This is a genomic window from Thiomicrorhabdus cannonii (assembly GCF_013391695.1).
In the GTDB taxonomy this organism is placed as follows: Bacteria; Pseudomonadota; Gammaproteobacteria; order Thiomicrospirales; family Thiomicrospiraceae; genus Thiomicrorhabdus; species Thiomicrorhabdus cannonii.
This window is the reverse complement of sequence record NZ_JACBGH010000003.1, coordinates 115,343-173,013: the sequence shown is the minus strand read 5'-3', so window position 1 is coordinate 173,013 and position 57,671 is coordinate 115,343. Positions and strand designations below refer to the sequence as shown.

The following is a 57,671-nucleotide window of genomic DNA, read 5'->3' as shown; positions in this document are numbered from 1 at the left end:
GCCCGCTTGCTCAACCGTTTTGGCCCGGCCTTTCTGCAAAAACACGAAATTTAACTTCCCATGCATCACACGGGGCAAATCACCAAGGAGTCGCCATGAAACCCAACAATCTGCAACTGCCCGACTGGATGGAGCTGGCAGAGGGCTTGCACTGCGCGTCACCCGCCCCATCCGACCCCCCGTTTGAAGGCAAACGCTACCGCACCCTGTGGATTTCCGACCTGCATCTCGGCTCCAAAGGTTGCAAGGCGGATTTCGTGAGCCACTTCCTCAAACAGCACGATTGCGAGACGCTGATTCTGGTCGGCGACATTATCGACGGCTGGCGCATGCGCAAACGCACCTACTGGCCGCAGGCCCACACCAATGTAATCCGCCGCATCCTCACCCGCGCCAAACGCGGCACCAAAGTCATCTATATCACCGGCAACCACGACGACATGCTGCGGCGCTATTCCGGCGTGCAATTCGGCAATATCCACCTGCTGGACGAATACGTGCATACCACCGCCGACGGCCGCAAACTGTGGTGCATTCACGGCGACCAGTTCGACGGCGTGGTGCAGTGCCACCGCTGGATGGCGCTGTTTGGCGATTTCCTCTACGAAACCATGCTGCACGTCAACCGCTGGTACAACCAGCTCCGCCACCGCTTGGGATTCGGCTACTGGTCGCTGTCCGCCTACCTCAAAAACCGCGTCAAACGCGCCGTCAATTTCATCTCCGATTTTGAGGAAGCGGTGGCCAAAGAGGCCAAACACAAAGGCATGGACGGCGTGGTCTGCGGCCATATCCACCACGCCGAAATCCGCGAGATCGGCGGCGAACAGCCCATCAGCTACTACAACTGCGGCGACTGGGTGGAATCCTGCACCGCGTTGGCGGAAGACTTCGACGGGAAGATTCAACTGATCCATTGGGTTAAGCTCGACCACGCCACCTTGCAAGCCTCCCAACCGGCTACGGTTTAAGCCACCCCGGCCTGTTGAGTTTTTTTGCGCTCAAAACCGCAACCCAATTTGAACCCATCCCGATGCATAAGCTGTTAAAATAGCGCTTTTTTCAGCCCATTTTAAAGAGTGCCATGAGTAACGCCCAACTGATTCTGATTGACAAGCGAAATCAACCCCTTAAAGAGTATCTGGTCGCCGTGGCCGCGTCCGACGGTTTGCAGATCAAAGGGGTGCAGATCATGGCCTCCCCCGCCAAAGGGGAAAAAGCGCTATTGAATGCCGACATCACCATTCCGCCGCTGGAAGACTACGACTTCAACACCAAGAAGATCGCCGCCGCCACGCTGCAGAATCTGCGCCTGGGCGAAGAAACCCTCGATGTCGAAACCTTTATCGCCCGCAGCACCGAAGACGAAACCATTCGCGCCGCACTGCAAAAATCGGTCAAGCGCCTCTCCGCCAAACTGGAAGAGCTGCTCAACGAGTTCACCTCCTCGGAGGTCATCGGGCTGATTCAGGAAGGACGCAACGACGCGCTGTTCAAACTCAAAAACCACGCCAAAACCTTCAAGGGCAAAAAAGTGGTCTGTCTGGACATTGAAGCCACCGACATCTGCACCAATCCGGAAGCCGACATTATCCAGTTTTCGGCGTGCGACTTAGACGGCAACGAACTGTTCAACAGCCTCATCAACCCCGGTTACGACATTCCCGAAAACGAGAAACACAACATCACCACCGAGATGGTGCAGGACGCGCCTTCCTTGAGCGCGGTGTGGGACGACATCCACAACCTGCTTGCCGATGCCGATGTGGTTCTGGCCTACAGCACCGAAAGCGACTTTGCCTACCTGCAAAAAAGCGCCGAAAAGAAACTGCTGCCGTTTGAGCTGGACTACAACAGCTGGCTGGATGTCGCCGAGCTGAGCCGCGACCTGATCGGCGCGATGCGCTGGCAGAACGAAAAAATGTACTGGTTCTGGAAAACGCCCAAACTGACGGACGCCTACGAACGCATCCTGCAAAAGCCGTTCCCCGGCGATGCCCACGATGCGCTGGCGGATGCGCAGGCCACCGTCGAACTGTTTAAAGCGATGCTCGAAAAAGGCCGCCAGTCGCAGGTTGAAGAGAAAAAGCCCAAGGCCAAAAAAGAACAGATCGTCAACAACCCGTTTGCCGCTTTAGCCGGTTTAAAACAAGGATAAGAACCCGATGTGCCAGACATCCGAAACCACCTTCAAGCAATTGGAAAAAGCGCATAAAGGCGACTGCTTTGATTGGGAGATGATCAAAACCCAGATCAAGTTCGACCACAACGGCTTGGTGCCGGCCATCGCCCAGCAGTTCGACAGCAAGGAAGTGCTGATGATGGCGTGGATGAACCTACAGGCGTTGGAGGAAACCCTCAAGACCGGCCGCGTCTGCTACTGGTCGCGCTCGCGCCAGAACTACTGGCGCAAGGGCGAAGAGTCGGGGCAGGTGCAGATTCTGAAAGAGCTGGCGTTCGACTGCGACGGCGATGCCATTTTGCTGCAAGTCGACCAGACCGGCCCCGCCTGCCATACCGGCCGCCGCAGCTGCTTCTACAATGCGGTGCATGACGGCAAACTGGAAATCAGCAGCGATCCGCTGATCGATCCAAGCGAACTCTATAAAAAGTAAACAGGCCGGGTTAAACCTTCTCCAACCATTTCAGCATGGTGGCATTGAACTCCTCGGCATAGAGGGGTTTGACCAGCAGATCGCTCATGCCGGCCTGCATGCAGCGCTCGCGGTCCAACTCGTAAGCATTGGCGGTAAAGGCGACAATCGGCACCGGATGCGACTTGTTCAGCAGACGCTCCTCCTGTCGAATCAGACGGCACGCCTCATAGCCGTCCATAATCGGCATCTGACAATCCATCAGAATCAATGCCAGCTCGGTGTGGTGCAAGCGCCAGTACTCCAAAGCTTCCAAGCCGTTGTTGAGGGTATCCACCTGCATCCCCAGATTTTCAAGAAACGCCTGGGCGATCTGCTGGTTTACCGGGTCATCCTCAACCAGCAGAACCCTGTTTAAAGACGTCCGCGGCGCCGTTAACGAACCGGCATTCCTCTCCGCTTTTACGGCCGACGCGGGCATCGTCGTTTCTTGAGCTGCCACGGGCGATGCTTCGGGCGCCTCGACCTTTTTAAACGTTAAATCGACAATAAAAGTACTGCCCTGCCCCAATTCGGATTGCAGCTCGATCGTCCCCCCCATTAAATCAACCAGCTGCTTGCAGATCGCCAACCCCAAACCGGTTCCGCCAAAATGGCGCGAATGCGAGCTGTCGGCCTGGATAAAAGGCTCGAACAGGCGCTGTTGATCCGACAACGCAATGCCGATGCCGTTATCAACCACTTTGAACTGCACCCCCAGCATCGCGTTATCAAGCGAGTGGCAGGCAACTTGCAGCGTCACCGCTCCCTGCGGACTGAATTTGATCGCATTGCCGACCAGATTCAGCAAAATCTGACGCAAGCGCAAACCGTCGCCTTCCACCCAGTCGGGGCAGCGGGCGTCAGCCTCGAGCTGTAACGCCACATTTCCCAGCTTGGCTTCCGGACGCATCAACTGAATGACATTGCGCACCAGCTCCGGCAAGGCAAAAGGTTCCGGCCGCAGGCGGATACCGCCCTTGTCCAGTTTGGAAAAATCCAGCACATCATTCAGAATCGACACCAGCGAACGGCCACTCTCCCTGATCGCCTGCAAATAACTCTGCTGGCGCTCATCCAGCGGCGTCGCCGCCAAGAGTTCCGCCATGCCCAAGACACCGTTCATCGGTGTGCGTATTTCATGACTGACCATCGCAATAAACTGGCTGCGCGCCACCGCCAATGACTCGGCACGTTCCTTCGCCAACAGCATCTGCTCCTGCGCGGCCTTCTGCACCGAAATATCGCGCAGTACGCTGGCAATCAACGGGCCGCTAGGGGTCTGCAAACGGTTAAGGCTCACCGCCAGCGTCAGGCGCTGGCCGTCCAGACGCATACCAGAACACTCGCGCTGCAGGGTTTTATCGCGGCTCTGACCATTGTCCAGGGTCAGGCCGTAAGAGGGTATCCAGCGTTCCAGCGACTGATGCAGCAGGGCATCCTTAGGGGTGGCAAACAGCGCCTCGGCCATCTTGTTGACACTGACAATTTGGCCGTGCACGTCGGTCACCACCATCGCATCCGGGGCATTTTCGATCAAGGTGATGGCCTGTTGCTCGGCGAGTTTTTGCGCCTGAATCGAGGTGATATACGCCTGTATTTTAGCCAGCCGTCCTTCGCGGTTGCGGTTCAAATGAACCAGACTGTAAACCCACAGATAGTCCCAGTCGGCGGTCATAAGACGGTATTCGATTTCAAATGAGGGCTGACGCCGCGAAATCGCCTGTTCCAGAGTCTGTTTGAAGAACTTCAGGTCTTCGGGATGAATCAGATCATAAAAACTGCGCTCACCGATGAGCTGCTTGTCGGTAAACCCGATGAGCTGCAACACATTGGGCGACACATACTCAATCGCCATGCCGCCAAGAAAGTCTTTTTCCACCAAGACCGTCGGACCGGCATTGAAAAGCGCGCTGTAGGATGCCTTTTTCTCAGCCTGCACCTGCGCCTGATGCGCGGCGCGTAAATAGTGGGTAAAGATCAGAAACAGCGTGGTAAAGGCAATAAACAGCAGTCCGGCAATGGTGTGGATGCGCTGGGCATAATCGGCAAACAGCGTCGCCGCAGGCACCGCCTGCAAGAACCACTGGGTATGATTAACCCGCTCCTGCGCTAACGGCGGCACCAGAGCCTCACGGCTCGAATCCGCGATGATAATACCGCCGCCGGTGATGCGCATCGGGTATAACGGATGCTGATCAAGCAAGCGTAGTTTAAGTTCGGGCGTTTCAAACTGGGCCAACAGTTTCTGCAAATGCTCCAGCGAGAAACTCACAAACAAAGCCGCCACTTCCTGACCGCGCATCATCTTCACGATCACATCGAAATGGTAACCGTTTTTGTCGCGATGCAACTCGGCCTCGGTGCCGCGGAGCATCCCCTTGATGACCTGATCGATTTGCAGCTGACACTGGTCGGTAATCTCGCTGCCCGGGCTTTTGAGCATCACCACGCCCTTGTCATTGACAATGGCGAACTGCGTCACCTCACTGAACAACGTATAGATATCCGCCGAAATCTGCGTAAAGTCGTAGGGATAACCGCCCCCGGCGGCCAGTTCAAAGATACGGTCCTGATGGTGATTGGCAACCGAGCGCATCACCAGATGATAGTTATGCAGGCGCTCCGCAATCAGGCTGGTAACCCCTTTGGCGGTGACATGGGCCGTTTCCGCCACGCGGTTGTGGAAACTCTGCTTCAGATATTCGGTACTGGCATAAAAAATCAATCCTGTCAGCAGAATGGAGGCCACCACCCCGGGACGTAACCAGAGGAGTGCGCGCCGGATGTATGCATAAAGGGATTTTTTCACGCAGTTTTTCAACTCGTTAAAAAACGCCTGCACGAGGCGTTTTTGCATTGTAAATATAGCCGGACTCCAACAGAACCCGTCTCCCAACCTGGCAATGTCTGTGCTGCATCAATTATGCATCAACTCTGCGGGTTCTGCTTGGCCAATACCTGTGCATCCTTGACGTCCAGCAGTTCGCGCAGCACCATTGACGCATAACTGCCGGCCGGCAAGGCAAAACGCAACTGCAGGGCGGTTTTGCCGTGGGGCGACGCCAGCCACTGCCACTCAAACTGCTGCGGCAACACCCGCAAAGCGCGGCGGTCGTGCTTCAAACCCTGCTTCTCCAAGCCCTCCAGCCAGACCGGAAAGGCCGCCACAACGGCTTGCTCCAATTCGCGCACCGCATTTTCAACAGGCCAGGTACCACGCCCGTACAAAGGGCCGGTCGGATGCAGATCGCCCGAGGCAACGCGCTCCGCCAGACCGCTCGAGCCGTCATCCTCAAACCAGCGGCTGGAACCTTCCAACTGCAGGACATCCCCCGGCAGAAAGCCGTTCCAGCTAGCGCGGCGGATGCGTTCGCTCAACACCAGATTAAACAGCCAGGAACGCGCAGCGGAAATATAAAGGCTCTTCTGGTTGCGTTTGACACGTGGCAAGCGCCCCTGCAAAAAGGCCGTCGCCTTATTTAAATTGGCTCCTTTGAAGCCAAAGCGCTGATCGCCGAAATAATTGGGCACCCCCTCTTTGGCGACCATTTCAAGACGCTGATGCAACGATTCGCACTCGCCCTCCAAATCGCGCACCACGATCTCAAAGCGGTTGCCGCTCAAACCGCCGGTTTGCAGTTTGCGGCTATGGCGCACCATGCGCAGGATGCGGACGTTTTCCTGGGCAAGATCGGACGGTTCCGGATCGGCCTGTCCCGGCAACCAGATGCTGAACCACTGGCGCGTCACCGCATGGCGGTCCTTCTGCCCCGCCACGCCGATATTGGCGGGCGAAACCCCCGCCCACTTCGCCAGCTGCTGTGCCACCCAGTCGGTATTTTCGCCGCGCTTCTCCACCCAGCACCACAGGTGCTCGCCTTCGCCGCTTAATTCAAACGCAATCTGCTCCTCCACCACAAAGTCCTCGGCGTGCACCTTATATAAGCCGGAACAGGCTGGCCGGCCATTGGCATAGGCCAGCGCCTCCATCAACGGTTGCGGAAAATCGTATGTGACTGCTGGCGTTTGCTCGCTCTGCTGCATGCTAAAAAATCCAATAAAAAAGCCTGAGACCGCCACGCGATACCAGGCCTGTTGAAATTAAATCGACACCTGTCGAGTTCTAAAGATCGGTAAACACCTTCTCGCTGATCGGACGTTCTTTGCCTTGCGGCTTGTCGGCATACACCTTGATCAATACCTGGCTGATATTACCGGGTTTGACATAGTCTTCAATCAGCTGGCGGGCGCCAATGGGCGAATCCTTGTGAATATACGAGTAGATATTCTTCAACTGGCATTTGTTGTCCGGGTCGGATGCCAACGGGCGCAAAACCCCTTCGCCGGAAACCTTCACCGACTCCTTGGTCAGAATCACCACGGTGTGATAATACTCGGAGGTAATCGGCTTTTTAAAACAGATTTGCAACACGCGGTCGAAATTGCCCGACCCCTTATCCATATTGATCAAAACCTTGGCCGACTCCAGCTCTACCGGCTCTTTGGAGCAGCCGCCGAGCGCCAAAACACTCAACATACAGGCCGTGATGATCGCCCGTCCCGACTTCGTTTGCAGTTTCAACGCCATCCACCTCTCCTTGCATTGAGTTGGCTAAATGTTCATCCTCTGTTACTGAATCTGCTGAATCCCCGCCACCAGCCAGTTGCCCTGGTCTGCCGCATGGCGGCGAATATGCCAGATTTCGGTGAAGGCGTGCGCACCTTGGTCTGCGGCTTCCTGAATAAATCCGCTGAAACGCAGGCTCACCACAAAATAGTCGCCATCAATGGCCATATCGGCAATCTCGGCATAGAGCGAATCCACCACGGTGACATTATCGCCCGGCTCACCCCCCTGCATCTGCGCCTTAATCGCCGCAAACAGCTCCGGCGTGCAGTAAGATTCGATTTCCGCCACATCCAGCTCGTCCCACGCTTTCTGCAACGTGACAAAGTGCTGCTTAGCGCCCGCCACAAACTGCTCGGCATCAAACCACGCCGGAATGTCATGCACCCTGACGGCTTCGGCAGAAGGCGTCTCGCCTAGCGCAGAACCGATGATTGAACCGGCCTGCGGATCATAAGCGGCCGCCTGCGGAGCCGACTCGCGCTGTAAAACCGGCGCTTTTTTCAAGGGATTAGGTTCCACATAACCTTGCGTGCGCTCTACACCGGCGGCTTGATAAGCACTACGGCGGCGCGCAACAAACATTTTATAGAGCATAAAGGCAATCAACGCAAAAATCAGCAAATCCATGATCTGCAACCCTTCAAAGCCCTCGCCAAACAGCATGGCGGCGATCAGCCCGCCGGCGGCAATGCCCGCCAATGGCCCCAACCATTTAGACGCGCCGGCTGAAGCGCTTGCACCTGCGGCACTGGCGGCGGCAGGTTGCGACTTAGCCGCATCCGTTTTCTGGGTGGTGTTGTAAGATTTGGAAGGCACGCTTTTGGAATAACCGATACTGCTTCCGCCGCCCAAACGCTTGGCTTCCGCCACACTCATCATGGCGCTCCAGCTCAACACAACCCCTAAAAATAAAATCCAAAACTGTTTCATGTAACCTCCTTTCACCCGATCTATCGGCAATGCATTCGCCGGGCAGATAATTGTCAAAATCCTATGACTTAACAAACAGTTATCCGGCCATTTTAGACAAGCCCGACAACCAATACAATTCGACAAAACTTGCCGATGGATTAAATCCGCTTATTCTTTTACACAACGCGAAATGGTGTAGTCCTTGCCCTGCTTGACCTTCTCGTAGTTGCCGAACACTTCCTTGAAATTGCGCTTCATGTAGTCGCGCAACCCGTTGATGGTCACCACCACCAACTGCCCGCCGGGTACCAGTTGCGCATGAATGTCATGCAGCAGAATACTCAACATCTCTTTGCCCACTTTGGCCGGAATATTCGATACCACCGTGGTGAACTGGATGTCTTTAGGCACGTTGCTCAAGCCGTTGGACAGATACGCCTGCGCATTACTCAAACCGTTCAGCTTGGCGTTTTTATTGGCGTAATCCACCGCCACAAAATCCTTGTCGACCATATGCACCTGGCCTTTGGGCGCATTGGCGGCGATCACCAGCCCGATCGGCCCGTAACCGCAGCCCACGTCCAGCGCGATTTCGTCCTCTCTGATTTCCAGGTATTTCAACAGCAGATCGGTGCCCGAATCGATCTCACGCGGACTGAAAATCCCCCAGGTCGTGGCGAACTTCAGCTCTTTGCCGAGCAGGTTAGCGTCGATATGCAGGTCTTGCTTTAATTCTTCGATGGTGGCCACAGTGACTTCCTATTTTTTAACCTCCGGCTTCGCAAGGGTGTTTAAAAACACCCCAAAGCGCGGCTTTTGAATTATCATATTGTACCTTTTCTGCCGCACAATCTTTGAAAAAAGCCTGTTTGACATAACCGATTTAAACCGAATCATGCATAGCCTTAACGACCGTCAATACCAAGCTGTCACCCATATCGAAACGCCCGCCCTCGTTCTGGCAGGTGCCGGCTCGGGTAAAACGCGCGTGATTACCGAAAAAATCGCCTACCTGATCCGCAAGCACGACTACAAACCGCATAACATCTACGCCGTGACCTTTACCAACAAGGCGGCCAAGGAGATGAAAGAGCGCGTCAGCAAACTGCTCCGGGATGAGAACATCAAAGGGCTGAATGTGTCGACCTTCCACAACCTCGGGCTGAACATCATCCGCCAGGAGTACAAGGCGCTCGACTACAAACCCAACTTCTCGATTATGGACGCCACCGACAGCGGGCAGATTTTGAAAGAGCTGATGATGAAGCAGTCGATCGACCCGGACGTGCTCGACGGCGTGCAATGGGACATCTCCAACTGGAAGAACGCCCACATCACCCCGGAACGCGCCTTGGAGATGGCCGAAGACCAGCAGCAACAGGCGCGCGCGCTGCTCTATCAGGCGTATCAGAAACAGATCAAGGCGTATAACGCAGTGGATTTTGACGACCTTATCGGCCTGCCGGTCAAACTGTTTGCCGAACATCCTGAAGTGCTGGAGAAATGGCAGAACCGCGTGCGCTATCTGCTGGTGGACGAATACCAGGACACCAACGCGGCGCAGTACGCGCTGGTCAAGCAACTGGTGGGCATTCAGGCGCGTTTTACCGTGGTGGGCGACGACGATCAGTCCATCTACGCCTGGCGCGGCGCCCAGCCGGAAAACCTGATTCTGCTGAAAGAGGATTTTCCGGCGCTGGAGGTCATTAAACTCGAACAGAATTACCGCTCCAGCAACCGCATTCTGCAATCGGCCAACACGCTGATCGCCAACAACCCGCACGTCTTCGAAAAGACTCTGTGGAGTGAGATGGGCCTGGGCGATCCGCTTCGCGTCATCGCCTGCGCCAACGAGAATCAGGAAGCGGAACGCGTGGTGTCGGAAATCATCGTCCACAAATTCAAACACCGCTGCAAAAACCGCGACTACGCCATCCTCTACCGCGGCAACCATCAGGCGCGCCTGATGGAACGCGCCCTGCGCGAACAGAACATCCCCTATGTCATCTCCGGCGGTAAATCGTTCTTCGACCATACCGAAATCAAAGACGTGATGAGCTATCTCAAACTCATCGTCAACCCGGACGACGATGCGGCCTTTCTGCGCATCATCAACACGCCGCGCCGCGAGATCGGTGCGACCACGCTGGAAAAACTCGCCACCTACGCCACCGGCCGCGGCATCAGCCTGTTCGACGCCACCCAGGAGTTCGGCCTGACGACGGTCTTGTCGGAAAAAGCGTTGAAGCGGGTGCAATTCTTTGGCGAACAACTGCTCGGCTGGATTCAGGAAGCCGAAGGAGCCCAAGGCGAAGAGGTCATCAGCTTTGTGCGCGGCCTGGTCGAGAAAATCGAATACGACAACTGGATTCACGAAACCGCCAGCAGCGTCAAAACCGCCGAGCGCCGCATCGGCAACGTGCGCGAACTGATTCTGTGGATTGAGCGCATTATCAAAAAAGCCATAGAAGAGGACGGCGAAGAGAAAAAACTCTCCTCCATCGTCGCCCACATGACCTTGATGGACATGATGGAGCGCAACGAGTCCGACAAGGAGCACGACATGGTCAGCTTGATGACCTTGCACGCCTCGAAAGGACTGGAGTTTCCGCACGTTTTCCTCATCGGCATGGAAGAGGAACTGCTGCCGCACAAGCAGAACCTGGAATCGCCCGGGTTGGAAGAGGAGCGCCGTTTGGCCTATGTAGGCATCACTCGCGCCCAGCAGACCCTGACCATGACCTACGCCACCAAGCGCCGCAAATACGGCGAGGATATGGCGTGCGAACCGAGCCGCTTTCTGGAAGAACTGCCGCAAGACATCCTCAAATGGGAAGGCAAACCCGGCGTAGTCCTGAGCAAAGAAGAGCAGCAGGAACACGGCAACGCCCAACTCGCCAATTTAAAATCGTTTTTAAAACGCGACTAACCCCCATAACACACCCGGCCTGTTGAGAATTTTTGGCGATTTTTTATCGGCTTGAAAAACTCAACAGGCCGGGTAAAACGCTTTTAAACCACGAAGAGCACAGAGGTCACGAAGAAATTGGGGCTAGAGATACTGTTTTCACGCCTTCGTGTGCTTCGTGCCCTTCGTGGTTAATACAAAAATCAGGAGTTTGCAATGACGCCACCACTGTCGATGATGTCGAATACGCCATTTCAATTCGCCCCCATGCCGCACCTGCATTTCGGCTGGGGCATCCGTCACCAGCTGATTTCTCACCTGCAAAAGCATTACCAAGGTCGCATCGTACTGATTACCGGCCGTTTTCTGGCGCAACCCGGGCAATTCGGCGCCGAACTGCGTGATGCCTTGAAACAGACCAATCGCCATGTCGAGCATTTCACTGTGTCCGGCGAGCCTTCTCCTGACTTGGTTGACACCATTGTCGGCCAATGCAACCCGGATACGGAAGTGGTCATCGGCCTCGGCGGCGGCAGCGTGCTGGATGCCGCCAAGGCGATTGCCGGCTTGATTCCGTCGCAAACCTCGGTGATGGACTATCTCGAAGGGGTCGGTGCCGGCAAACCGTTTAATGTGGCCACCTGCCCGTTTATTGCCGTACCGACCACCGCCGGCACGGGTTCGGAAACCACCAAAAATGCGGTATTGTCACGCTTGGGAGAGTTCAAGAAATCTTTCCGCGACAATAAACTGTTGGCCAAAGAAGCCTGGCTTGACCCGGAACTGCTGCAAAGTTGCCCGCGCGACGTTCTGTACGCCACCGGCATGGACGCCTTTACCCAGTTGCTCGAATCCTACGTTACCCTCAAACCCAGTCCGATTACCGATGCCTTGGCCTGGCAAGGCATAACCTTGTTCAAAGGTGCGTTTGCGGCCATCGACAGCGACGATGAAACTACCCGTCAGGACGCTTACGGAAGGCTTATGCTGGCCGCCACGCTTTCGGGCACCACGCTCGCCAATGCCGGTTTGGGCGCGGTGCATGGTTTGGCCGGCCCAATCGGCGCCTTCTTTGAAGCGCCGCACGGCATTGTCTGCGCCAAACTGCTGGCGCCGATCACCCAGGCCAATATCGCCACCCTGCAGCAACAAGGCACGCCACAGGCACAGCAGACTCTGCAAAAATATATTCAAATCGGCCAGCTACTGAATCCAAACAGCACACCGGACAATGCCTTAGCCGCGCTCATTGCGTCACTGGAAGATTTTGCCAACCGCTATACCCCTCAAGGTTTGGGGCAATACGGCCTGCAAGCCGACAATCTTGATAACGTCATCCAAAGTTGTCGCAGCGGCAGCATGCTCGGCAATCCGGTTACGCTCAGCGATCAGCAGCTTTATGAGGCTATATTAAAATGCTTATAGTTGATTTCTATCAACCATAAAGGAGTTTTATTTTAGAAGGGCAAACAAACTTGGTTAGAATAGGGTTAAGATATTATTCAGTAGGCATTTTACGGATTGTCAGACAATACTGTCTGCATGGAGGTTGCCGGACAATGCCATCCATTCGAGGCTCTAACTCTGAGGAGGTCGCATCATGAACATTATCCGCAATCCGGCTACAACCGGACTCATTATGCTACTCACCGGCTCCTTGGGGGTTGGAGGCTGTAGCGCCACAGAAGAGAATGCAGAAAAAGAACAACCTTATGCCATCCAGCAACTCTACAAAGACGACATTGCAAAGTTAAAGGATTATTACAACGATCTTGACCAAGACGGTGTGGTAGACAGTCAAGACCATTGTCAGAACAGCAAACTGGGCAGCAGTGTGGATGCCTTCGGCTGTGGACTCGATTCCGACGGTGACGGCGTCTACAACCAAGATGATTTGTGCCCCGGCACCCCTAAAGGCGCGATCGTTAACGCCTTCGGGTGTGAACCCGATTCGGATGGAGACGGCGTGCCGGATTCACGCGACGAATGTCCCAACACCCCTAAAGGCGTGGAAGTGGATGAACGCGGCTGCCCGCTGGATCGCGACACCGACCGTGACGGCGTCTTCAATGAACAGGACAAATGCCCGGACACCCCGCGCGGTGTCAAGGTCAATAAATACGGCTGTCCGCCTGAAATACTGGTATTGAGCAATATCGAATTTGACGTGGACTCTTCCGTCATCCGTGACGATCAAGCAACTATTCTCGATCAAAACGCCAGCCGCCTGAAAGAGTTGAAGAGCACCGAAACCTTGCTGATTACCGGGCACACCGACAGCAGCGGCACCGATGCGCACAACTTGAAACTGTCATGGCAACGCGCCGACAGCGCCAAAGAGTTCCTGCTGAAAGCATTGAACTTCAAGGATGAGCAGATCCGCATTCTGGGCAAAGGTGAAAGCGCGCCGATTGCCGACAATGCAACCAAAGAAGGCAGACAGACCAACCGTCGCATCGAACTGAAAATTGTCCCGACTGAACAATTGCCTGAAGATTCTGCGGTTCGCCTGCCCGAATCCTTTATGGAGATCAGACGTTAACTCGACTGTGGCTACATTACGCTTAAATGTTACTAGCCCAAGAGGTCATCATGGCCTCTTGGGCTAGATTGTTTACAGCCGTTGTTTTAGGGCTTGTTGCCGGGCTGCTGAGTGCGGATATTGAAAACACGCCGCAGGTGATGACACAAGCCCAACTGGCCAAGGCTACCCAAAAATACGGCATGCTGGCCGAAAGACGCTTTCACGCGTGGCAAACTCTCGTCGACGAAAATCTCCACAAACCCGAAGCGCAAAAACTGGAAGCGGTCAACGACTTTTTTAACCAGGCGCAATTTGTAGACGACATTCTCCACTGGAAGCAAAAAGACTACTGGGCCACCCCCGTCGAATTCCTTGGCACCGATGCCGGCGATTGCGAAGACTTTGCCATCGCCAAATATTTCACCTTAAAGGCACTCGGCATTGCCGAACACAAACTGTATCTGACGTACGTCAAAGCCATTCGTCTGAAGCAGGCACATATGGTACTGACCTATTTTGAAACGCCTAAATCCATCCCGCTGGTACTCGACAATATCAACAAACGCATCTTACCTGCGACGCAACGCAACGACCTGGTGCCGGTATACAGTTTTAACGGTGATGGCCTGTGGCTTGCTAAACAGCGTGGCAAAGGAAAAGAGGTTTCCGGCGGCACACAAAAACTGACGAAATGGAACAACCTGTTACAAAAGATCCGTAACGACTAGCCCTCTGCAGGGCGTTAAACATAAAGGAAAACCGGCATGAGCCTCAACAAACAGATGATGATCTTTATTGCATCCATGCTTTTGATCTTGCTGATAGGCACCTTTGCGCTCAACCTTAACAACACTAAAAACTTTTTGCAGGATCAACTCAGCTCCCATGCACAGGATACGGCGACGTCTCTGGGACTTTCGTTGAGCAGCAATGCCGATCCGGACGACATCTCCACCATGGAAACCATGATTAACGCCGTGTTTGACCGAGGCTACTACTCGAATATCACCCTGACGGATATGGACGACAAGGTGCTCTACCAGAAGATCAATCCCAAAGAGATGGAGGCGGTGCCAAGCTGGTTTATTCATGCACTGAACCTGCAGACTCCTACCGCCGGCGCCGTGGTGCAGTCGGGCTGGATGCCCATCGGCACTCTTAGCGTAACCAGCCATGCCGGTTATGCCTATATTGAATTATGGCAGGCTTTCATCAATCTGTTGGTGTGGTTCGGCATCGCCGCCCTTGCCGCGATTCTAATCGTCGTATCAGCCCTGAAATGGATGCTCAAGCCGCTCAAGGAGATGGAAAAACAGGCTCAAGCCATTGTAAAAAAAGAATACCTGGTGCAATCCAAACTGCCTTCTACCACTGAATTCAAGCGCGTCGTCAATGCCATGAACGTGATGGTTCAGAAAATGAAGGAAGTGTTTGAACGCGATGCCAAGACAGCCGAGAAATTGCAAAAACTGGCCTATCAGGATAGCGTAACCGGACTCAGCAACCGCAGACACTTCGAGATGATGGTCGACAGTCTGCTGGACCCCAAAGAAGATACCAGTCCGGGCATTATCACACTTGTACGCATCGCCGAACTGAAAGAGCTGAATGATCGCTATGGTTATCTGATCGGTGATCAGTTTGTGAAAAATATCGCCGATAGCCTGCAGATTCAACTCGCCTACCCCAACACCCTGCTTGCGCGCTTGAACGGTACAGAAATCGTCGCCATCTGCCCGCGCGTCTCTCACGAAAAAATCAAAGGCAGCCTGCAGCAGTTAAGCAGACAAATTCCCGAGTTTCTGGCCCAGCTGGGTGCTAGCGACACCCCCACGCGTGCCAGCATTGCCTATATGGACTATCACCCCGGGCAGACTCGTGCCAAGCTACTCAGCGCGTTGGACTATGCCATTCAACAAGCGGATACGGAAGATGGCCAGCCTTACTATTACAGCCTGGAAGAAGAAATTAACAGTCAAACCAATGCGTGGAGAGAGTTGATTGACAACGCCATCCAGCAAAGCCGGTTTATTTTGTTTGGACAGTCGAGTTACCACCACAACGGCAAAGTGAATGATAAAGAGGTCCTTATCCGCCTTAAGGACGAAAACGGCACCCTGCACTCCGCCGGCTATTTTATGCCGGCGGTTGAACAAACCGGTAAATTGGCGGAAATCGACCAACTGGTGGTTCGATTGGCTCTGGACTATCTTGATCACCATCGCCAGACCGAGCGCTTGGCAATCAATTTAACGCGCACCATGACGGTGAACGAATCTTTGCAGCACTGGCTGTTGGAAAAACTCACCACCAATCCGCAGTACAAACACAAACTGGCCTTCGAGATTGCCGAACCGCTCATCATCGGCGGTTCCAAATCTGCCTGGCAATTCATTCACCAGCTACAGGCTAATGGCGCCGCTATCGGCATAGATCATTTTGGCAGCCATTTTGCCAATATGCGTTATCTGCAGGATCTCAAACCGGATTATGTCAAACTGGATACCGCCTTCACCAAGGCCATAGAACAGGATGAACAGACCCGCTCCTATGTCAGCAGTCTGTGTGAAATGGCCGTCAGCCTGGATATTAAAGTCGTGGCAATGTCGGTTGAAAATCAGGCACAGATAGACGCCTTTAACGCGCTGGGAGTCACGCTTTACCAGGGCTATCATTTTGGCGCGCCGGCCCCGCTGTGAACAGAATCATAAAAAATGACTATAAACGCATAATAAATACCTAATGAATTTGAACCCGGCCAAAATATTCGTTAAAGTGCTAGCAGCTTAAACCACTATTTAAATCAGGAATTTTCTGTAAATGACGGACACAGTAACAACGACAGAGTCCACCGCAACCGAGCCAGCCATCAAAGAGACCGCCTCTCCGCTCTATGACGGCATTAAAAGCGCTCTTCTGGACTGTCTGGTACTTTATAGCAAACTAAACCGCAATCCCATTTCAAAGCACTCCTTGACAGCCGGCCTGCCGATTCCCTCAGGCATCATCACCCCGGACATTTTCCAGCGTGCCGCACAACGCGCCGGTTTAAGCGCCTCTTTTAAAGCAAAAACCTTGGGCGAGATCTCCAATCTGGTCTTACCTTGCATTCTGCTGCTTAAAAACGACCAGGCCTGTCTGCTACAGGAGCTCGACTTTGAAAAACAACAGGCCAAAATTATTTTCCCGGAGAGCGACAGCGGCGCAAACATTGTATCGCTGGAAAAGCTGAATGAAGATTACGCCGGCTATGTGGTTTACCTCACCCAAAAAGTCTTTCTGGAAAACACCAAAGAAAATCTGATCGGCTTCAAACAAGGCCATTGGTTCTGGAGCACGCTCTGGTCTTCTAAAGCCGTGTATCGCGACGTACTGGTTGCCTCGGTTGTAATCAATATTTTTATCCTCGCCAATCCGCTGTTTGTGATGAACGTGTATGACCGCATCGTGCCCAACAATGCGGTGGAATCCTTGTGGGTGTTGGCGATCGGTGTCAGTGTGGTGTATATGTTTGACATCATTCTGAAATTCCTGCGCTCCTATTTTTTAGAGGTTGCCGGCAAAAAAAGTGACGTTTTGATGTCCTCCAAACTCTTCGAGCAAACCCTCGGATTGACGATGGCCAACCGCGGCGGCAGCATCGGTGCTTTTGCCAACAATCTTCGCGAATTCGACAGCATCCGCAACTTCTTTACCTCCGGCACCATCGCCTCGTTGGTGGATCTGCCGTTTGTCATCATTTTCCTGTTAGTCATCTTTTATATCGCCGGTGCCATCGTTCTGGTTCCCATCACGATCATTCTATTGATTCTGCTCTACAGCATCCTCCTCAAAGACCCGATCAAACGCAGCATAGAAGCGACTTATGAAGCAAGCAGCCAAAAAAATGCGGTACTGATCGAAACGCTGACCGCGATTGAAACCATCAAGGCACTGGGGGTTGAAGCCCATTCCCAATGGAAATGGGAGCAGGCGGTCGGCGAGATCGCCCGCGCCAGCATCCGCTCAAAAATGCTGCAAAGTTCTTTGGGGCGCATGACCGGATTCATGCAGCAAATGAGCACGGTTGTGGTCGTGCTTGCCGGCGTCTATATGATCAAGGAAGGCAATATGACCATGGGGGCGCTTATCGCCACGGTCATGATCAGCCAACGGGCAATCGGCCCTATGGGACAATTCGCCAGCCTGACCTCGTCCTATCAGCAGACCAAAACTGCGCTCAACTCGCTGAACGAACTGATGCGCAAGGAGATTGAACGCCCCGACAGCAAACACTTCATTCAGCATCCGCATTTTGAGGGCAGTATTGAGTTTGTCGACGTCTCTTTCACCTACCCTAACGAAACAAGACCGGCGTTAAGTCACGTCAGCTTCAAAATCAATCCCGGTGAAAAGGTCGGTATTATCGGCCGTATCGGGTCGGGTAAAACCACCATTGAAAAACTCATCCTGGGTTTTTACCGCCCCACCGAAGGCACCATCCTGATTGATGGAATCGACATCACCCAGCTCGATCCGGCCGAATTACGCCGCAACATCAACTACGTTCCGCAAGAGGTCACTCTTTTTAGCGGTGATGTGCGTGAAAACATCGCCTATCGCGCCCCCTATGTGGAAGACGACCGCATTTTGAAAGCGGCGCGTTTGGCGGGTGTGGACGACTTTGTCAGACAGCACCCTTCCGGCTACAGCATGAAAATCGAAGAGGGTGGCCGATCCCTGTCGGGAGGACAGCGTCAAAGCATCGGGGTGGCGCGCGCCCTATTATTGGAAGCCGCCATCTATCTCTTTGATGAACCGACCAACTCATTGGATGCGAAAACCGAACAGATGATGATCGACCGCCTCAAAAGCGGCACCCTGAAACACACCACTATTGTCGTCACCCACAAAATGAGCTTACTGCAACTGACAGAACGCCTCATGGTGATGGATAGCGGCAAGCTGATTGCTGACGGCGAGAAACAAGCCGTACTCGAAGCCCTTAAAACTGGACGTATTAATAAAAGCCATTAACCACTATGTCAGAAAACAAACAGACTCCGATAAAAGGCTCCAACCATATTCATCAAGAGGACTTGATCTTCATGTCAAGCCTCAGCCAGGCCACCCTGGAAAAACCCACACGTGCCTCACAAATGGTCGTATGGGTTATTTTGCTTGTCATTATTTGGCTGCTGGTATGGGCCAACTTTGCCGAACTCGACAAAATCGTGCGCGGGGAAGGCAAGGTCGTCCCCTCTTCACAAATTCAGGTGGTACAAAACCTTGAAGGCGGGATTATCGAAGAGATCTTCGTACACCCCGGCGACAAGGTGCGCAAGGGCGACATTCTCATAAAACTGGACAACACCCAGTTTGCCAGCACCTTCGGCGAAAGCAAAATCCGCGGTATGCAGCTCAAAGCCCGCTCAGAACGTCTTAAAGCCGAAGCAAACAATACCGAGTTCAAGCTTCCCGAAAAATCGGATGACACGGTTATGAGTGGTCTCTATGAACGGGAATATGAACTCTATCAATCCAGACAAAAACAGCTCGAAACGACCGTAGCGATCTTGAGCGCACAGATTGAGCAGCAAAAACTGGAACTCCAGGAAGCGTATTCCCAAGAGGTGCAACTCACGCGTTCGCACAAGCTGCTCACGCGCGAAATCACCATGATGCAACCATTAGTCAAACAGGGAATTGCCTCAGAAGTCGATCTGCTTAAAACCCAACGCGAAGAAAACGACGCCTTAACCCGACTTAAAACCGTGCAAAACTCCATTCCAAAACTCAAGTCGATGATTTCCGAAGCGGACAGTAAACGTACACAAGCCAAGGAAGAGTTTATGAACGATGCCCGCAAGGAATTAAACGACGTCCTTGCCGAGATTAGCCAAATCGAACAGTCCAATACCGCGCTTGAAGACCGTGTTCGCCGCACCGCCATTAAATCCCCTGTGCATGGCACAATCAAGCAACTGCTGATCAACACCGTCGGCGGCGTTGTGCAGCCGGGAAGCGACATTATCGAAATCGTACCGGATGACGACACCTTGGTTCTGGAGACGAAAATTCTTCCCGCCGATATCGGCTTTATCTATCCTGGACTAAAGGCGAAGGTGAAGTTTACTGCTTACGACTTCGCCATTTACGGCGGCCTGGAAGGAACGGTTAAACAGATTTCTGCCGACACCATCACAGATAATGAAGGCAACAGTTTTTATATCGCGCGCATTCAAACGGACAAAAATCATTTAGGCAGCGAGGCTCATCCGCTGGATTTATTGCCGGGGATGACTGCAAGTGTGGATATCGTTGTCGGCAAGCACACCGTGCTCGACTACATTCTTAAACCGATTATCAAGGCAAAAGAACTGGCTTTACGCGAATCCTAAGGGTACGAAAAAAAACGGATTTAAACTTATATTTGCTATTATTGATTTAAATTAACTCCTGACTTCATCAAGGTTTTAGAATTTAGCCATGACCTCTATACTTATCTATGCACAGGATCCACAAGCCTTAAAGCTCTGGCTAAATGCCTGTGAGACAACACCCAAAATCATTTACGATTTGGAAAGTCTTGCTTCCCACCCCGAAACCCTGGTTGGCAAGCTGCTGCTTTTGCATCGTAAGCATGATGTAACCGATGAATTGATTGAAAAATTAGCGCATTCAGGAATGGACATCCTGCTCTTCAGCAATCAACCTTCGCTGGAAGAGAGCGTAAACGGCTTTAAACTCGGCATTAAGGGTTATCTCAACACCTTTGCCAGTTCCGAGCGCATCAAGCAAGCCATCAAGACCATCGGTCTTGGCCATATTTGGCTCGGACAGAATATTATGCAGGCTTTCATTCACTCGCTCACGCCGCCGTCCATCAGTAGTGACAGCTGGAAACTGGCGTTGACTGACCGCGAAATCGAAGTCACCGCATTGGTCATGGAAGGCAAGAGTAACAAAGAGATTGCAGAGGCGTTGGAGATTGCCGAACGCACGGTCAAGGCGCACTTGCAGCATATTTTTCAAAAACTGGATGTAAAAGACCGTTTAAGCCTGGCACTCAAAATTCAAAAGTGGCATGATTAAACACAAAGGCATATAAACCACACATTTCAGATCCCATCTGAAAAGGAGCAGGACATGAAAACCTTTAACATCAAACGGAGTTATGCCGCCTGCTTAGGCTCTCTACTGATTCCGCTTTCCACCCTCGCAACCCCCGCTTATGCTATTGAACTGCAACAGACCGTTGAAGATGCCATTATGCATAACCCTGAACTCCGCCAGCAAATCAAAGCTTACCGCGCTATCGAAGCGGAATTGGATGGAGCCAAGGGTAGCTGGTATCCGCGTATTGACTTAAGCGCCGGTATCGGTCATGAAGAGGTCTATACCGATAATCAGGGAACAGTCACCACCGACACGACCGGCGATAACGCACTGACACGCACCGAATCCGCGATTCGTCTGACGCAAAACCTGTTTGAAGGTTTTGGTACCGAAAACGAAATCAAACGCCAGAAAGCGCGGTTAGATGCGGCTGCCTACAATGTTTATTCCAAAGCCAACCAGATTGCTTTGGATATGACAGAAGCCTATCTGAACCTGATGAAAGAAAAAGAGCTGCTGCGTTTGGCGGAAGAAAACGTCAACACCCATCAAAAAATCATGGACCAGATTGTCCAGCGTCGTGATGCCGGTATCGGCAATCAGGTGGAAGTGGATCAGGCACAGGCGCGTTTGGCTTTGGCACAGTCCAATCTAATGGCATCGCGCAACAACTACTCTGACGTACTGGCACGTTTTCAACGTGTTTTGGGACGCTTTCCCGACAGTGAACTGGTGGCTCCCGACTTTAAAGCAGAACTGCCAAAAGATGCGGAAGAGGCGGTTAATCTGGCATTGTTGAATCACCCGACCATCCGTTCGGCCAATGCCAACATTGCCGAAGCGCAAGCCCAGTATGATGCCTCTGCCAAAGGCTATTACCCCACCATTAATTTAGAGGTGGAAAAGACCTATGATCATAACCTGGCGGGCATTGAAGGACGCAATGAAGACTTCCAGGCCATGCTGAGATTGCGTTACAACCTCTACAACGGCGGCAAAGACAAGGCGGAACGCGCGCGCACAGCGAGCGCCATGCACGAGGCGGTTGAAATCCGCAACAACAGCCGTCGTCAGGCTATCGAGAACGTGCGTTATGCCTGGGGGGCTCGTCAATACGTCGGCGAACAGATGAACTACATTCAGTCCCACATTAAACTGACTTACGATACCTTGCTGGGCTACCGCAAGCAGTTCAGTCTTGGGCGCCGAACGCTGTTGGATCTGTTGAACACCGAAGACGAATACATCAGCGCTCAACGCACGCTGGTCAACAGTCAGTCCGACTATAACATGGCTACTTACCGCATTCTTAACGGCATGGGTACACTCTTGGAAAACATGAACATCAACCTTGATATGGTCAAGGTTGAAGGTGATTACTCGAACTACTAATAACCGTAATGCGCAGATAATAAAAAAGGGGCTCAAGCCCCTTTTTTTATTCAAATCATACCTTAACACTCAACGCCAGATAGATCTGCCACACCCCCATCACAATCACGCTCAACCCTGCCGCTTTTCTTATCCAAACCGTCCTAGCCAGACGCGTGAAATAAAAGGCGAACACGCCCATTAACATCAGATTTGGCAATGTCCCCAAACCAAACGCCAACATGACACCCGCGCCCTCTATCAATCCGCCGGCGCTCAACGCCATAATCAGCATGCTATACACCAATCCACAGGGCAACCATCCCCAAACTGCGCCGTACAACCACGCCTGAGGCAGGTTTTTAACGGGAGTCAGACGGTTGGCATAGGGCTGAACACGTCCCCAAACGCCCTGTCCAAGCTTTTCAATCGCTACAATCCCGTGCCACCAACCGGCAAGATAAAGACCCAGCGCGATCATAAACGTGCCGGCAATGCCCTGCAATACTTGCTGAGCCGGTAGAAAAACCGCCAGGGAAGCAAGCGTACTGCCGAGCCAACCAAATACCGCGCCAATCATCACATAGCTGGAAATACGCCCGGCATTATAAGCCGCCTGATAGATCAGCATAGACATACGGTTACGTTGAACCCGGGGATCCAACCCAAATGTTAAAGCCCCGACAACACCGCCACACATCCCCAAACAATGCACGCCGCCTAAAATACCGACCAGCAAAGCGCTTACATAAATTGAATCCACTAAACCAATCCCTGACGATCAAACCCGCGGTAGCCGATTGCCTCCGCCAAATGTTCCACCTTAACCGCATCCTCACCCGCCATATCCGCCAAGGTTCTGGCAACGCGTAAAATACGATGATAACTGCGTGCGGAAATTCCCATTTTTTCAGATGCCCTGCTTAACAAAACCTTACCTGTGGCATCGAGCACTACCAACTGCTGCAACTGCGATGGCGACAATTCGCCATTCAAACAACCTTGGCGCGCAAACTGTAGAGCATGCATCCGCGCGACGCGCCCGCGTACCTGCACACTACTCTCGCCTCTATGCGACGGCTCACGCTGCAAAGCCTGAATATCCACAGGGGGGATTTCCAGATGCAAATCAATACGGTCCAGCAAAGGGCCTGAAATTTTGCGCAGGTAACGGCTGATCTGATCGGGTGTATCCCTGCAACTGTCATCTACAAAATTAAATAATAATTTTGATGGCATTTCGGCGATTTTATACAACATAATTTAAGAATATCGACTTCAAATACATGTTAAATAGCTAAATTTCTACAATTAAACGTAGTAAAGTTTGCCATAGTGAGTAATTTATTTGCCAAAATCAATTTTCGTTGAGGGTACCTTATGAAACCAGCGAGAATAATTCCCCGAAGCTACCGGAACATTACAGGCAAACTTGCAAGTAAGAAAACCGAAGGCTACACCAATTTTGAATCTGGTATCGAATACGGAGCCTTAGTATTGTGTGAATACTCACACGATATTGAGACATTCCACGCTCAACCCCGAAGATTCAACTACTTCTTCAATGGTAAACACCGTCATTATACCCCCGACATTTTTGTCCAATACAAAAATGGCTTAAAACTCTATGTCGAGGTGAAGTACCGCTCCTATCTAAGAGAGAACTGGGATGAGCTAAAGCCTAAATTCAAAGCGGCCATCCATGAGTTGAAATCCGAACCAAACACCTATTTTAAAATCTGGACAGAGAAGGAAATCGACACAACCTATCTGGAGAATGCAAAGTTCCTCCTACCGTACCGCCATAGGGATTTTGAAGCCGAACACCCCGACCTGATATTTAACGAGCTATCCCAACAAAACAATATCCCGGTCAAGACTCTACTAAACAAGCTATCTAATAGCAGACTCGTCCAAGCTGAATTCTTAAATACCATCTGGTCCTTGGTTTCAAACAACCAAATCAAAATCGACTTAAGCCAACCCCTCAATATGCAAAGTCTGCTATGGATAGAGACTTAATGGAACCAATCATGAATCGCTACTTACCCTCGGCATTGTTCACCGCCCTAATGATTTCCTCAACCCTCACGACCGCAGGCCAGATTGCAACGTCCTTTACTCAGGCTAAAAACAATCTCTATAAAGGGGTGTTTGATAATCAGGGTGCAACCTTTTATACAGGATGCTCTTGGAATAAGAAGAAGGTTGATCTTGCAAGCTGCGGTCTGGAGAACAGCTTCCCGACAAAAGAACATAAACGTGCTTTACGAGTCGAAGCCGAACACGTTATTCCAGCCTCCTGGTTCTACAAGCAAAACGGTACCGATAGAAAATGCTATCTGGATGCAAAACAAAATAAGGCCTCTCCAAGAGAATATTGTCAGGAAAACGATACCAACTATAGCCAGGCCCATAATGACCTAGTGAACCTGCGTGTAGCAGTAGGTGCAATCAATGGCCAACGATCGAACAAACCATTTGCAGAGAGTCTTTCCGGAGACAACAAAAAGACTTATCGCGGCAATGGTAAGACGATGGTTATCACCAGTCGTATAGTAATTCCGGATACTTCAATTAGAGGTGACATTGCTCGCATTGCGTTTTATATGCGTGACACCTATGGCGTTAATTACGCTAAACGCCAACTGGAGCTATTTAAACAATGGGATCAGGAAGACCCAGTTTCAGACGAAGAGAGGTCTTTGAATAAACGCATTATCAAAATCCAAGGCCACGGCAATCCATACGTAGAAAACAAATGAACGGAAGGTCTCGATGAGTGAAGTAAACCTGAATATAGGATCGGAAGTTTTCAACGGCAATGCTCGCTACCACATTGTAAATATCATTGATTTAGAGCACGTTCTTGCCCGCAGCGCAGCAACCGGTGCGACTAAGAAATTTAACATTTCCGAATTAACTTCCTCTCCTGCGGACTCTACCGATCCCGTAGAAATAATTGCCTCTGATTCCCTCATGGAAATCAAAGATGATGACTGGCTAAAACTTCAAAACAAAGCGGCATTATTCTCAGAGGTACTACAAATTAAAGGGAATGCCTCCCTCCGTCGTCAGAAGTTACAGGAAGTGGCTGATAAGCTTAACCTCTCTGAGTCCTCAGCATACCGTTTACTGAAAAGGTTCCAAGATGACTCTTTAAATCTGACAACATTCCTTCGCAAACAACGCAAGGATACGCCTAGACTCGAAGACCAAACAGAACGATTTGTTCAGGAGGCGATTAAAGAGTACCTGAATATCAAACAACCCAAAGTCACCGACGTTTACCGCGACATGAAATATAAGATCATGGCGTTGAACAAACAAAACAGAGAAAACGGCATTGATGAAGTTATCGAATGCCCACACATCAATACGCTTAGAAACCGGATAAAGAAGATACCAACATCGGCAATCGCAACCCAACGACTTGGAAAAAAAGGCAGAGAACAGTTTCGTCCAATCAAAGGAAAGTTTCCGAAAACGCTTAAACCACTTCAAATTGTCCAACTTGATCATACCCCTTTGGATGTAATTGTAGTTGATGACGAAAACAGAATGGAAATTGGTAGGCCGACCGTAACATTGGCTATCGACTCTTTTAGTCGCGTGGTGGTTGGATTCTTTATTACATTGGAGAAACCTAGCGCTCTACTGGCTGGTTGTTGTTTGACGCATGCAATATTGGATAAAAAATCCTGGATGTTGGAACATGAAGTACCCGGGGACTACCCGGTATTTGGAATTCCTGATGTCGTCCACACAGACCAAGGCGCTGAGTTTTTCAGTAAGGCGTTCTTGAGAGCTTGTGAATCACGAAATATCACGGTTATGAAACGACCAGCGGGAACGCCGAGATATGGCCCATATATCGAACGCGCCTTTAAATCTTTCAATAGCGGTGGCATACACTCATTACCTGGAACAACCAAATCAAAGCATGAGGATCGGGGGGAATATAAGTCTGAACAGCATGCTGCGATGACATTGAAAGAACTGGAAACCTGGTTTACCGAGTTTATTGTCAATGTTTATCATCAAGAAGTACATTCTGAAATCGGTATGCCACCTATCGCCAAATATGAAATGGGAATACTGGGGAACGACAAGTTGCCTGGTCGTGGCCTACCACCCAAAATCGATGATCCCATGCGCTTGAAAATCGAGTTTTTGCCGTATGAAGAAAAAACCGTCCAGAAATACGGCATTAAGATGAAGGGCATAACCTATAAGCATGACGTATTACGAAAGTGGATTAAGCAGCAAGATAACACCACAAAAGCGACTCGAAAGTTTTATGTGCATTATGACCCCCGCGATATGAGTAAGGTGTTCTTTTATGATCCCGACATGAACTCCTACATTGCGATACCTTATAACAACACCAGCCATCCTGCTATTTCGCTTTGGGAACTCAAGGCATTGAAGAAAAAGGCGGCTGAATTTAACCCGCACGAACCTGTAGATGAGGATGCAATCTTTGAAGCCCGCATGCGCATGAAATACATCGTCGAGAAAGCTCAAAAAGATACGAAGCACGCAAGACTTCAACGGCAAAAGGAAGTGGTTCGAAAACAAGATTCAATCCCAAGCCAGGCCAATCGTTTACTTAAAACACCGCAACCAAACTCTGTATTCAATCCAAGTATCGACACCCCAAATGATGATGAATTTGATGATCTGCAACCCTTTAAGGCTAGCGAATAATGAACAAATACGACCATCTAACAGATAAGGCTTTTGACTTGTTATCGGCCTCTAAAGAAGAGCGAATCAAGTATGTGAACACTGACAAATGGATTGAGTACCCTCGCGCCAAAGAAATCATGGATCGACTCGATGATCTTATGCTTTATCCCAAAACAGAGAGAATGCCCAATTTACTGATAGCCGGTCGGAGTAACTCCGGCAAATCTAAACTCCTCAGCCAGTGGTCTAAGAAATTCCCTGTTGAGGTAGACGAGGAAACGTCTGAAATCAATTTTCCTATCGTCATGATCTCTGCACCACCAAAACCGGATGATAAAGCTTTCTTCATGAGAGTGCTACGCGAACTAATGATACCTCATGCAAAAAATGACAGCACGAGCACGCTTTATGAAAAGGCGATTCGAACGATGATTGCCCGCAACACAAAAATGCTCATAATCGACGAAATACAGCATGCGATTGCGGGATCTTATGTCAGCCAAACAGTGTTCCTCGATACCATTAAAGACATGGGCAATAATCTCCAAATACCCATTGTAGCGGCAGGCGTAGAAGACGCTTTCCATGCCCTTCAAATCAATGATCAACTATCAAACCGATTTCCTGTCGAGGTATTAGAACAATGGCAGTTTGATAACAGGGAAAGCAGGAGAGCATTTGCACAACTGGTTTTGACAGTAGAAAGCATGCTGCCGTTACCTGAGCCATCCTATCTGTACAAAATGCCTTTTGTCGAACGCATCCATTTTTTAAGCGACGGACTTCTGGGAGAGGTCGTTGGAGTGATTCGGACATTAGCGCGTTATGCGATCAAACACGATTTGCCGTGCATTGATGAATCGGTTTTTGCAAACGTAAACCTATCTCCACCTTCTCAACGCAAAGAGGCATTAAAGAAATTGAGATAAATACTGACCGATATTATTGCTTTCCTCCATTCCATGATGAACTGGTCACATCTTGGTTTGCCCGAAACGCCCTGACTTTCGGGATGAAGCCCTCAGCATTTGCGACGATATGCACACAGAACTCCGATGCCTGGAAAAGTGACTGGGATGTTTACCTCAATGCCGAAACGCTCAATAAACTTAGCATGAAGTGCATGGTCGATGAGGATCTGATAAAACGATCATGCTTTTATTACAACTGCGATTACATCTACAACCAGACAGAACAAACACCTCAAGTTAAATGGGTCATGCCATTGGGCGTTCGTACTAGCCACAAGAACTATGGACTGCAATACTGTCCATTTTGCTTAATAGAAGACGGCGACAGGCCTTATTTTCGGCGACACTGGCGGCTTGGATTCATGACTTGTTGCCCTTTTCACCAGAACCAACTTCGTGACCGTTGCCCATCATGCCGCAATCCAATCAATATCAAAAGACCACAAAAGCCAACCAAACGGGCACTTTACCATCCTGAAGACATTGCACATTGCTCAAAATGTGGATTTGATCTGAGACGAACAGAATATGCTCCTGCCTTACCAGATGAATATGAAATCAATCGAATCAATTTTACGCAGTCATCTCTAGGGTACGGAAATGCCGGGAATCTCGACTTCAATTATTCAAACCTGTACTTTGAGGGCATCCGGAGATTAATTTCATTTTTGGTATGCAGCCCCAAAGGAGAAAAACTGTTCCTGCACTTAAGAAATAAACTTGAGTTACACCAGGTCTACCACCGTGAACTAATTGGGCATAACGTTGAACCGGAAAGGCTGGAGATTGGCTTGCGGCGCACCGCTCTGATTATGATTTATTACTTGCTACGGGACTGGCCAGATACTTTTGTGGATGCTTGCAAGATGAACAGGCTTACATCACATTTGATTAAAACGCCTTACCTTGAATTTCCATTTTGGGTTATAGATGCCTTGTTTTTCCATCTCCAACACCCCAAATACTCAGTACATGGAGAAGAGAAGAACAACATAATCATATACCTTGAAAGAAAACTCGGACAAACAATTAAGCCCAATCAAATATCAAGATATCTTAACCACTATTTCTCCAGTTCTACACAGATTACAGAGGAGGAAAATCTCGACGAAAATACAAACAACAACGATTTAATTACTTAATCCAGAAAAAATCGCATGTCATACAACAATTACCTCCAATAATTTTTTAACTTTCTCAACGCCCAGCTTTTCAATTAGCTCTTTTGAAACTTTTTCTGCCTCACAATGCAATAGATCAGTATTCTCACTACCATCAAGATCATTGATAAACATAGGCTCCTTCCCAGTTATGATGTAATCGATATTTGGCCGCTGTCCTTTACCATTTTTCAATTCACCAAATTTTTTTAATTTGTCTGGCCCAATAAAACCTTTGTGTTTATTAACCTTTGTCAAAGTGGATGGATTGGTATACTCCAATTTTGCTGACAATTGACTCAAACTCAATCCAAGATGATTGCGAGCCAAATCTAAAAATCGTACACAAATTCCTTCTAAAGTTTCTTGTTCTATTTCCACTCTCATAAATAAAAAACACTATGATTAAATCGTAATAATAGTTTGAATTATACACACATTTTTGATAAAATCATACTTAATAGTCACGGAGCCCCACCCTTAATTATGAAAAAATCAAATTTAGGACAGTTTTACACGCCTGAGAACATCAGTGACTTAATAGCTCGACTCACATCCAGACTAGCAGCTTCTGCTCCAAATAAAATCGTAGATATCGCTTGTGGAAATGGCTCATTACTTGAGCCCATACAAAAGGCATGGCCTCTTAGCGAAGTACATGCCTTCGATATAGATAAAGAAAATATCAATCAAATAAAACGCGACCATCCCAGTTGGAAATCTGTTTGTATCGACAGCCTGAAACATGATTTTCATAAAAATCATTATGACATGGCCGTAGGCAATCCCCCATACATCAAAACCATCGCTACAGACGAGCTGATTGACCTAATACACCGGAACTATGACTCTAATCCTATAATTAGGGGCTCCACTATTCGTGCGGAAACCGCCTTTGTGGCCAAATATTTGGAGTCCACCAAAAATGGTGGAATAATTTCACTAATCCTTCCAAAGTCAGTAATTTCAAGTGAAAAATTAGGGTTTATGAGAAAAGCTCTTCTAAATAAAATGAAGGAAATGTCGGTGTATGAAATTTCTTCAAACTATTTTGATGGCGCAGAAGTAACCACTTACATTATTACAGGCATTAAATCGGATACTGTAGATAAACATGTCACCATCGGGCGCATTGGCATAAACGGCGATATTACAGACACCATTATCATGGACAAAAAAGAATGTCTATTAAGAATGGACTATAACTATCTTCAGCACATTGGTGCGTTTAAACAACTGCAAAAGAAATACCTAACAATTGGCGAAATAACCCATACCATAACAAGGGGCATCAAAACCAAATTAGAATTGGAACAGGAAGGCGATGTGTATTTTCACACTTCATCATTTAAAGAAATGAAAAACGAAAAGATAGCTTTAAATGGAAGCATTCAGCTAAAGACAAAATACAACCCTGTTCACATTGCACAAAAATACGACATTTTAATTCCTCGCGTAGGAAGAAAGTGCTGGTCTCAACAAGCCCTTGTCAAAAGGGGAAATGCCGTTTTAACTGACTCGGTTTTAAGAATAGAGGCTCCTGGAAAACACTCTAAAGTGATTTTTGAATCACTCTCAAGTGATTTAGGAATGCTATGGAGAGAAGTTCATGCTAAGGGTTCTTGCACAAAATTGCTAACCTTAAATGATATTTTTAGGATGCCAATTATAGGCAAGCCAAGACCCTAATCAGCCCAAATCTACTTCATATAAATGCACCGCTCCAACGCCATAGGTGCTGTTTTGAGATTTATTAGGAAAGTCGTACTTGATTGACACAGAGTTTTTGGCCTTGTCCATCGGCGCCCCACCGTTCTTGTTGGCAGCATCAAACAACCTATTGACTGAATATAAAACGACCCCAACTGAAACTGGCTTAGTACTGTAAGGTGCTATTTGCAAAATCTGATTTGGAGTAAGTGACGGTTCAATTTCTTCCTTTAAAAAGTTGAATATTGAAAATGGAGAAGTCGCGGCAATGAAATACGATTCATCATACATTCTGTCTTCCAGATAATTAGCATGCTGAAAAATTGAATGAGACTCCCACCCTGGATTGAATGCTGGAACTGCAAAAACCATCGAAAATTTCTTAATTGTTGAGTTTTCATCTTCACTTAAAATCCTTCCAAGTCTACTGTGTTCATACCCAACAAAGGAAATCAAATGTCCAGAAATTGACTTTCCGTCCATCAATGGAGAAAACGGAGGGATAGGAGAAATCTTCGAAAAGCTATTACTTAATTCAAATTTATGTTCAGACAATAACGCAGAAGTAACTCTACGATACCCCTCAGGTTCAACGTAAGAAAAGCTCAGCCTACGAACAATTTTATATAAACCTTTTACGATCAGTAAAATTTCAGAAAAATCTAGCGTCGTTACCTCAATTAAAATATTTCTGTGTTTGAACTGCTGTAGGAAAGTATCCAACTCATGAAGCTTTACAAACACCCCATTCACAGACATAGAAAAAGTCTGAAAATTATAAAAAACCTCAACAACTTGCGATGAACACACCTTAATGGAATCGTGTATTAACTTAGATCTTTCATCTATGATGCGATTACCCACAACGATAACGTCATAATCACTTAGAAGAAGCTCAGATAAATGATTGAATTTTTTATTGACACGGAACTCCATTAAAACAACCGCTCTTGAGTACCAGCCAGTCTTTCTGCTTCAGGCGCGACTAAGTCAACTTCATTCTTCCATTTATCTCTATACCTCCTTATCAGCTTGCTAAAATCATCTTCAGTTCCAGAAAACAACGTATCAACATCATGTGTCGCCAAATCGATTTTTCTAATTTTTCGATAACTAATTCCAAAATGAGGCGCAAAGATAGGATTAAGAACGTAATCATAATCCACTAAATTACATGCTGACTTCACCTTTGTTTTTCTTTCTCTAAATAAAACCGACCAAACCTTTGCGCTTTCTATCAGATCATTAACTTCTCGATTCAAACCTAAACTAGAAGATGATTCAATTGAAAAATGGTTAATCTCGGGTTCACTTTGAGAGTAACGAGCCCCTGCAATCTCAAATATCTGCCCCAATCTAAGCACCAACGCTTTTAACTTTTCTCCGTTGACACCAAATGTTGGCACAATGTCAAAAATATTCTTTTCACTAACTCTTTTAGCCGCTTTAGCCTGACATTCGGCTGATATTACCAAGTCCCTTGAGCCATCTTTAACTTCGTCTGAAGTTAAATACTCCATCAAGGACTCATGACAAAGATCTTGAAAGTGGCGCATATTTTTTCGAGCCAAAGTGCAAAAGCGATCAAACCCTGCATACAATGGAGATATCCGTTTTGGCAACCCTTTATAAATTAGAAAGATGCACCCATGTAAATTATTATCTATCCAACCTCTAATAGGATTATCTTTACCCTGCGTTACTTTCCAATCATCGAAATATTTTTTGATGCTCTCAACATTTTGACCTTTTCTATTCAAAATTGCAGCAAGGACAACAGATGCATCAGGAAAGGAAATGTCCAAAAAATCATCTGCAGAATAATTACTGTCTTTTCCATGTAATTTCAATCCAGATTCAACAATTTTTACCAATCTTCTCTTAAGAGGCCCCTCACTCAGAATCTCTATGCAAATATCCTTAGTTGTTTGGGAAGGAAAAACTGACATTGCGACACCAATGAGCTTATCCACACGCTCATTTTCTAGTCGTAAAGGAAGCTGCTGCTCTTCGGTTAGCAACGAATTATTGTTAAAGCCAAAGTCATTGGAAATCGCACCCACCTCGGACAATCTATAGGCCACAAACTCCGCTGCTATCAATTTAAAAAAGGACTCTGTCATTTCATTATCTAAATCAAGGGTATGATAATCATGGGTTTCTACAATGTTTTCCGAGCCGCTTGTTTTGTAATTCACCTCTGAATATTTTTTCATCGCAAAGCTGAATTTGAGTCTAGTTTCACTATGCTTAACAAAGTCATTAATCAACATTTGTTGCTCTGACTTTAGATTCTCATATTCATCTACAAAAACCATATAGGCAATGCTCTCTAGAGCAGATTCAAGAGAAGCAATATAACCAACAAACATTGGTATAAGCGGTTTTGGATTAAGAAAAACAGGTGGATTTGCAGCAAAGGGATTGTTTAACCAAATCGAAAACTCAAACTTTTTTTGTTCACAAAAAGCTTTCAAATCATCAATGCGTTCAATACAGTCCAAAGCCACCTTGGAAATATGACTTGGTATTGGTTGACTCAAGATATCCCGCATTCCAAACCCCAGTTTTGAGTTTGAAAGATTAGACAAGGAACTATGCACTTCCTCTAAAATGATCAAAGTTAAATAATGTAAGAACGCTGATTTCCAATTTTTACCAAGCCAATCCTCAGTTATCAACTCACACAATTGGATATCTGGTCTCCAATAAATACCAATATTTCTAATGGACTCTATACTGATATCCTGCCTCTTTTGCGAAAAGGCTGTATCGTGACATAGGTACTTTAAAAACATTGTTTTTCCTGTTCCGCGTGGACCTATAATTCTCCATGACTCTTGATTTTCCATAATAGGAAACTTGCTCAAAAAGGGCGGGATAACAAATCGACCATAAACATCATCTGGATAGTATTCCGCCCTGTTTTTAGTAAATGCATTCTTGAGCATTTCCATTTTTTTACCTTTTGAATAATGGTTTCCAATCGGCAGAGCCGTTGTCATGATAATAAATTGGCAATGTATTATTTGGACATGAGAAGTTGTTAAAAACACATGTAAGAGCCTGACCTAGTCGACCGTACTTATTCTCATTTTTAATCTGAAATCCTTTCTTTACTAGAAAATCCTCATAAAACGTTTTTGCATCACAAACACTGTTATAACCATCACCCCTGAAAAAACCATCCGCGCTATAAAAAAACGAATCCTTTTCAGAAATAGTTTCAACTGGCTTCACAAACACATCTTGGTGTAAAAACTCACCGCCAATATTTTTTAAGGCCTCTTGATGAGCAATAAGCGGTGAAAAAATCACAATTTTATTCTGCAACAACTCTATAAGAGGCTTTCCATTTTTTTCCAAGGGATTATTTAAATAATCCTTAAATTGCTTTCCTGTCCCTGAAATATCATCTATAAAAATCAGAACCTCCGCCTTTTCTAAAACACTAGAGATTTTATCTGATCGAACACCTAACTTATCATCAATTCCCGTTGCCCTAAAAAAACTCCTTAAAATACTCTCCCCACTAGCACCGGCATTTAATTTTGGAACTGTGCAAAACTTAATTTTATTCCCGCATTTTTTCTTTCCGAGAATATTTCGATAGCAATTTATAAGGTTGCTATTACTTGTCTTTTCAATCTCTCGGGGAATAATTTGATGTGCAATTTCAAAAAAGCTGGACTCAATCATTCTATTGCTTCTATAGAGAAGCGCATCAAGCAAATGGGCTGCGAAATACTCTTCACAATCAGTTGAAAAGTTATTCAACCATGCCCTTAACTGTGTTTTCTTTAGCTCAGGCCAGACCTTATAATCAATTAAAGCATCTACTTTTGATCTAACATTTTCAAAAAAATATTCTTGTCCTGGAGGAACTTTGAAGGCCATAATTTATCCCATAAAATATATACTGATACAGTAACGGATATTTTGGTTGAACATCTCACACATCACTTATATTTTCTTAATGCCTTTTTTCCAAACACACCGGAAAATCTCAGCATCCCCCCCTTACTAATATAATGGCAAAGTCAATTTTGCTACGCCTATCACTGCCATCGCTCTTTAACATACCCCACAGCTCCAAAGAACCAGCACACGATCAAAATTCCTATTCCGAGCTTTTCAAAAACCCATTGTCCTCTATGCATAGCTCTATCCATCATTGGCTGTAAGGCTGCACTACTAGCTTGCGGTTCAGGAAGCATCCAAGGGACCACAAAATACAAAATAGCGAAAGCAACCGCTCCAAATATGAATGCATTCTTCCAATGCAACCTTTTGGCTATCGCAATTGAATCACTCATTATCTGAGCCGCATCACTTCGTCTTCTACGGTATCGAGCCACACTATATACCTCTTGAAAAATTAAGTATAGATACTAACATAAATCCGTTATTTCTCGAAAAGACCAAAAAGATTTGAAAGCTCCTTTTTTTAACGGTTGAATAGTTTCTTATGAAGCGCTATAAATAAAGCTAATCGATAAAATCGATTATTTATCAAAGCCACAATCCCACAAGGAGAATCTCATGGCAAATTCGAAACAAACATCAAAATCCAAAGCCTCAGATGCCGCAAAGGTCTTATCCGACCCTAAATCATCTAAAATTCAAAAAGAACTCGCTGGCTCCGCTCTAGCTCAATATAAGACAGGAAAGGCCACCGGAAAGGAAATGGAGCAGAAAGCCTCCAAGGTACTGACCAGCCCAAAGTATAGTGAAGAAACTAAATCTCTAGCCGGTTCTGTTTTGTCTCAATCAGACAAAAATAGATAACATTAACTCCGGTTTGGCTTGCATGTGGTAAAGTTAAAGTTCATTTGGGATTAATCGCAGTGGAGTCTAACATGTTATTTTGGGCTATCAGCACAACAGTTGGTCTCATGCTGCTTTCGGTATATGTCTTGGGCAAAGCCATTGACAATTACGAAAGCCGAAAAAAAACGGACATGTAAAAGATCTGTTTGCTTATTTGAAACTTTACGGGATTGACGATACATGGAAAACTTAAGCAGTTTAATCATGATCCTAATTGCCGTAGGATTTTGGGAACCGTGGACACCCTTAAACGGATTGAACAAGAATGCTCCCACCCAATGAATTACAAAATTTGATCTCAAAAGGCTTCAATAAAGTCACCGATACTCCTGAGGCCAAAAAAAGGTCTGCACTCCTCAAAAAAATCCAAGGGCTACGACAAGAACACGCCAACAATACATCTGTAAATCAGATTACTAACGTGGAAGTCAGAGGAAGCCGAGCTCTTTTCGTACTTTTTAATGATGGTGTTTCTGGCTTTGTTGAATTTGAAGAATCTTTTTTAGATGGTATTCTTTTTAAACTTAAGGGGAACGATAAAGAAATTTTCAATTCGGTTCAAATCGCAGAGGGGTGGCTTGCTTGGCCAGGAGAAATCTTCTTTGATCCGGACAAAATCCATGATGAAATTCAGCAAAACGGCAACATTGTATTAACTTAGAATAGATCAACCCCATCCCACTCATCTAACTTGCTTGAGACTTCGACGATTAGTGAGAAGCGCGGCGTCTTTTGAATTAATACTAAGACGAAGGCGCTGTAGAACTCTCTGCTGCGTCTCTGGCGACCAGAAGATGCGTAGACGCTCACGTGCCCGAGTTACCGCTGTATAAAAGATGCTATGCGTAATATCATCTTCATTGGAATCGGTGATTACGATCTTTACAGTGTCAAATTCTAGCCCTTGTGCTTTGTGAATCGATACTGCATACGCAACCTGAAATGGTACCGATGTATTTAAAGCGTCATCGTCTTCGTCACTTGCATCATAGTCGTATACCGTGAAGCGAACAATTGAACCCTCAATCCACTCCAACTCACTACCAACTACATCGAACGCGTTTAGTGGTCGGTCAAGTTCGACATCGAATCGGATCCAGCCAAGATCGGACTCTATACCTACAATCCTGCCTTTCAGATTGTTATATATCACCGGACGGAATCGCTCGCTATCGTGAAAAAGAACAGGATCTCCAACTTTGTAGGTGGACTCACGCCAAATGGTGGAAGCACCGGGGTTACTGCTCTGCAAAAAACGGTTAATGTTGTTGATGCCGTAAAGACCGTCATAGTTTAAACACAGGATGATCTCATCCTGTTCTTGGGTTTCGAACAATGTTTTGTCGAGCACGGTAGTATATCCGTTGCGGACTATGACTTCGGCAATGTCGTCATCGATATCCCGAACTTTGTTCCAAAAATCCAATAGTGATTTATTCTTGGCTCTAAATGGCGTCTTCAGTTCAAACACAGCTGTACGTGGTATAAAGGAAGGAATAATTCCGAACCAGTTACCGAACTGAATCGATTCGATTTGGTAGACATCACCGACAAGTACAAGTAGCTTAAAAGAGGTCTTCTCCAGCACTTTGATTAAGTCGGAATTGCTGACAGTACTACACTCATCAATCACTAGAAGGTCATACTCCTGATTTGAGTTTCTTCTACCAATATGGCTACTGATCGTCCTGAACTCTGACTTTTGCGAGTTTACCTTGCGCTCAAGATTGTCTTTTGCCGGATTAGTGTGGGCAAGGAAGAGCTTCACCTTGTCATTAAAATAGTTGGCAATGTGATCCACCATTGTGGATTTGCCAGTACCTGCTGCCCCGTAGACTAGAGCGACTCGAGAATGGCCAAACAACTGCTTGAGCGCATCTTTTTTTGCTGGGTCATCGATGTTACGAGGCGTTTCATGAAGCCAGCGCTCAACGGATTGGGTATATCCATCGATGCCGTTCGATGCATACTCTTGGAGCTTTTCGACGATTGTGACAGTTTCGTTCTCATACTGACACATGAAGACGTGCCCTTTGTCGAGCACAAGCCGACGCTCCGTATGTTTATAGTAGAGCTTGTTGTTGTAAATAGAAATCAGACTACTGACGTCTCCGAACACTCCCACATCCGCCACAGGTGTATATAAAATTCCGTGATGCTCGACATTATTCTTTACTCGTCGGGCGAGTAATTCGTGGTTCCGTCCCGTAACATCGATACTCTCTATTAAGTCCCAATAACGAGGGTTATGCTCACAGAGAGAGGTGCAGAAGGGCATGGTATCGAAAGGAATACAGCCGTACTGTAACTTCGTGCCGGAGAGACGAGCACAACCGTTCCAGTTATACTGAGGCTTAAGAATTTGGTTGTTCATTCGCAGCATCAAATAACGGAGGATGTTGCACCCCGCAGCACCTGTTCTCACAATGCGGCGTGTTTCATCTAACATGGGGAAGATATGCAAATTAGCTGCACCACCTATGCCAGCCTCCCTTACTTGCATGTACTTGTCATTAGGCATATCTATCAAGTCAAGAAGACTGCCTGAGCCAAAAGTCAGCCAATGCATCAGATAGCGATACTCCGCTGAATTGCTTCTAACTGACATTTTGATATTCAATAGACGCCCGAAATTGTCGAATTCACATGGTCGAATCGAAACTTCCCACTGGCGAATGATCGTGATCGGCATCGCCTGACCAAGTACCTCGATAGAGTCACGCTGTAGCGTCAACATAGCAGCGTATTTGTCAGTTATGTCAATATCGGTAAAAGCGATAATTCGGTCGAACTTGCTGGCTTTGTTGACGGCACGGTAGAAGGTCACTTCGTAATAGATCCGCCCAAAAACGAAGAACGGACGTGTTTTGTGGATGTAATATCGATCTTTTGAGCTGCTACTCAATAAAGCTGAACTAATTGACTCAATCCTAACGGCGATTTTTTCATGATACTCCTGTAGGGATGGATCCAGATCAACAGGGAAGACCTCAAGGTTTGCCAAAACTTCGATGTCAAAATCGTCTTTAAGCAAGCTACGTATGCGTAGGAGGTACTCGTAATACTTGAGCATCAAACGTTCGGATGCATCTCCATCTAGAGTATAGTGAGAAGCACTTATCTGAATCAGCTTATGAAACTTACCAAGAAAGTTAAGCTTAGCCGCGCTCCTAACAAAGGAAAGTCCTGGTTCTATAGCAGCATAGTTGAATTCAGTACTTGGAGAACGAGTATGGAGAAGAACTGCAACACTTTCGATTAGGTTACGGAGTTGTGAAAGGACGTTCTGTGATAACAATCCTCGCTGGTTAGCGAGCAATTCGATATTCTGACAGATCACCTCGTTAGCGCTCAGTATCTGCTTGCTGACTGTAATCATTAATTGAATACTCCTCTATGCACTAAAGATTACGTACAGATACTAACACACCCCCTATTACTTATCGAAAAGAACAAAAAGATTTATAAGGCTATTTTTAATCGGCCGCGAAATGGTTAAAAACATCCAACACTTTTTACTGGCGTTTGGGAACTTAGATTCAAGAATTTTCAACTCATGAAATTTCACACAACGTTTCACCCCCTCACAACAACTGTTCTCGGTAAAATGCGCGCCCTCTCAAATCGCAATTAGCTACGTACTTATCTTGTGAAGAAAATTTTCTTAACGTATTATTCATTACAGGATTTTCAACTTTAATTGCCAGTTTGAAATGAAAACAACTACATACCCATCAAGAAACGAAGCAACGGCAGAGCGGTGATTCGTGCTGAGGTACATTTGGAGTGAGCGGGACGTGAGTCATTGCTACTGTGAAAGTAAACAAACAGTAATAGTAGTAATTAGTGAACGTCCAGGGGGTTCAACTCCCCCTGGTAAAGATAAAGTAGTAACAATTAACCGAACTCAATTTTGTAAGGAGGTGCAACATGACTAAAATCATCGTTAAGCTGAAAATTAAAATCAAAAGGGTAGCTTTGGTTTCATTGTCTTTGCCACTGGGTTTGTACGGCGGATACCTCGCTCAGCCCAAATGCACTTTTACACATCACAAAGCACTAACCTAAAGCAATGCTTTGTCGATCATCCCAGACAACCTTACTTCTAACGATTCATCTGAATTAGTCACATGCTTCATCGTGCCTATATGGGAAAAACACCGCTTAAATACATCTTTAGAGATATTGTTAGCAGACACACTGGCTATTTTCTGCAGCATTTGACCTGCATCGTCCGGCTTAAATTCACCGCCACTCAGTATATAAAGCGAAAAGCCAACACCATTGCGATCTTCTATTTCAAGCACATAAAGACGTCTAGCACTCGTGGATAACTCTAGAAATAAAGCCTTCCTCCTCCGACGCCCAACATAGCACCAATCGTAATTCATATTTTTCCCGACCGGTCTTTGAAACGAATAAAAACCAAAAGGTTGAGAATCGTCCACTAGATCAGAAGGCAAAGCTCTAACAGAATATTCAGACTTACCAGAAACGATTTTGTGAATAACCGCAGCCGTTGCGCTTAATCGATCACTAACATCGCCATTTTCTTCATCATGTATGCCCACATCCCAAGGCTCGGTTTTGTTCCCTTTGCCATACTTTCCAGGTAATGTTGAACCCTTATTAGCGGCCTCTTCTTTCTCATTTTCTTGTTCAATGTAGATCTGCATGTCTTTTTTAGATTTCTGAGTAATCTTCTTGACCTTTACATCATTGAGCCCAGCAAAACGCTCCAAATAAAACTTCAATTCATTCTCAGGCAAATTCTCATTAGGCCTTTCATCATGGGTCAGATTAGGTTTTTGTTTATCTTTTCTTCGTGGCGGCTTAGGCTTGGGTGGCTTCCCGGAAGGCTTACCGCTTGAACGAAACGAATCCACACTTTCAACTTCTAAAGATTCAAACGGGAAGGGGTTGTGACACTTATCAATCGAACGAATCAGGAATCCAAAGCGACCATCATTATCTGGCGGTAACCACTGACCCTGGACTTCTATCTCCGCAATACCAATAAATGGCAACTCTGTCTTCGGACAACAAATAAGATTATGCCGCTTGTTTTGCCTATTTCTCCAATTAAGAAGGTCAACAATAGAGGCATAAACATTTTTCATTGCTTTCATCGCTTGCCTATCAGCAATAGCCCTAGCAAGCAGAATTGCATCAGAATCCTTACATTTCCTCCTTAGCCAGAGGTAAACATTTTTTGCAAGGGGATCAAAGTTTGACTTATAAATGAACTCGTCTTCAATCCTATGGGCTTCCATCCCCCCGTTATAAAACATCGTTGTAAAATGCCTTGAACCTGAAAAGTAATAACGCACGACTTCCATCACTGGCAAAAAAACCGTTGTCTTGATATTCGAGCCATTAACCATCACTTCACAGTCATGAAGTTCAATCAAATTTGAGGAAAAACTGTCTTTAATGAAGGGAAGGTTAGAAATTTTCTTAGATAACTCCCGGAAGGAAGTAATGGCTTGTTCTTTCGTATTGAGCGAAAGGGAAATACTGTCTTTAGGCATCCAAACAATTTCTCCATTGCGCCAAACAATGCCTGGCTTCATGAAAAATTGGTTAGTTATGTCGATGGGAATACTAAATGAGCTTCCGGACTGTGTAGATATGATTGGCTGATTATTCCCTTTGGAATGGGATTTAAACCTGTCATTGATCGCTATTGCTTTTATTCTATTAAGGTCTTGCTGATACCAATCCGAATATTCGCTAAAACTAGCCGATAAGGCTTTGAAGATCATATCCGGCTCATATTTAGTATCCAGATATATGCCTGAAACAAGATCGAGTCGATAAAACCTATCAGGTTTCATCTTCTCCTTTAGGTTCTCAAGAGTAAACGTGCCTTCCATTCACTCTCCAATGGAACGCAACCAGAAGATAAATTATTGAGATGAGAAGGGCAGAAGAAATTCTTAGATAATGTTGTAGATTCTTATTTTGAAGTGTAATTCTTAAATAATTTTGTAGTTGACAGCAACGCCCCAACGGATCATCGGGAAAATAGCCCGATGGGCTAGGATTCATCGCGGCAACCAGCAAAAACTTCGCGGGGAAAATAACCTGTCCATTCACACGCGATACCGCGACCTGTCGGTTTTCCAGTGGCTCGCGCAACGCCTCCAGCACAGGACGGGCAAACTCTGGCAACTCGTCCAGGAATAAAACCCCGTGATGCGCCAAACTGATTGCGCCCGGACGCGGAACACTGCCTCCTCCAACCATCGCGGCCGAAGATGCAGTGTGGTGAGGCGCCACAAACGGGCGCTGCAAGCAACTTTCAGGATTGAACGTCTGCCCCGCGACAGATTGAACGGCCGCCAGTTCGCTCGCCTGCTCCCAGTTCAAGCTGGGCAATAACGACACCAAACGCTGCGCCAGCATGCTTTTGCCCGCTCCCGGCGGGCCGACCATCAATATCGAATGTCCTCCGCTGGCGCTGACCTCCAACACCCTTTTGGCCTGATTCTGGCCAACGACATCCGCTAAATCGTGCGCATACCCCACCTCATCGTGGAGCAGTGGTTCGGCAAGATGCAAGGAGCCTTTTGCCAGTAAAAACGCCACCACCTCCAGCAGACTTTTTGCACCCAGCAACTGCTGACCTGCTAACGAACGCCGCGGATCATGCAATACCAATCCCGCTTCCTGCAGATTGGCGTAAGGCACCACAAGGCTTTTATCCTCAACCTGCAATACGGCCGGCAACACCCCCGGCACCGCTCGAATTTCGCCGTTCAAACCAAGCTCGCCCAGAAACTCCAGGCGACCGACATCCGCCTCCAGCTGCCCCGTCGCCAGTAAAATACCGATCGCGATCGCCAGATCATAACGTCCGCCGGATTTCGGCAGATCCGCCGGCGCCAAATTCACGGTAATGCGTTTAGGCGGAAGCTGAAAACCGCTATTAATCAAAGCGCTGCGCACCCGCTCCTTGCTTTCGCGCACCGACGCCTCCGGCAATCCCACAATCGACAAGGCCGGCAAGCCGTTGCTGGCATGCACCTCCACCATGACTTGCGGCGCCTGTATGCCGATAGCGGCGCGCGTGAAAACGGCTGCGAACACGACGATTTACTCTCCGTCGCCGCCTGCGGCTGGCGGATTTTGGTCGGCCATACGTTTTTCCAGTTCAGCCACCTGCTTTTCCAGCTGCTCCAACTTGGCGCGGGTTTTCGCCAACACCGCCACCTGCAGGTCATACTCCTGTCGTGAAACCACATCCAGCTTTTCCAGGCCACTGGTCAGCACCGCCTTAATCTGGGCCTTTGCCTGTTCCGGCGCTTTGCCCATGCCTTCGGGAATCGCCTGCGACAACTTCACCGCCAGCTCTTCGATTTGCTTGATATTCAACATTGCGTGTTTCCTTTCGATCAATAAAGCGCCAATAAAACGCCCGTCCAACGCCGTTTAACCCATAAAAGGGACTATACCCTTTTTCACGCAGACACTCCAGCCAACAAACTCAACAGGCCGGGTCTAAGCAATAAAACCCATGTATCCGCCATTGGAGCCGGCAAAATTCATGTTAAAATTTGAGGCATCCATTTTCAGCGCAGCCGTTCAACAGCAACGGACCGTCACATATTAAAAGGGTCATAACCAATGCTTCACTTCAATGACGCACCGGAGAAAGCCAAACGTATTTTTAGCCGGTTGGTGGAAGAGTTCGAAAAATTCAATATCAACCCCACGCCACTGAACTACTATGTCTGGTACCAGTACCTTAAAGGCGAAAATCCGCAGTTCCGCCAGGAGATGGATCAGATCATCAACGACGAATACGGTTACAACGACCGCGACGGACGTCGTCTTTATGATGAATACCTTTCGGAAGAGCAGGAAGCCAGCTCGGAGTTCGACCGCGCGTTTCGCCGCCTCGTCAATCTGATGATTCAGAAGATGAACACCTGGAGCGATAAACTCGAGGCGCAGACCCAACAGCTCGACGACTGCGCCCGCTCGCTCAACGAGCCTAACCTCGGCTCGGACGAACTGCGCCGCATCACCGACACCATGATCTCCACCGCGCACTCCATTAACGAGAGCAACCGCGCCTTCCAGCAAGAGATGCTGAACAACTCCGAAGAGGTCAAAAAACTGCGCGGCGAACTGATTGCCGCGCAAACCGCCGCGCTCACCGACGAGCTCACCGAGATCGGCAACCGCAAAGCCTTTAACAATGCTCTGCAAGAACTCATGCTCGACGCCGCCGCCAAACCCGAAAGCCTGTGTCTGATTCTAAGCGATATAGATCACTTCAAGAAATTCAACGACACTTACGGCCATCTGATCGGAGACAGTGTCCTGCGCTATTACGCCAATATCATCAAGAAAGAGCAGGGGAAAAACGAAACGGTATGCCGCTACGGCGGTGAAGAGTTCGCCATCTTGCTGTCGGACACCTCGCTGGAAGGCGCCAAAGTCCGTGCTGAAAATATCCGCAGCGCGATCGAAGCGGCCACCCTGAAACGCAAGAACTCCAACGAGCCGCTGACCAAGATCACCGCCTCTTTCGGCATCGCCCACTATCACGGTGAAAGCGACACCGCCGAAGAGTTTATCAACCGCGCCGACAAGGCGCTCTACGAAGCCAAACGCCAGGGCCGTAACCGCGTGCTTGACGAGCTGGACTTGACCGAAACGCAGCAATAAACAGACTGCGACCCGGCCTGTTGAGTTTTTCGGCTCAGTTTTTCGGCGCTTTGACCAGCAAGGTATCCACCCCCAGGCGCCGCAATGCATTGCGGCGCTTGTTCATCTCCAAGCGGTCATGAAACGGCCCGACGCGCAAGCGGTAATATGTGCGTTCGCCGCTCTGCAGCACCGACAGTTCAACCGCTTCACCCAAGTTCGCCAAGCGCTGCTGCTCTTTCCTGGCCACCGCTTCCGAGCCGAAGGTGCCGGCATGGATATAGTAGGCATCTTCCAAAGCAACTGAAAGCGGCACGGCATTCACCACCACTTCGGTCTCCTTGAGTCCCTGATAAAAACTGTAACGGGGTTTTGCCGGTGCATTTTCCTCTGCAGAGGGAGCAGCAGCATCGGTTTTTGCCGGCGCAGACAACGCCTCAACGGTCAGCGACTTGGCCGCCTGCGCGGCAGGCGCCGTGTTGCTATCCGCATAGATTTCGGTTTTTGCCGTCTGGTCGGCATAGGTCTGATTCACCATAAAATGCTGAACGATCAGAAAGCCGCCCAGCATCGCGGCAAACACGACACCGGAAAGCAGCCACACTTTCAGCCCCAAACCACCGCGCGGCTCGGGAGCAGCGGGCAGTTGCGACTTGCGTTGAAAGCCGTTTTTAGGACGATGGCCGTAGCGGTAATCGCGCGACATTACATCTTCTCGGGCGCAGAAACTCCCAAAATCGCCAGACCGTTCTTCAACACCTGCTGCACCGCCATAATCAGCGTCAGACGGGCATTACGCACGCCTTCGTCTTCCACCAGGAACTGGCAGGCGTTGTAGTAGCTGTGCAGACCGTGCGCCAAATCTTTCAGATAATAGGCGATCTGATGCGGCTCGTAAGCCAATGCGGCACGGGCGATGGTTTCAGGGTACTTCGCCAGCTGCACCGCCAGGTCGGTCTCCTGCTCCAGATCCAGTGCATTCAAGCCGGCCTTGCCAGCCGCCAGATCAACCTGCCAGCCTTTCTCGGCGGCCAGCTCCAAGACGCGTGCGATACGGGCGTGCGCGTACTGGATGTAATACACCGGGTTGTCGTTGGACTGCGACTTCGCCAGATCCAGATCAAAATCCATATGCTGCTCCGACTTGCGCTGCACATAGAAGAAACGCGCGGCATCCGCCCCCACCTCTTCGCGCAGCTCGCGCAGGGTCACGAACTCGCCGCTGCGGGTGGACATCGCCAGCTTCTCGCCGCCGCGGTACAGCACCGCAAACTGCACCAGCAGGACCTGCAACGCCTCAGGATTGGTTTCCATCGCCTGCATCGCCGCCTTCACACGCGGAATATAGCCGTGGTGGTCGGAACCCCAGATGTCGATCAAAATATCAAAGCCGCGTTCCAGCTTGTTGAAATGGTAGGCGATGTCCGAGGCGAAATAGGTTTTCAGGCCATTGTCGCGCACCACCACGCGGTCTTTCTCGTCGCCGTATTCGGTTGACTTGAACCACAGGGCGCCGCCCTGCTCGTAGATTTTGCCGGCTTTCTGCAGTTTCTCGAGCGCCGCATCGATCACGCCGCTTTCCAGCAGGGAGCGCTCCGAGAACCAGTTTTCAAAGGTGACATTGAAGCCGTGCAGGTCTTCCTTGATGTCTTCCAGGATGGTGTTCAGCGCCAGATTGAATACCGTTTCGTAATGGTTTGAACCCAAGAGATTCTTGGCTTTGGCGATCAAATCGTCGATATGCTTCTCTTTGTCGCCATCGGTCTGGCCTTCGTCGGCACAGACGCCGGTAAACACCTCAAAAGCCGGTTTGCGCAGGCTCTCGCCCTGTTCGCGCTTCAACTCGGCGGCGATATCGAAAATGTACGCGCCTTTGTAACCGTTGCTCGGGAACGCAAACTCCTCGCCGCACAAAGACAGATAACGCAGCCACACCGAGGTCGCCAGAATATCCATCTGACGGCCGGCGTCGTTCACGTAATATTCGCGCGCCACCTCAAATCCGGCCACTTCCAGCAGGCTGGAAACGCTCGCGCCGTAAGCTGCACCGCGGCCGTGGCCGACATGCAACGGCCCGGTCGGGTTGGCCGAGACAAACTCCACCAACACGGAGCGTCCCTGCCCGACATTGCAGCGCCCGAAATCCGCGCCCTGCGCAAAGACCTGCTCCACCACCGCGAATTTGGCGTTATCCTGCATAAAGAAGTTGATAAAGCCCGGGCCGGCGATTTCCACCTTGGCCACCGCACCGCGGTCTTCCATCGACTCGATCACCGCCACCATCTTTTCCGCCAACGCGCGCGGCGGCACGCCCGCCGCTTTGGTCAGCATCATCGCCAGGTTGGTCGCCAGATCGCCATGCGCCTTGTCGCGCGTGTTCTCAACGTTAATGCGGGCTTCCACATCGCCAGGCAATACGCCCTGGCTCTTTAGCTGGTCAATAACGTGGGTAAGAATCTGCACTACTTGCTGCTTCATGGCTTCTCTCTTAAAAAACGACGGAAAGCTTGACGCGAATGGAGCGGTTCCAACGGTCAAAATTCAAAAAAGGGTATTTTACTAAAATCCGCCTGAAGTTTGGAAAGGATTCCGCCGCAAACCGACCGCCTCCCTCAGTTGCCAGCCTCAGTTTGAAAACAGGGAGCATACAATAGCCATAAGCAGGACTGTTTAGCAGCATTAAATTTTACTTATAACCCCGTTTTTATTATCAATAACAACGTGTTAATCCGCCCGTTATAATAAGCTTCTCCTTATAGAGCTTAGTGCTGATGTCCCGAATTTTTTCGCTGCCAACCCTGCCTTTTTTTCTCACGCTATTCTGGGGCGTACTCTTTCTTTACGGTTACCACCTGACCCATCCGCAGGACTGGCTCAGCGCGTTCTTCACCCTCTTGCCCCTGTCTACCTGGCACCAGACACTGGTCATGCTGCTGCTACTGGCTCTGACCGGCTGGTTGCTGACTTATCGCAGCCAGCGCTTGCGGGCCCAGCTTGAAGCGCAGATCATCCAACACAAACAGGAAATCAAAGCGCTCAAAAAACAGTTCCGCGGCGAAGAGCAGCAGATCAACACGCTGCTGCAGGGCGACCTCATCGCCTATTGGGAATGGGATATCCAGAACAACCAGGCTCGTTTCTCGCCCCAGTGGAAAAAAATGGTGGGGCTGTCCGAGCAGACGCCGCTCAACAATCTCCACGATCTGCAAAAACGCATCCACCCCAAAGACCAGGAAGAGGTGCAGCGCCAGATGCTGAAAATCCTCAGCGGCAACCGCCCTTATTTTGAGTGCACCCATCGCGTCAAACATGAAGACGGCCACTATATCTGGGTGCACGACAAAGGACAGATTTTCTACTCGCCGCAGGGCGACATCGAGCGTCTTAGCGCCATCCGTCTGGATGTCAGCAAACAGAAGTGGATAGAAGACGAGCTGGAACTGGATGCGGCGATTATCGACCTCTCTTCGGAGGGCATTGCGGTGGCAAATGCCGACCAGCAAGTCGTGCGCTGCAACCACGCCCTGGCGGTTTCCCTGGGGCTGGACACCAATCAACTAAAAACCCTGACACTTGAAGAACTGCTCAACCGGATGCAGGACGAACCCAATCCTAAGATATTCGAAAGCCTAAAAAACTACAGCGCCTGGCACGGCGAACTCACACTGCACGATCCCGACGGCAACCTCAAACTGGCAAGCATCGTGCATCTGCAAAAAATCTTTCACGAAACCAGCCAGCGCGAAAACTACAGCCTGATGCAACTCGACATCACCGACCTCAAACGCACCCAGCAGGCGTTGGATGACCTGGCCAACAAAGACACCATCACCGGACTGGCCAACCGCAACAAACTCTATCAATGTCTCGATCACGCCCTGACCCAAGGCAACCCGCTGTGCTTCTTTTTCCTCGACCTTGACGGCTTCAAACAGGTCAACGACACCCTCGGTCACGACATCGGCGACATTCTCCTGCAGCAAGTGGCGCGGCGTCTGCTGGCGCTGTTAAATGAACACGTCATGCTCGCACGCCTGGGCGGCGACGAATTCGTGCTCTACTTCACCCCGCAGGCCATAAATCTCACCGACACCGAGCTCGCGCAAGCCATCATCCAAATGTTGCGGCAGCCTTTCGAGATTGAAGGCCATACCGTGCAGATCGGCACCAGCATCGGCATTGCGCGCTATCCGCAGGACGGCGCTGAACGCCAGACGCTGATGAAAGCCGCGGATGATGCCATGTACCTCGCAAAACGCGCCGGCAAGGGTCGTTATGCCGAATTCGATGCACTGGCCGGCTAAAACGCCTGGCCGATTTTAAGGTTTTAAAAATTGGGTATATAAATTTTGTGATGGTTTTGTCCACAATTTATATTTTTCTCAAGCAGTCAAAAGCATCCAAAATAGAAATTGTGAATACCTTGAGATGCCCCTTTTCTTTGCTTGCCCAAAGAAAAGAGGCGAAAAGAAAGGGCACCCCTACCCGTCCTCAAGAATATTTACTGGGTGTAAAGTCTATTTATAACAATCACAAAATTTACATACCCTAAAAACTGAACAGGCCGGGTAGAAGCACTCTCCTACCCGGCCTGTTCAGTTTTTTAAGCGCTGTTTTTGACGTTCTTTGCGACCGGCTTTACAACTTACTCAGCCGCCTTCTTGCGCGTGGTTTTAGCGGCGGCCTTTTTGGCCGGCGCCTTCTTGGCTGTGGTTTTTTTGGCCGCCGCCTTTTTAGGTTCCGCGTCCTTCACCGCCGGTTTTTTCGCGGCCGCACGGCCGCGTTTTTTCGGCTCCGGCGCTTCCTCAAGACGCTTCTCACACTCCTCCAGACTCAGCGCCAGCGCATCTTCGTCCTTGGCGATTTTGGCGTTTTTCTTGGTCACCAGATCGGTAATGTACGGCCCCCAGCGTCCTTTGAGAATCTGCACATTGGTGCCCGGGAAGGTCTTGACGATCTTCTCCGCATCCGCCTGAATTTTGGCCTCGATCAACGCCACCGCATCTTCCAGCGGAATGCTGATCGGGTCGAAGCCCTTGATCGGCGCATACTGTTTCGGCCCGTATTCCAGATAAGGCCCGAAAGGCCCCTGCTTGGCCATGATTTTCTGGCCTTTCTTGACGCCAAACACCGTGCCGTCCACCGCCGTGGCGCTGAAATCTTCGGGGATTTCGCCGACATCGCGCGGCAGCTTGAACAACTCCAGCGCCTCGTCCAGCGAAATCACGTCCATTTTCTGCCCCGGCATCAGACTGGCGAAGACCGGCTTCTCGTCGTTTTCGCCGTCGCCGATCTGCACATAAGGCCCGAAACGGCCGATTTTGACATACATCGGCTTGCCGTTTTCCGGATGCGATCCCAACAGACGCGCCTGGCCGGCCTCCTCGCGCGACACATCCTCGGCCGCTTCGACACGCGGATGGAAATGACGGTAGAATTCGTCCAGCATGGCGCGCCACTCGACCTTGCCCTGCGCGATCTGGTCGAACTTGTCCTCGACCTTGGCGGTGAACTGGTAATCGACCACATCATCGAAATGCTTGGTCAGGAAATTGGTGACAATCCCGGCGATGTCAGTCGGGAACAACTTGTTCTTCTCGCTGCCAGCCATCTCTGTGAGGGTTTCTGCGGAAACTTGGCCGTCCTGCAAGGTCAGCAAGCGGTAATCGCGCGGTTTGCCTTCGCGGTCTTCCTTGACCACATAGCCGCGCTGCTGAACCGTGTCGATGGTCGGCGCATAGGTCGAAGGACGGCCGATGCCCATCTCTTCCAAGGTACGCACCAGACTCGCCTCGTTGTAACGCGCCGGCGGACGGCTGTAACTCTGACGCGCGCTCAGTTCCGCCACCTGCAACGCCTGACCGATATGCATCGGCGGCAGCAAACCGCCTTCGGCGTCGTCGTCCAGATCATAGGCTTTCAAGAAACCTTCAAAGGTGACCACTTCGCCTTTGGCGGTGAATTTGTCGCCCGGCAGATTGTCGATGGCAATCTCCACCGTGGTGCGCATCAGGGTCGCATCACTCATCTGCGACGCCAGCGCGCGACGCCAGATCAACTGATACAAACGCTGCTCGTTGCGCTCGCCGGTAATGTCTTTCATGCCAAAATCGGTCGGACGGATCGCCTCGTGCGCTTCCTGCGCATCGGCCTGTTTGGTTTTGTAGCGGCGCGGATGACTGTAGTCGGCGCCATATTCTTTGGAAATCACCTCTTTGGCCTGGGCGATCGCCAGCTCCGACAGGTTGACCGAGTCGGTACGCATATAGGTGATCTTGCCGGACTCGTACAAACGCTGCGCAATCGTCATGGTCTGCTTGACCGAAAAACCGAGTTTGGAGGCGGCTTCCTGCTGCAGCGTCGAGGTGGTGAACGGTGCCTTCGGACTGCGCTTGGCGGGTTTTTCCTCCAGCGACATCACGCTCAGATTGGCTTGGGCGACCGCCTCCAGAAACGCCTGCGCTTCGGCTTCGGTCTCAAACGTGGCGGTGCGTTTGACCTCCAGATTACCGGTGGGCTTGCCGGCGGCATCCAGCAACTGCAACAATCCCTGTACCCGGAACACATAACTCGATTCAAAGGCATCGATTTCGCGCTCGCGCTCGACAATCAGGCGCACGGCGACCGACTGTACCCGGCCTGCTGACAATCCGGTGCGGATTTTTTTCCACAAAATCGGCGAGAGTTCAAAACCGACAATCCGGTCGAGAATGCGGCGCGCCTGCTGGGCGTTGACCAGATCCATATCGACGGTGCGCGGTGCGGCAATTGCCGCCTGAATGGCCGGCTTGGTGATCTCGTGAAAGACGATGCGTTTGGTGGTTTTAATATCCAGATTCAGGGCTTCCGCAAGGTGCCAGGCAATCGCCTCCCCCTCGCGGTCCTCGTCCGTTGCCAGCCAGACCGTCTCGGCGGTTTTGGTGAGCTTTTTCAGTTCGGTGACGTTTTTCTTCTTGTCGGCGGAAACCTCATACTGCGGCTCGAAGCCGTTCTGCAGATCGATGCCCATGCCTTTTTTCTGAATATCACGGATATGGCCGTAACTGGAACGCACCGTAAAATCCTTGCCGAGATACTTTTCGATCGTCTTTGCCTTGGCGGGCGACTCCACAATCACCAAATTTGTCATATAGTCTCAAACTCTAAATAAATTTTATCAACCCATTCAATCTAACTTATGGGATACATATTTTTAAAAGGGTGCAAAAAATTCCCACAATTTGCAAACTAAAATTTCAAGCAAACGCATATTTTTATAAAAGGCTAACACCCTTTTCACAAAAACCTTTAAAATCAAGCACAATCTACACACTACTACTTAGTTAACAATATCTGCATGACCGCCTCCCCACACCGCCTGCTGCTGGTTGATGACGACCCGACCTGTCTGGCATTGCTTTGCGCCTATTTCGAATCGGCCCACTATCAGGTGGAAACCGCACACAACGGCATTGCAGCCCGCGAACTGATCTACCGACATCCTGCGGAATATTTCAGCGCCTATGTGCTCGATTACCACATGCCTGAATTGGACGGCATCAGCCTATTGCAGGAACTGAAACGCAACCATCACTACCAGATGGTGCCGGCCATCATGCAAACCTCGGCCGACAGCGCCGAAGACATCCAACGCGGCATCGAGGCCGGCGCTTTCTATTATCTGCTCAAACCCTTTTCCAAAAACCATCTGCTGTCACTGGTGGAAACCGCCGTCAACGGTTATGCCACTTATCAGAAGCTGCAGCGCGACAGCCTGCGCCTGGCCGCGACCTTTCCGCAAAGCTTGCAGCTGCTGGAGCAGGCGAAGTTCCGTTTCCGAACCTTGACTGAGGCGCGTCAACTGTCGCAAATGGTGTCGCTGCTGACGCCCGAACCGCACAAAACCGCCATCGGTCTGTTCGAAATTATGGTCAACGCCATCGAGCATGGCAATCTGGGTATCGGTTACGCTGAAAAAACCCGCCTGATGGCCAGCAATACCTTGCAGGACGAAATCGAACGCCGCCAGACCCTGCCGGAAAACGCCCATAAATATGCCGATCTGGAAATACAGCGTCACGCCGACCGCATCGACATCAGCATTCAGGACCAGGGAACGGGATTTGACTATCAACCCTACATGGAGTTTTCGCTGGAGCGCGCCATGGACAGCCACGGCCGCGGCTTGATGATGGCCAATAAACTCAGTTTTGACCGTTTGCAATTTCTGGACGGCGGCACACGCGTGTGCTGCACCATTCAACTCTGAAAAATCCGCCAGCTAGCGCAAACGGCGATAGCGTCCGGCCGACAAGGCTTCGATTGCACCGGAAAGCTCCAGCAGCAGCAACTCGCTTTGAATGGCGGACACCGGCCACTTGCTCACCACCACCAACTCATCGAGACCGATCGGCTCGTATTCGATAAACGCCAGCAACCCTTCTTTAGCGGCTTTCACCGGTTCGGCGGGCGCTTGAGAACCGGCCTGTTCGTTTGCCTGCCGCTTTGGCCAGAATCCCTGCAACACGGGCGCGAGCTCCACCAGCACATCCTCGCCGCTCTCCACCAGTTTGGCGCCCTGTTTGATCAGCTGATGGCAGCCTTTGGCCTGCGGATTGTGAATCGACCCCGGCACCGCAAACACCTCGCGCCCCTGCTCGGCCGCCATTTTGGCGGTAATCAGCGAACCGCTCTGCAATGCCGCCTCCACCACCAAGGTGCCCACACTCAAACCGCTGATAATCCGGTTACGTTTTGGGAAGTTGTAGTTCAGCGGTTTGGTGCCCAGCGGAAACTCCGACACCATCGCGCCCTCTTCGACAATCTGGTGCGCCAACGCCTTGTTGGCCGCCGGATAGATGCGATCCAAGCCGGTCGCCACCACCGCCACGGTTTTGCCCAAACCGCGCAAAGCGCCGCGGTGCGCCGCCGCATCGATTCCCAGCGCCAAGCCGCTGGTCACGGTAATGCCTTGCGAGGAGAGAAATTCGGCAAAATCCTCCGCCGCATTCACCCCGGCCTTGGAGGCATGGCGCGAACCGACAATCGCCACCTGCGGATCACGCAACAACTCCACCCGCCCACGCACGCCCAATAAAATAGGCGCATCGTCAATCTGCGCCAGCAACGGCGGGTAATCCTCATCCTGCCAGCCGACCCAATGCTGCTGTGCGCCCTGCCAGGCCAGCGAGGCGTCGATTCTGGCCTTCAGATCGTCCGCAAACAAACCTTGCAACTGCTTATCGGTGGCAATCCCCGTACCCCGCCAGACCGACTCGCCCGCCTGCAATGCCGCCGCCAGACTGCCAAAGTAAGATTCCGCCTGCTGCAACTGCTTCAGCGAAAAGAAATTCAGGTGCAGCGCCAGCAGATCGGCTAATTCGTAAAAACGGGACATAGTCGGCTATAATATATGGATTGGAATCACCTAAGTATAAACGACACCATGGAAAAACTCGATATTGTCCTCTACCCCGAAAAAGGCCTAAGGGAAATCTGCACACCCGTCGATGCGATGTCCGACGAACTCGACAAACTCATCGACGACATGTTCTACACCATGTACGACGCCCCGGGCATCGGCCTCGCGGCACCGCAGGTGGCGGTGCAGCAGCGGGTCATTGTGGTGGATGTTTCCGAAAGCAAAGACCAGCCGATCGCGCTGATCAACCCCGAAATCATCCGCTCCGCCGGCGAAATAACCTGGGAAGAAGGCTGTCTCTCCATTCCCGGCGTTTATGGCAAAGTCACCCGCCCCAGCGACATTCTGGTGCGCGGCATGGACCGCGACGGCAAAATGGTCGAATTTGAAGCCAACGACCTCCTGGCGGTCTGCTTGCAACACGAAATCGACCACCTCAACGGCAAGCTGTTCGTGGACCATATGTCCGGCCTGAAACGCACCCGCGCCCTGCAAAAATTCAAAAAACTGCAGCAAGAACAAACCGAAGAATAAGAGTGAGCATGAAACCCAGTTTACGCATTGTGTTTGCCGGCACGCCGGACTTTTCCGTCGCCCCCCTAAAGGCGCTGCTGGATTCACCGCATGACGTGGTGGCCGTTTACACCCAGCCCGACCGCCCCGCCGGACGCGGCCGCAAACTCACCGCCAGTCCGGTCAAGGAAGTCGCGCTGCAACATAATATCCCGGTCTTTCAACCGGAAACCTTGCGCAACGAACACGCCCAGGCCGAACTGGCCGCCCTCAATGCCGATTTGATGATTGTGGTGGCTTACGGCCTGATTCTGCCCAAAGCCGTGTTGGAGATGCCAATCTACGGCTGCTTGAACATCCACGCCTCGCTACTGCCGCGCTGGCGCGGTGCCGCACCGATTCAGCGCGCCATCGAAGCCGGCGACGCCGAAAGCGGCGTCACCATTATGCAGATGGATGTCGGGCTCGATACCGGCGACATGCTCTACAAAGTCACCACGCCGATTGCCGCCGATGACAGCGCCCAAAGCCTGCACGACCGCTTAAGCACGCTCGGCGCCGAAGCGCTGATGGCGACCCTTTCAGACCTCGAAAACCTGCAGCAACAGGCGCAAAAACAGGACGACAGCCTCGTCACCTATGCCGAAAAACTCAACAAAGCCGAAGCCGAAATCCACTGGAGCGAGCCGGCGGAAACCATTGTGCGTAAAATCCACGCCTTTAACCCATGGCCGATGGCTTATACCGATTTCCAAGACCAACCTTTGCGCATTCTCGGCGCGCAGATCGCGGCCGAAAAAACCGCTTCCGAAAACTCAGCAGGCCGGGTACTGGCCGTGGAAAAACAGGGGATTCTCATCGGCACCGGCAGCACCCCCATTTGGGTCACGCAACTGCAGCCGGCCGGCAAGAAGCCGATGGCCGCTTATGATTTTGCGCAATCGCGTCAACTGCTCGGGCATTCATTCGCATGAGCAAACCACTCAATAGTCCCCAGAACAGTCGTTACATTGCGTTAAAGATGTGCCTCAACGTCATCGAAAACGGCCGTTCGCTCAGCCAAGTGCTGCCGGAAGGTTTGGCGCAGTTTGACGACCGCCGCGAGCGCGCCTTCACCCAGAACCTGGTACTCGGCACCCTGCGTTGGCAGGCACGTCTGGAAGCCATCCGCGAGCAGCTCCTCAAAAAAGCCCTTAAAGCCAAGGACGAGGACGTCAACCAGCTCATTCTGCTTGGCCTCTACCAGATTCTGTATATGGATGTGCCGGAACACGCCGCCGTTTCCGAAACCGTAGCGGTCACCCAAAACCTCAAAAAACCCTGGGCCAAAGCGCTGGTCAACGGCGTGTTACGGAATTTCCTGCGCGATAAGGACACTCTTTGTGAAGCGGTGGATGTTAAACCGGCGCATAAACATTCCCATCCGCAGTGGCTGGTGCGCGTCTTGCGCAAAGCCTATCCCGAGCAGTGGGAGGCGATGCTGCAAGCCAATAACGAACCCGCGCCTTTGACTTTGCGCGTCAATCCGCTGGTGCAGTCACGCGACGTTTATTTGCAGACCTTGCAGGCGCAGGAGATTGAGGCCAGCGCGCATCCGCAGGCAGCGCAAGGCATTGTGCTGCAAAAAAGCACCGATATCAGCCAACTGCCCGGTTTTGAGGAAGGCGCTTTCAGCGTGCAGGATCCGGCCGCGCAGCAGGCCGCTTACCTGCTTGAGCCGCAAGCGAAGGAACGCATTCTCGACGCCTGCGCCGCGCCCGGCGGCAAAACCACGCATCTGCTGGAGTTGAGCGGCAATCAGGCACAGGTGTTTGCCTTGGAAAAAGAGCCGGAACGCCTGGAACGTCTCGCCGAAAACCTGCACCGTTTGGAGCTGACCGCGGACTACGCCGCCGGCGACGCGGCCGAACCCGATACGTGGTGGGATGGTCAACTGTTCGACAAAATCCTGCTCGACGCCCCCTGTTCAGCCACCGGCATTATCCGCCGCCACCCGGACATCAAATGGCACCGCACCGAAGAAGACATCGAACAGTTGGTTGAAACCCAAGCGGCGATTCTCAAAGCGCTCTGGCCGCTGTTAAAACCGGGCGGGCGGCTGCTTTACGCGACCTGTTCGGTGCTGCCGCAGGAAAACACCCTGCAGATGGCCGATTTTGTCGCACAGCATGCCGACGCCAGGGTGGTGCCGATTGACGCACAGTGGGGCATGACATTTACCACGCCCGGCCGCCAGATTCTGCCCGGCGAACACGGCATGGACGGTTTCTTCTACTGCCTGCTGGAAAAGGACGTCTAATGACCCGGCTGGGTTCGCTGCATGCCGCGCTACTCGCCTTACTCTTAGGGGTGGCCTGTTCGGTGCAGACGGTGTGGGCGGCGGATCCGAATCAACCTGTCCCGGTTCGCATTATGCAAGTGACCGACTACCAGCAGGAGCAGCAACTGCTGTTTGATTCGCAAACCCAATTCCACCTGCCCGATTCGCTGGTCGACGCCATCCATCACGAAGTGGCGTTGACTTTTCAAACCGAAATCGTGCTGACCGAGCACCAGCAAATCATCGGCGTCAAATACGACCGCGAGCGCGCCCACGTCCGCTATCACACCCTGCTGCAGTACTCCAATTTCAATAACCGCTATGTGTTGCTGAACGAACGCAACAACAATGTGGAGTCCTTTAGCAACCTCAAAAAGGCCCTGTCGACCCTGGGCACTCTGGCGGCCTTTCCGGTCATTTCCTTGTCGGAACTGCACCCCGGACAGAAATATACCCTGAAACTGCGGATTCGCTTAAACCGCTGGCGCCTGCCGGCCCCTTTGGTGTTAAACTCATTGGTCGATAACGATTGGCAACTCGACAGCGGCTGGTTTGAAACCACCCTTTACACCCCGAAAAGTTGGTTATGAAAATCTTCAATTGGCGCTTTATCAAACAATACGGTTGGCTTGGACTGCTCTCCAGCGCGTTGCTGATTGCGCTGATTATGATGAGCCAGATTCTGCAGAACGCCTCCGAGTTCGCCGAAGCCTATTCCAGCCTGCTATTTTTCACCTTTGCCGGCGCCAGCGTTCTGCTGGCCATGCTGATCCACACCTTGTGGACACTCAAAAAGCGTTACGACCAGAAAACCCCGGGCATCCACATCACCGTCAAAATCACCGCCATTTTCACGCTGCTGATCGGCATTCCGGTCGCCATAATCTTCTATTTCGCCATCACCTTTATCCATCAGGGCATCAGCCAGTGGTTCGACGTGAAAACCGAAACGGCGTTGGGTAATGCCGCCGCGCTGGTGCGCATGACGCTCGACAACAAAACCATCGACAGCCTCAACCTGACACTGAGCGTCGCCAAGGACAACCGCACCCTGCTGGCCACCTCGCCGTTTATCGGCGTGGGCACCTTGCGCGCGCAGCTCAACGCCCAGGAAGTCGCGCTCTACCACTCCAACCAGCAGCTCATCGCCTTCAACAGTTTGGACGAAACCGACATTCTGCCGATTCCGCCGGGCGACAACCTGTTCCAGCAGATCCGCCAGAAAAAGACTTACGCCGCGATCGAAACGCTTCCCGGCACCCTGCGCGATCAGGAAATCATCCGCGTCATCATCCCCTTTTCCGATCTGGAACTGGCCGGCAACTACGCCTTGCAGGT

At 50.0% G+C, this 57,671-nt stretch carries 50 protein-coding genes (2 of these 50 running past the window's edge); 30 read left to right on the top strand and 20 right to left on the bottom strand.

The annotated features are described in order from the left end of the window. The 4 genes from HZ297_RS05315 to hisI all read left to right on the top strand — a co-directional run. Positions 1-54 carry the end of a GNAT family N-acetyltransferase gene (locus HZ297_RS05315; protein ID WP_343034766.1) on the top strand. The gene continues 1,071 nt to the left of window position 1, outside the view, so the window shows 54 of its 1,125 coding nt (coding positions 1,072-1,125); the start codon falls outside the window, past its left edge; the stop codon is at positions 52-54. A 41-nt stretch (positions 55-95) separates the two neighbouring features. Further along, positions 96-971, top strand: coding sequence for a UDP-2,3-diacylglucosamine diphosphatase (locus HZ297_RS05310; protein ID WP_178861960.1), 876 nt, complete (start codon positions 96-98; stop codon positions 969-971). Between the two features lie 113 nt (positions 972-1,084). Then, the gene (locus HZ297_RS05305) at positions 1,085-2,158 is read left to right on the top strand and encodes a 3'-5' exonuclease (RefSeq protein WP_178861959.1); all 1,074 of its coding nucleotides are present in this window, start codon (positions 1,085-1,087) and stop codon (positions 2,156-2,158) included. A gap of 7 nt (positions 2,159-2,165) precedes the next feature. After that, positions 2,166-2,615 (top strand): phosphoribosyl-AMP cyclohydrolase, encoded by a 450-nt coding sequence (gene hisI, locus HZ297_RS05300; RefSeq protein ID WP_178861958.1) that lies wholly within the window; start codon positions 2,166-2,168, stop codon positions 2,613-2,615. A 10-nt stretch (positions 2,616-2,625) separates the two neighbouring features. Here hisI and HZ297_RS05295 read toward each other — a convergent pair whose 3' ends face one another. The 5 genes from HZ297_RS05295 to HZ297_RS05275 form a co-directional block, all read right to left on the bottom strand. Next, positions 2,626-5,493: a hybrid sensor histidine kinase/response regulator gene (locus tag HZ297_RS05295; protein WP_178861957.1), complete on the bottom strand. Its 2,868-nt coding sequence runs from the start codon at positions 5,491-5,493 to the stop codon at positions 2,626-2,628. A 71-nt stretch (positions 5,494-5,564) separates the two neighbouring features. Then, positions 5,565-6,680 carry a tRNA pseudouridine(13) synthase TruD gene (truD, locus tag HZ297_RS05290; protein ID WP_246261639.1) on the bottom strand — a complete coding sequence of 372 codons (1,116 nt, stop codon included), beginning with the start codon at positions 6,678-6,680 and terminating at the stop codon, positions 5,565-5,567. A gap of 79 nt (positions 6,681-6,759) precedes the next feature. Beyond that, positions 6,760-7,224 (bottom strand): hypothetical protein, encoded by a 465-nt coding sequence (locus HZ297_RS05285; RefSeq protein WP_178861956.1) that lies wholly within the window; start codon positions 7,222-7,224, stop codon positions 6,760-6,762. Positions 7,225-7,266: 42 nt separating this feature from the next. Next, positions 7,267-8,196, bottom strand: coding sequence for a Tim44 domain-containing protein (locus HZ297_RS05280; RefSeq protein WP_178861955.1), 930 nt, complete (start codon positions 8,194-8,196; stop codon positions 7,267-7,269). A gap of 150 nt (positions 8,197-8,346) precedes the next feature. Next, positions 8,347-8,928: a methyltransferase gene (locus HZ297_RS05275; RefSeq protein ID WP_178861954.1), complete on the bottom strand. Its 582-nt coding sequence runs from the start codon at positions 8,926-8,928 to the stop codon at positions 8,347-8,349. A 145-nt stretch (positions 8,929-9,073) separates the two neighbouring features. On the opposite strand from HZ297_RS05275, the gene rep reads away from it, so the two are divergent. The 9 genes from rep (at position 9,074) to HZ297_RS05230 (ending at position 22,100) form a co-directional block, all read left to right on the top strand. Further along, entirely contained in the window at positions 9,074-11,107 is a 2,034-nt protein-coding gene (gene rep / locus HZ297_RS05270; protein ID WP_178861953.1) for a DNA helicase Rep, read from the top strand. A 195-nt stretch (positions 11,108-11,302) separates the two neighbouring features. After that, on the top strand, positions 11,303-12,511 hold the full coding sequence (locus HZ297_RS05265; RefSeq protein ID WP_246261637.1) for an iron-containing alcohol dehydrogenase: 1,209 nt from the start codon (positions 11,303-11,305) through the stop codon (positions 12,509-12,511). A gap of 175 nt (positions 12,512-12,686) precedes the next feature. Continuing rightward, entirely contained in the window at positions 12,687-13,628 is a 942-nt protein-coding gene (locus tag HZ297_RS05260) for an OmpA family protein (protein WP_178861952.1), read from the top strand. A 26-nt stretch (positions 13,629-13,654) separates the two neighbouring features. Continuing rightward, a complete protein-coding gene (locus HZ297_RS05255) occupies positions 13,655-14,338 on the top strand; it encodes a transglutaminase-like cysteine peptidase (protein ID WP_178861951.1) in 684 nt (227 codons plus the stop codon). Between the two features lie 36 nt (positions 14,339-14,374). After that, entirely contained in the window at positions 14,375-16,309 is a 1,935-nt protein-coding gene (locus HZ297_RS05250; RefSeq protein ID WP_178861950.1) for an EAL domain-containing protein, read from the top strand. Between the two features lie 121 nt (positions 16,310-16,430). Continuing rightward, entirely contained in the window at positions 16,431-18,626 is a 2,196-nt protein-coding gene (locus tag HZ297_RS05245; protein WP_178861949.1) for a type I secretion system permease/ATPase, read from the top strand. A 71-nt stretch (positions 18,627-18,697) separates the two neighbouring features. Beyond that, positions 18,698-19,990 carry an HlyD family type I secretion periplasmic adaptor subunit gene (locus tag HZ297_RS05240; protein ID WP_178861948.1) on the top strand — a complete coding sequence of 431 codons (1,293 nt, stop codon included), beginning with the start codon at positions 18,698-18,700 and terminating at the stop codon, positions 19,988-19,990. 88 nt (positions 19,991-20,078) lie between these two features. Beyond that, positions 20,079-20,684: a response regulator transcription factor gene (locus HZ297_RS05235; RefSeq protein ID WP_178861947.1), complete on the top strand. Its 606-nt coding sequence runs from the start codon at positions 20,079-20,081 to the stop codon at positions 20,682-20,684. A gap of 54 nt (positions 20,685-20,738) precedes the next feature. Further along, a complete protein-coding gene (locus tag HZ297_RS05230) occupies positions 20,739-22,100 on the top strand; it encodes a TolC family outer membrane protein (RefSeq protein WP_178861946.1) in 1,362 nt (453 codons plus the stop codon). 55 nt (positions 22,101-22,155) lie between these two features. On the opposite strand, the gene HZ297_RS05225 is transcribed toward HZ297_RS05230, so the two are convergent. After that, complete coding sequence (locus tag HZ297_RS05225; RefSeq protein WP_178861945.1) at positions 22,156-22,842, bottom strand: urease accessory protein UreH domain-containing protein; 687 nt, start codon at positions 22,840-22,842, stop codon at positions 22,156-22,158. Next, complete coding sequence (locus HZ297_RS05220; RefSeq protein ID WP_178861944.1) at positions 22,842-23,318, bottom strand: magnesium chelatase subunit ChlI family protein; 477 nt, start codon at positions 23,316-23,318, stop codon at positions 22,842-22,844. The genes HZ297_RS05225 and HZ297_RS05220 overlap by 1 nt, the downstream gene beginning before the upstream one ends. A 141-nt stretch (positions 23,319-23,459) precedes the next feature. Between HZ297_RS05220 and HZ297_RS05215 the strand changes: the two genes are divergently transcribed. The 5 genes from HZ297_RS05215 to HZ297_RS05195 are packed head-to-tail and all read left to right on the top strand — an operon-like array spanning position 23,460 to position 28,884. Beyond that, positions 23,460-24,101: a TnsA endonuclease C-terminal domain-containing protein gene (locus HZ297_RS05215; RefSeq protein ID WP_178861943.1), complete on the top strand. Its 642-nt coding sequence runs from the start codon at positions 23,460-23,462 to the stop codon at positions 24,099-24,101. An 11-nt stretch (positions 24,102-24,112) separates the two neighbouring features. Next, a complete protein-coding gene (locus HZ297_RS05210; protein ID WP_178861942.1) occupies positions 24,113-24,844 on the top strand; it encodes an endonuclease in 732 nt (243 codons plus the stop codon). Between the two features lie 13 nt (positions 24,845-24,857). Beyond that, positions 24,858-26,789, top strand: coding sequence for a TnsB C-terminal domain-containing protein (locus HZ297_RS05205; protein ID WP_178861941.1), 1,932 nt, complete (start codon positions 24,858-24,860; stop codon positions 26,787-26,789). Then, positions 26,789-27,700 carry a TniB family NTP-binding protein gene (locus tag HZ297_RS05200; protein ID WP_178861940.1) on the top strand — a complete coding sequence of 304 codons (912 nt, stop codon included), beginning with the start codon at positions 26,789-26,791 and terminating at the stop codon, positions 27,698-27,700. The genes HZ297_RS05205 and HZ297_RS05200 overlap by 1 nt, the downstream gene beginning before the upstream one ends. Then, positions 27,631-28,884, top strand: a complete 1,254-nt coding sequence (locus tag HZ297_RS05195) for a TniQ family protein (RefSeq protein WP_178862047.1) — start codon at positions 27,631-27,633, stop codon at positions 28,882-28,884. Before HZ297_RS05200 ends, HZ297_RS05195 begins: the two co-directional genes overlap by 70 nt. An 18-nt stretch (positions 28,885-28,902) precedes the next feature. On the opposite strand, the gene HZ297_RS05190 is transcribed toward HZ297_RS05195, so the two are convergent. Continuing rightward, positions 28,903-29,289: a hypothetical protein gene (locus HZ297_RS05190; protein ID WP_178861939.1), complete on the bottom strand. Its 387-nt coding sequence runs from the start codon at positions 29,287-29,289 to the stop codon at positions 28,903-28,905. Between the two features lie 99 nt (positions 29,290-29,388). Here HZ297_RS05190 and HZ297_RS05185 point away from each other — a divergent pair, with 99 nt between their 5' ends. Next, positions 29,389-30,591, top strand: a complete 1,203-nt coding sequence (locus tag HZ297_RS05185; protein WP_178861938.1) for an N-6 DNA methylase — start codon at positions 29,389-29,391, stop codon at positions 30,589-30,591. On the opposite strand, the gene HZ297_RS05180 is transcribed toward HZ297_RS05185, so the two are convergent. From HZ297_RS05180 to HZ297_RS05165, 4 genes are all read right to left on the bottom strand, one after another. Then, positions 30,592-31,548 (bottom strand): hypothetical protein, encoded by a 957-nt coding sequence (locus tag HZ297_RS05180; RefSeq protein ID WP_178861937.1) that lies wholly within the window; start codon positions 31,546-31,548, stop codon positions 30,592-30,594. Further along, entirely contained in the window at positions 31,548-33,569 is a 2,022-nt protein-coding gene (locus HZ297_RS05175; RefSeq protein WP_178861936.1) for an ORC-CDC6 family AAA ATPase, read from the bottom strand. Before HZ297_RS05175 ends, HZ297_RS05180 begins: the two co-directional genes overlap by 1 nt. Before the next feature lie 4 nt (positions 33,570-33,573). After that, a complete protein-coding gene (locus tag HZ297_RS05170; protein ID WP_178861935.1) occupies positions 33,574-34,509 on the bottom strand; it encodes a phosphoribosyltransferase-like protein in 936 nt (311 codons plus the stop codon). Positions 34,510-34,670: 161 nt separating this feature from the next. Continuing rightward, positions 34,671-34,928 carry a hypothetical protein gene (locus tag HZ297_RS05165; RefSeq protein WP_178861934.1) on the bottom strand — a complete coding sequence of 86 codons (258 nt, stop codon included), beginning with the start codon at positions 34,926-34,928 and terminating at the stop codon, positions 34,671-34,673. Between the two features lie 226 nt (positions 34,929-35,154). Here HZ297_RS05165 and HZ297_RS05160 point away from each other — a divergent pair, with 226 nt between their 5' ends. Further along, positions 35,155-35,400: a hypothetical protein gene (locus tag HZ297_RS05160; RefSeq protein ID WP_178861933.1), complete on the top strand. Its 246-nt coding sequence runs from the start codon at positions 35,155-35,157 to the stop codon at positions 35,398-35,400. 307 nt (positions 35,401-35,707) lie between these two features. Beyond that, a complete protein-coding gene (locus HZ297_RS05155) occupies positions 35,708-36,103 on the top strand; it encodes a DUF2442 domain-containing protein (RefSeq protein WP_178861932.1) in 396 nt (131 codons plus the stop codon). A 21-nt stretch (positions 36,104-36,124) separates the two neighbouring features. Here HZ297_RS05155 and HZ297_RS05150 read toward each other — a convergent pair whose 3' ends face one another. After that, positions 36,125-38,821, bottom strand: a complete 2,697-nt coding sequence (locus HZ297_RS05150) for an ATP-dependent DNA helicase (RefSeq protein WP_178861931.1) — start codon at positions 38,819-38,821, stop codon at positions 36,125-36,127. A 551-nt stretch (positions 38,822-39,372) separates the two neighbouring features. On the opposite strand from HZ297_RS05150, the gene HZ297_RS05145 reads away from it, so the two are divergent. Continuing rightward, a complete protein-coding gene (locus HZ297_RS05145; protein WP_178861930.1) occupies positions 39,373-39,510 on the top strand; it encodes a hypothetical protein in 138 nt (45 codons plus the stop codon). On the opposite strand, the gene HZ297_RS05140 is transcribed toward HZ297_RS05145, so the two are convergent. From HZ297_RS05140 to HZ297_RS05130, 3 genes are read right to left on the bottom strand one after another with little or no spacing between them, the layout of a single operon-like run. Further along, positions 39,507-41,318 carry a hypothetical protein gene (locus HZ297_RS05140; protein ID WP_178861929.1) on the bottom strand — a complete coding sequence of 604 codons (1,812 nt, stop codon included), beginning with the start codon at positions 41,316-41,318 and terminating at the stop codon, positions 39,507-39,509. The two genes, HZ297_RS05145 and HZ297_RS05140, sit on opposite strands and share 4 nt — an antisense overlap. Next, complete coding sequence (locus HZ297_RS05135; protein WP_343034765.1) at positions 41,296-42,534, bottom strand: YifB family Mg chelatase-like AAA ATPase; 1,239 nt, start codon at positions 42,532-42,534, stop codon at positions 41,296-41,298. Before HZ297_RS05135 ends, HZ297_RS05140 begins: the two co-directional genes overlap by 23 nt. A gap of 6 nt (positions 42,535-42,540) precedes the next feature. After that, positions 42,541-42,822 (bottom strand): accessory factor UbiK family protein, encoded by a 282-nt coding sequence (locus HZ297_RS05130; RefSeq protein ID WP_178861928.1) that lies wholly within the window; start codon positions 42,820-42,822, stop codon positions 42,541-42,543. Positions 42,823-43,071: 249 nt separating this feature from the next. Here HZ297_RS05130 and HZ297_RS05125 point away from each other — a divergent pair, with 249 nt between their 5' ends. Then, positions 43,072-44,121 (top strand): GGDEF domain-containing protein, encoded by a 1,050-nt coding sequence (locus HZ297_RS05125; protein ID WP_178861927.1) that lies wholly within the window; start codon positions 43,072-43,074, stop codon positions 44,119-44,121. Between the two features lie 34 nt (positions 44,122-44,155). Here HZ297_RS05125 and HZ297_RS05120 read toward each other — a convergent pair whose 3' ends face one another. Together HZ297_RS05120 and argS are read right to left on the bottom strand one after the other, a co-directional pair. Continuing rightward, on the bottom strand, positions 44,156-44,806 hold the full coding sequence (locus HZ297_RS05120; protein WP_178861926.1) for an SPOR domain-containing protein: 651 nt from the start codon (positions 44,804-44,806) through the stop codon (positions 44,156-44,158). Then, entirely contained in the window at positions 44,806-46,578 is a 1,773-nt protein-coding gene (gene argS / locus HZ297_RS05115) for an arginine--tRNA ligase (RefSeq protein ID WP_178861925.1), read from the bottom strand. The genes HZ297_RS05120 and argS overlap by 1 nt, the downstream gene beginning before the upstream one ends. A gap of 293 nt (positions 46,579-46,871) precedes the next feature. On the opposite strand from argS, the gene HZ297_RS05110 reads away from it, so the two are divergent. Further along, positions 46,872-48,404: a sensor domain-containing diguanylate cyclase gene (locus HZ297_RS05110; RefSeq protein WP_178861924.1), complete on the top strand. Its 1,533-nt coding sequence runs from the start codon at positions 46,872-46,874 to the stop codon at positions 48,402-48,404. A gap of 341 nt (positions 48,405-48,745) precedes the next feature. On the opposite strand, the gene topA is transcribed toward HZ297_RS05110, so the two are convergent. After that, positions 48,746-51,229 (bottom strand): type I DNA topoisomerase, encoded by a 2,484-nt coding sequence (gene topA, locus HZ297_RS05105; protein ID WP_178861923.1) that lies wholly within the window; start codon positions 51,227-51,229, stop codon positions 48,746-48,748. A 207-nt stretch (positions 51,230-51,436) separates the two neighbouring features. Between topA and HZ297_RS05100 the strand changes: the two genes are divergently transcribed. Beyond that, positions 51,437-52,348 carry a response regulator gene (locus HZ297_RS05100; RefSeq protein ID WP_178861922.1) on the top strand — a complete coding sequence of 304 codons (912 nt, stop codon included), beginning with the start codon at positions 51,437-51,439 and terminating at the stop codon, positions 52,346-52,348. Between the two features lie 12 nt (positions 52,349-52,360). On the opposite strand, the gene dprA is transcribed toward HZ297_RS05100, so the two are convergent. Then, positions 52,361-53,476, bottom strand: coding sequence for a DNA-processing protein DprA (gene dprA / locus HZ297_RS05095; protein ID WP_178861921.1), 1,116 nt, complete (start codon positions 53,474-53,476; stop codon positions 52,361-52,363). Positions 53,477-53,524: 48 nt separating this feature from the next. Between dprA and def the strand changes: the two genes are divergently transcribed. The 5 genes in view from def to HZ297_RS05070 are tightly spaced (at most 8 nt apart) and all read left to right on the top strand, a layout consistent with a single transcriptional unit that may run on beyond the window. Continuing rightward, positions 53,525-54,034, top strand: a complete 510-nt coding sequence (gene def / locus HZ297_RS05090; RefSeq protein WP_178862045.1) for a peptide deformylase — start codon at positions 53,525-53,527, stop codon at positions 54,032-54,034. Positions 54,035-54,042: 8 nt separating this feature from the next. Further along, complete coding sequence (fmt, locus tag HZ297_RS05085; protein ID WP_178861920.1) at positions 54,043-54,987, top strand: methionyl-tRNA formyltransferase; 945 nt, start codon at positions 54,043-54,045, stop codon at positions 54,985-54,987. Continuing rightward, positions 54,984-56,312, top strand: coding sequence for a 16S rRNA (cytosine(967)-C(5))-methyltransferase RsmB (rsmB, locus tag HZ297_RS05080; protein WP_178861919.1), 1,329 nt, complete (start codon positions 54,984-54,986; stop codon positions 56,310-56,312). Before fmt ends, rsmB begins: the two co-directional genes overlap by 4 nt. After that, positions 56,312-56,923 (top strand): DUF4390 domain-containing protein, encoded by a 612-nt coding sequence (locus HZ297_RS05075; RefSeq protein WP_178861918.1) that lies wholly within the window; start codon positions 56,312-56,314, stop codon positions 56,921-56,923. Before rsmB ends, HZ297_RS05075 begins: the two co-directional genes overlap by 1 nt. Further along, on the top strand, positions 56,920-57,671 hold the start of the coding sequence (locus HZ297_RS05070) for an ATP-binding protein (protein ID WP_178861917.1). 1,438 nt of this gene lie beyond the right edge of the window; 752 of the gene's 2,190 nt are visible here — the first part of the coding sequence; the start codon lies at positions 56,920-56,922; the stop codon falls past the right edge of the window. The genes HZ297_RS05075 and HZ297_RS05070 overlap by 4 nt, the downstream gene beginning before the upstream one ends.

What these genes read in the sequence shown, in the direction of transcription:
- HZ297_RS05310 (WP_178861960.1), top strand. Translation starts at nt 96, where the DNA reads ATGAAACCCAACAATCTGCAACTGCCCGACTGGATGGAGCTGGCAGAG.
- HZ297_RS05305 (WP_178861959.1), top strand. Translation starts at nt 1,085, where the DNA reads ATGAGTAACGCCCAACTGATTCTGATTGACAAGCGAAATCAACCCCTT.
- hisI (WP_178861958.1), top strand. Translation starts at nt 2,166, where the DNA reads ATGTGCCAGACATCCGAAACCACCTTCAAGCAATTGGAAAAAGCGCAT.
- HZ297_RS05295 (WP_178861957.1), bottom strand. Translation starts at nt 5,493, where the DNA reads ATGCAAAAACGCCTCGTGCAGGCGTTTTTTAACGAGTTGAAAAACTGC.
- truD (WP_246261639.1), bottom strand. Translation starts at nt 6,680, where the DNA reads ATGCAGCAGAGCGAGCAAACGCCAGCAGTCACATACGATTTTCCGCAA.
- HZ297_RS05285 (WP_178861956.1), bottom strand. Translation starts at nt 7,224, where the DNA reads ATGGCGTTGAAACTGCAAACGAAGTCGGGACGGGCGATCATCACGGCC.
- HZ297_RS05280 (WP_178861955.1), bottom strand. Translation starts at nt 8,196, where the DNA reads ATGAAACAGTTTTGGATTTTATTTTTAGGGGTTGTGTTGAGCTGGAGC.
- rep (WP_178861953.1), top strand. Translation starts at nt 9,074, where the DNA reads ATGCATAGCCTTAACGACCGTCAATACCAAGCTGTCACCCATATCGAA.
- HZ297_RS05265 (WP_246261637.1), top strand. Translation starts at nt 11,303, where the DNA reads ATGACGCCACCACTGTCGATGATGTCGAATACGCCATTTCAATTCGCC.
- HZ297_RS05260 (WP_178861952.1), top strand. Translation starts at nt 12,687, where the DNA reads ATGAACATTATCCGCAATCCGGCTACAACCGGACTCATTATGCTACTC.
- HZ297_RS05255 (WP_178861951.1), top strand. Translation starts at nt 13,655, where the DNA reads ATGTTACTAGCCCAAGAGGTCATCATGGCCTCTTGGGCTAGATTGTTT.
- HZ297_RS05250 (WP_178861950.1), top strand. Translation starts at nt 14,375, where the DNA reads ATGAGCCTCAACAAACAGATGATGATCTTTATTGCATCCATGCTTTTG.
- HZ297_RS05245 (WP_178861949.1), top strand. Translation starts at nt 16,431, where the DNA reads ATGACGGACACAGTAACAACGACAGAGTCCACCGCAACCGAGCCAGCC.
- HZ297_RS05240 (WP_178861948.1), top strand. Translation starts at nt 18,698, where the DNA reads ATGTCAAGCCTCAGCCAGGCCACCCTGGAAAAACCCACACGTGCCTCA.
- HZ297_RS05235 (WP_178861947.1), top strand. Translation starts at nt 20,079, where the DNA reads ATGACCTCTATACTTATCTATGCACAGGATCCACAAGCCTTAAAGCTC.
- HZ297_RS05230 (WP_178861946.1), top strand. Translation starts at nt 20,739, where the DNA reads ATGAAAACCTTTAACATCAAACGGAGTTATGCCGCCTGCTTAGGCTCT.
- HZ297_RS05220 (WP_178861944.1), bottom strand. Translation starts at nt 23,318, where the DNA reads ATGCCATCAAAATTATTATTTAATTTTGTAGATGACAGTTGCAGGGAT.
- HZ297_RS05215 (WP_178861943.1), top strand. Translation starts at nt 23,460, where the DNA reads ATGAAACCAGCGAGAATAATTCCCCGAAGCTACCGGAACATTACAGGC.
- HZ297_RS05210 (WP_178861942.1), top strand. Translation starts at nt 24,113, where the DNA reads ATGAATCGCTACTTACCCTCGGCATTGTTCACCGCCCTAATGATTTCC.
- HZ297_RS05205 (WP_178861941.1), top strand. Translation starts at nt 24,858, where the DNA reads ATGAGTGAAGTAAACCTGAATATAGGATCGGAAGTTTTCAACGGCAAT.
- HZ297_RS05200 (WP_178861940.1), top strand. Translation starts at nt 26,789, where the DNA reads ATGAACAAATACGACCATCTAACAGATAAGGCTTTTGACTTGTTATCG.
- HZ297_RS05190 (WP_178861939.1), bottom strand. Translation starts at nt 29,289, where the DNA reads ATGAGAGTGGAAATAGAACAAGAAACTTTAGAAGGAATTTGTGTACGA.
- HZ297_RS05185 (WP_178861938.1), top strand. Translation starts at nt 29,389, where the DNA reads ATGAAAAAATCAAATTTAGGACAGTTTTACACGCCTGAGAACATCAGT.
- HZ297_RS05180 (WP_178861937.1), bottom strand. Translation starts at nt 31,548, where the DNA reads ATGGAGTTCCGTGTCAATAAAAAATTCAATCATTTATCTGAGCTTCTT.
- HZ297_RS05175 (WP_178861936.1), bottom strand. Translation starts at nt 33,569, where the DNA reads ATGGAAATGCTCAAGAATGCATTTACTAAAAACAGGGCGGAATACTAT.
- HZ297_RS05170 (WP_178861935.1), bottom strand. Translation starts at nt 34,509, where the DNA reads ATGGCCTTCAAAGTTCCTCCAGGACAAGAATATTTTTTTGAAAATGTT.
- HZ297_RS05165 (WP_178861934.1), bottom strand. Translation starts at nt 34,928, where the DNA reads ATGAGTGATTCAATTGCGATAGCCAAAAGGTTGCATTGGAAGAATGCA.
- HZ297_RS05160 (WP_178861933.1), top strand. Translation starts at nt 35,155, where the DNA reads ATGGCAAATTCGAAACAAACATCAAAATCCAAAGCCTCAGATGCCGCA.
- HZ297_RS05155 (WP_178861932.1), top strand. Translation starts at nt 35,708, where the DNA reads ATGCTCCCACCCAATGAATTACAAAATTTGATCTCAAAAGGCTTCAAT.
- HZ297_RS05150 (WP_178861931.1), bottom strand. Translation starts at nt 38,821, where the DNA reads ATGATTACAGTCAGCAAGCAGATACTGAGCGCTAACGAGGTGATCTGT.
- HZ297_RS05145 (WP_178861930.1), top strand. Translation starts at nt 39,373, where the DNA reads ATGACTAAAATCATCGTTAAGCTGAAAATTAAAATCAAAAGGGTAGCT.
- HZ297_RS05140 (WP_178861929.1), bottom strand. Translation starts at nt 41,318, where the DNA reads ATGGAAGGCACGTTTACTCTTGAGAACCTAAAGGAGAAGATGAAACCT.
- HZ297_RS05130 (WP_178861928.1), bottom strand. Translation starts at nt 42,822, where the DNA reads ATGTTGAATATCAAGCAAATCGAAGAGCTGGCGGTGAAGTTGTCGCAG.
- HZ297_RS05125 (WP_178861927.1), top strand. Translation starts at nt 43,072, where the DNA reads ATGCTTCACTTCAATGACGCACCGGAGAAAGCCAAACGTATTTTTAGC.
- HZ297_RS05120 (WP_178861926.1), bottom strand. Translation starts at nt 44,806, where the DNA reads ATGTCGCGCGATTACCGCTACGGCCATCGTCCTAAAAACGGCTTTCAA.
- argS (WP_178861925.1), bottom strand. Translation starts at nt 46,578, where the DNA reads ATGAAGCAGCAAGTAGTGCAGATTCTTACCCACGTTATTGACCAGCTA.
- HZ297_RS05110 (WP_178861924.1), top strand. Translation starts at nt 46,872, where the DNA reads ATGTCCCGAATTTTTTCGCTGCCAACCCTGCCTTTTTTTCTCACGCTA.
- topA (WP_178861923.1), bottom strand. Translation starts at nt 51,229, where the DNA reads ATGACAAATTTGGTGATTGTGGAGTCGCCCGCCAAGGCAAAGACGATC.
- HZ297_RS05100 (WP_178861922.1), top strand. Translation starts at nt 51,437, where the DNA reads ATGACCGCCTCCCCACACCGCCTGCTGCTGGTTGATGACGACCCGACC.
- dprA (WP_178861921.1), bottom strand. Translation starts at nt 53,476, where the DNA reads ATGTCCCGTTTTTACGAATTAGCCGATCTGCTGGCGCTGCACCTGAAT.
- def (WP_178862045.1), top strand. Translation starts at nt 53,525, where the DNA reads ATGGAAAAACTCGATATTGTCCTCTACCCCGAAAAAGGCCTAAGGGAA.
- fmt (WP_178861920.1), top strand. Translation starts at nt 54,043, where the DNA reads ATGAAACCCAGTTTACGCATTGTGTTTGCCGGCACGCCGGACTTTTCC.
- rsmB (WP_178861919.1), top strand. Translation starts at nt 54,984, where the DNA reads ATGAGCAAACCACTCAATAGTCCCCAGAACAGTCGTTACATTGCGTTA.
- HZ297_RS05075 (WP_178861918.1), top strand. Translation starts at nt 56,312, where the DNA reads ATGACCCGGCTGGGTTCGCTGCATGCCGCGCTACTCGCCTTACTCTTA.